This is a genomic window from Marinomonas aquiplantarum, from assembly GCF_003314975.1.
Taxonomy (GTDB): Bacteria; Pseudomonadota; Gammaproteobacteria; order Pseudomonadales; family Marinomonadaceae; genus Marinomonas; species Marinomonas aquiplantarum.
Map to the genome: position 1 here is coordinate 346,030 of NZ_QNRF01000002.1, position 57,671 is coordinate 403,700.

At 44.3% G+C, this 57,671-nt stretch carries 51 protein-coding genes and 1 other RNA gene (2 of these 52 only partly in view); 28 read left to right on the top strand and 24 right to left on the bottom strand.

Going from position 1 to position 57,671, the window contains the following annotated elements:
* Positions 1 to 1,396 carry the 3' portion of a DegQ family serine endoprotease gene (locus tag DFP76_RS04985; protein WP_113873553.1) on the top strand. It extends 14 nt beyond the left edge of the window, so 1,396 of the gene's 1,410 nt are visible here — the last part of the coding sequence; its start codon lies beyond the left edge, outside the window; its stop codon occupies positions 1,394 to 1,396.
* Between the two features lie 85 nt (positions 1,397 to 1,481).
* On the opposite strand, the gene argA is transcribed toward DFP76_RS04985, so the two are convergent.
* A complete protein-coding gene (gene argA / locus DFP76_RS04990) occupies positions 1,482 to 2,804 on the bottom strand; it encodes an amino-acid N-acetyltransferase (RefSeq protein ID WP_113873554.1) in 1,323 nt (440 codons plus the stop codon).
* Positions 2,805 to 3,971: an acetylornithine deacetylase gene (gene argE, locus DFP76_RS04995; protein WP_113873555.1), complete on the bottom strand. Its 1,167-nt coding sequence runs from the start codon at positions 3,969 to 3,971 to the stop codon at positions 2,805 to 2,807.
* A gap of 119 nt (positions 3,972 to 4,090) precedes the next feature.
* Between argE and DFP76_RS05000 the strand changes: the two genes are divergently transcribed.
* From DFP76_RS05000 to DFP76_RS05010, 3 genes are all read left to right on the top strand, one after another.
* On the top strand, positions 4,091 to 5,038 hold the full coding sequence (locus DFP76_RS05000; RefSeq protein ID WP_113873556.1) for a CYTH domain-containing protein: 948 nt from the start codon (positions 4,091 to 4,093) through the stop codon (positions 5,036 to 5,038).
* 40 nt (positions 5,039 to 5,078) lie between these two features.
* Positions 5,079 to 8,009, top strand: coding sequence for a bifunctional [glutamate--ammonia ligase]-adenylyl-L-tyrosine phosphorylase/[glutamate--ammonia-ligase] adenylyltransferase (gene glnE / locus DFP76_RS05005; protein ID WP_113873726.1), 2,931 nt, complete (start codon positions 5,079 to 5,081; stop codon positions 8,007 to 8,009).
* 148 nt (positions 8,010 to 8,157) lie between these two features.
* Positions 8,158 to 8,370 carry a hypothetical protein gene (locus DFP76_RS05010; RefSeq protein ID WP_113873557.1) on the top strand — a complete coding sequence of 71 codons (213 nt, stop codon included), beginning with the start codon at positions 8,158 to 8,160 and terminating at the stop codon, positions 8,368 to 8,370.
* Positions 8,371 to 8,457: 87 nt separating this feature from the next.
* Here the strand turns inward: DFP76_RS05010 and sbmA are convergent, their stop codons facing one another.
* The 3 genes from sbmA to DFP76_RS05025 form a co-directional block, all read right to left on the bottom strand.
* Positions 8,458 to 9,744, bottom strand: coding sequence for a peptide antibiotic transporter SbmA (gene sbmA, locus DFP76_RS05015; RefSeq protein WP_113873558.1), 1,287 nt, complete (start codon positions 9,742 to 9,744; stop codon positions 8,458 to 8,460).
* A 266-nt stretch (positions 9,745 to 10,010) separates the two neighbouring features.
* The gene (locus DFP76_RS05020) at positions 10,011 to 11,234 is read right to left on the bottom strand and encodes an aspartate aminotransferase family protein (protein ID WP_113873559.1); all 1,224 of its coding nucleotides are present in this window, start codon (positions 11,232 to 11,234) and stop codon (positions 10,011 to 10,013) included.
* A gap of 52 nt (positions 11,235 to 11,286) precedes the next feature.
* The gene (locus DFP76_RS05025; protein WP_113873560.1) at positions 11,287 to 16,104 is read right to left on the bottom strand and encodes an NAD-glutamate dehydrogenase; all 4,818 of its coding nucleotides are present in this window, start codon (positions 16,102 to 16,104) and stop codon (positions 11,287 to 11,289) included.
* A 297-nt stretch (positions 16,105 to 16,401) separates the two neighbouring features.
* Here DFP76_RS05025 and DFP76_RS05030 point away from each other — a divergent pair, with 297 nt between their 5' ends.
* Positions 16,402 to 17,421, top strand: a complete 1,020-nt coding sequence (locus DFP76_RS05030; RefSeq protein ID WP_113873561.1) for a GlxA family transcriptional regulator — start codon at positions 16,402 to 16,404, stop codon at positions 17,419 to 17,421.
* Positions 17,422 to 17,493: 72 nt separating this feature from the next.
* Here the strand turns inward: DFP76_RS05030 and DFP76_RS05035 are convergent, their stop codons facing one another.
* From DFP76_RS05035 to DFP76_RS05050, 4 genes are all read right to left on the bottom strand, one after another.
* Positions 17,494 to 17,832, bottom strand: a complete 339-nt coding sequence (locus DFP76_RS05035) for a P-II family nitrogen regulator (protein ID WP_063333175.1) — start codon at positions 17,830 to 17,832, stop codon at positions 17,494 to 17,496.
* A gap of 102 nt (positions 17,833 to 17,934) precedes the next feature.
* A complete protein-coding gene (hemE, locus tag DFP76_RS05040; RefSeq protein WP_113873562.1) occupies positions 17,935 to 19,035 on the bottom strand; it encodes a uroporphyrinogen decarboxylase in 1,101 nt (366 codons plus the stop codon).
* 155 nt (positions 19,036 to 19,190) lie between these two features.
* Positions 19,191 to 19,991: a DUF2927 domain-containing protein gene (locus DFP76_RS05045; protein ID WP_113873563.1), complete on the bottom strand. Its 801-nt coding sequence runs from the start codon at positions 19,989 to 19,991 to the stop codon at positions 19,191 to 19,193.
* The gene (locus DFP76_RS05050) at positions 19,978 to 20,514 is read right to left on the bottom strand and encodes an NUDIX hydrolase (protein WP_113873564.1); all 537 of its coding nucleotides are present in this window, start codon (positions 20,512 to 20,514) and stop codon (positions 19,978 to 19,980) included. The genes DFP76_RS05045 and DFP76_RS05050 overlap by 14 nt, the downstream gene beginning before the upstream one ends.
* 272 nt (positions 20,515 to 20,786) lie before the next feature.
* On the opposite strand from DFP76_RS05050, the gene astE reads away from it, so the two are divergent.
* The 8 genes from astE to traF (DFP76_RS05090) all read left to right on the top strand — a co-directional run bounded on the left by astE (position 20,787) and on the right by traF (DFP76_RS05090) (position 29,437).
* The gene (gene astE, locus DFP76_RS05055) at positions 20,787 to 21,800 is read left to right on the top strand and encodes a succinylglutamate desuccinylase (RefSeq protein WP_113873565.1); all 1,014 of its coding nucleotides are present in this window, start codon (positions 20,787 to 20,789) and stop codon (positions 21,798 to 21,800) included.
* Positions 21,801 to 21,875: 75 nt separating this feature from the next.
* Complete coding sequence (locus DFP76_RS05060) at positions 21,876 to 22,913, top strand: zinc ABC transporter substrate-binding protein (RefSeq protein ID WP_113873566.1); 1,038 nt, start codon at positions 21,876 to 21,878, stop codon at positions 22,911 to 22,913.
* Between the two features lie 138 nt (positions 22,914 to 23,051).
* Positions 23,052 to 24,026: a KpsF/GutQ family sugar-phosphate isomerase gene (locus DFP76_RS05065; RefSeq protein WP_113873567.1), complete on the top strand. Its 975-nt coding sequence runs from the start codon at positions 23,052 to 23,054 to the stop codon at positions 24,024 to 24,026.
* Between the two features lie 36 nt (positions 24,027 to 24,062).
* Positions 24,063 to 24,920, top strand: a complete 858-nt coding sequence (gene kdsA, locus DFP76_RS05070; RefSeq protein WP_113873568.1) for a 3-deoxy-8-phosphooctulonate synthase — start codon at positions 24,063 to 24,065, stop codon at positions 24,918 to 24,920.
* Positions 24,921 to 24,923: 3 nt separating this feature from the next.
* On the top strand, positions 24,924 to 25,511 hold the full coding sequence (locus DFP76_RS05075) for a KdsC family phosphatase (RefSeq protein WP_113873569.1): 588 nt from the start codon (positions 24,924 to 24,926) through the stop codon (positions 25,509 to 25,511).
* Positions 25,504 to 26,310, top strand: coding sequence for a 3-deoxy-manno-octulosonate cytidylyltransferase (gene kdsB, locus DFP76_RS05080; RefSeq protein ID WP_113873570.1), 807 nt, complete (start codon positions 25,504 to 25,506; stop codon positions 26,308 to 26,310). Before DFP76_RS05075 ends, kdsB begins: the two co-directional genes overlap by 8 nt.
* 301 nt (positions 26,311 to 26,611) lie before the next feature.
* Positions 26,612 to 27,892 carry a conjugal transfer protein TraF gene (gene traF, locus DFP76_RS05085; protein ID WP_181799790.1) on the top strand — a complete coding sequence of 427 codons (1,281 nt, stop codon included), beginning with the start codon at positions 26,612 to 26,614 and terminating at the stop codon, positions 27,890 to 27,892.
* A 99-nt stretch (positions 27,893 to 27,991) separates the two neighbouring features.
* Positions 27,992 to 29,437: a conjugal transfer protein TraF gene (gene traF / locus DFP76_RS05090; RefSeq protein ID WP_113873572.1), complete on the top strand. Its 1,446-nt coding sequence runs from the start codon at positions 27,992 to 27,994 to the stop codon at positions 29,435 to 29,437.
* On the opposite strand, the gene DFP76_RS05095 is transcribed toward traF (DFP76_RS05090), so the two are convergent.
* The 3 genes from DFP76_RS05095 to DFP76_RS05105 form a co-directional block, all read right to left on the bottom strand.
* Positions 29,434 to 30,027, bottom strand: coding sequence for a 5-formyltetrahydrofolate cyclo-ligase (locus tag DFP76_RS05095; protein WP_113873573.1), 594 nt, complete (start codon positions 30,025 to 30,027; stop codon positions 29,434 to 29,436). The two genes, traF (DFP76_RS05090) and DFP76_RS05095, sit on opposite strands and share 4 nt — an antisense overlap.
* A 5-nt stretch (positions 30,028 to 30,032) precedes the next feature.
* Positions 30,033 to 30,210, bottom strand: a non-coding RNA gene (gene ssrS, locus DFP76_RS05100) — 6S RNA.
* Positions 30,211 to 30,339: 129 nt separating this feature from the next.
* Entirely contained in the window at positions 30,340 to 30,639 is a 300-nt protein-coding gene (locus DFP76_RS05105) for a cell division protein ZapA (RefSeq protein ID WP_063333162.1), read from the bottom strand.
* 144 nt (positions 30,640 to 30,783) lie between these two features.
* Between DFP76_RS05105 and prfB the strand changes: the two genes are divergently transcribed.
* From prfB to DFP76_RS05125, 4 genes are all read left to right on the top strand, one after another.
* Positions 30,784 to 31,879, top strand: a protein-coding gene (gene prfB, locus DFP76_RS05110; RefSeq protein WP_113873574.1) for a peptide chain release factor 2 whose coding sequence is annotated in 2 segments (ribosomal slippage) — positions 30,784 to 30,855 and positions 30,857 to 31,879 — 1,095 coding nt in all. Because the reading frame shifts where the segments join, the coding sequence is not laid out codon by codon here.
* A 48-nt stretch (positions 31,880 to 31,927) separates the two neighbouring features.
* A complete protein-coding gene (gene lysS / locus DFP76_RS05115; RefSeq protein WP_113873575.1) occupies positions 31,928 to 33,427 on the top strand; it encodes a lysine--tRNA ligase in 1,500 nt (499 codons plus the stop codon).
* 109 nt (positions 33,428 to 33,536) lie between these two features.
* A complete protein-coding gene (gene hisC / locus DFP76_RS05120) occupies positions 33,537 to 34,595 on the top strand; it encodes a histidinol-phosphate transaminase (RefSeq protein ID WP_113873576.1) in 1,059 nt (352 codons plus the stop codon).
* A 349-nt stretch (positions 34,596 to 34,944) separates the two neighbouring features.
* Positions 34,945 to 35,262, top strand: coding sequence for a hypothetical protein (locus DFP76_RS05125; RefSeq protein ID WP_113873577.1), 318 nt, complete (start codon positions 34,945 to 34,947; stop codon positions 35,260 to 35,262).
* A 167-nt stretch (positions 35,263 to 35,429) separates the two neighbouring features.
* Here the strand turns inward: DFP76_RS05125 and DFP76_RS05130 are convergent, their stop codons facing one another.
* From DFP76_RS05130 to DFP76_RS05140, 3 genes are all read right to left on the bottom strand, one after another.
* Positions 35,430 to 36,617 (bottom strand): quaternary amine ABC transporter ATP-binding protein, encoded by a 1,188-nt coding sequence (locus DFP76_RS05130; protein ID WP_113873578.1) that lies wholly within the window; start codon positions 36,615 to 36,617, stop codon positions 35,430 to 35,432.
* Positions 36,607 to 37,509, bottom strand: a complete 903-nt coding sequence (locus DFP76_RS05135) for an ABC transporter permease (protein WP_113873579.1) — start codon at positions 37,507 to 37,509, stop codon at positions 36,607 to 36,609. Before DFP76_RS05135 ends, DFP76_RS05130 begins: the two co-directional genes overlap by 11 nt.
* 84 nt (positions 37,510 to 37,593) lie before the next feature.
* Positions 37,594 to 38,598 (bottom strand): ABC transporter substrate-binding protein, encoded by a 1,005-nt coding sequence (locus DFP76_RS05140; protein WP_113873580.1) that lies wholly within the window; start codon positions 38,596 to 38,598, stop codon positions 37,594 to 37,596.
* Between the two features lie 394 nt (positions 38,599 to 38,992).
* Between DFP76_RS05140 and DFP76_RS05145 the strand changes: the two genes are divergently transcribed.
* From DFP76_RS05145 to DFP76_RS05160, 4 genes are all read left to right on the top strand, one after another.
* Positions 38,993 to 39,547, top strand: coding sequence for a sigma-70 family RNA polymerase sigma factor (locus DFP76_RS05145; RefSeq protein WP_245931874.1), 555 nt, complete (start codon positions 38,993 to 38,995; stop codon positions 39,545 to 39,547).
* A complete protein-coding gene (locus DFP76_RS05150) occupies positions 39,544 to 40,275 on the top strand; it encodes an anti-sigma factor (RefSeq protein ID WP_113873582.1) in 732 nt (243 codons plus the stop codon). The genes DFP76_RS05145 and DFP76_RS05150 overlap by 4 nt, the downstream gene beginning before the upstream one ends.
* A gap of 147 nt (positions 40,276 to 40,422) precedes the next feature.
* Entirely contained in the window at positions 40,423 to 40,854 is a 432-nt protein-coding gene (locus DFP76_RS05155; protein WP_181799791.1) for a DUF7282 domain-containing protein, read from the top strand.
* A gap of 169 nt (positions 40,855 to 41,023) precedes the next feature.
* Complete coding sequence (locus DFP76_RS05160) at positions 41,024 to 41,275, top strand: TIGR03643 family protein (RefSeq protein WP_113873583.1); 252 nt, start codon at positions 41,024 to 41,026, stop codon at positions 41,273 to 41,275.
* Between the two features lie 6 nt (positions 41,276 to 41,281).
* Here the strand turns inward: DFP76_RS05160 and DFP76_RS05165 are convergent, their stop codons facing one another.
* The 4 genes from DFP76_RS05165 to DFP76_RS05180 all read right to left on the bottom strand — a co-directional run bounded on the left by DFP76_RS05165 (position 41,282) and on the right by DFP76_RS05180 (position 45,881).
* Entirely contained in the window at positions 41,282 to 42,463 is a 1,182-nt protein-coding gene (locus DFP76_RS05165; protein WP_245931875.1) for a putative manganese transporter, read from the bottom strand.
* Positions 42,464 to 42,830: 367 nt separating this feature from the next.
* Entirely contained in the window at positions 42,831 to 44,711 is a 1,881-nt protein-coding gene (dxs, locus tag DFP76_RS05170) for a 1-deoxy-D-xylulose-5-phosphate synthase (protein ID WP_113873729.1), read from the bottom strand.
* A 49-nt stretch (positions 44,712 to 44,760) separates the two neighbouring features.
* Positions 44,761 to 45,642 carry a polyprenyl synthetase family protein gene (locus tag DFP76_RS05175; protein WP_113873584.1) on the bottom strand — a complete coding sequence of 294 codons (882 nt, stop codon included), beginning with the start codon at positions 45,640 to 45,642 and terminating at the stop codon, positions 44,761 to 44,763.
* Positions 45,639 to 45,881, bottom strand: a complete 243-nt coding sequence (locus tag DFP76_RS05180; protein WP_063334492.1) for an exodeoxyribonuclease VII small subunit — start codon at positions 45,879 to 45,881, stop codon at positions 45,639 to 45,641. Before DFP76_RS05180 ends, DFP76_RS05175 begins: the two co-directional genes overlap by 4 nt.
* Positions 45,882 to 46,052: 171 nt before the next feature.
* On the opposite strand from DFP76_RS05180, the gene pomA reads away from it, so the two are divergent.
* The 3 genes from pomA to dapB all read left to right on the top strand — a co-directional run bounded on the left by pomA (position 46,053) and on the right by dapB (position 48,755).
* The gene (gene pomA / locus DFP76_RS05185; protein WP_063334493.1) at positions 46,053 to 46,808 is read left to right on the top strand and encodes a flagellar motor protein PomA; all 756 of its coding nucleotides are present in this window, start codon (positions 46,053 to 46,055) and stop codon (positions 46,806 to 46,808) included.
* 27 nt (positions 46,809 to 46,835) lie between these two features.
* Positions 46,836 to 47,825: a flagellar motor protein MotB gene (locus tag DFP76_RS05190; RefSeq protein ID WP_113873585.1), complete on the top strand. Its 990-nt coding sequence runs from the start codon at positions 46,836 to 46,838 to the stop codon at positions 47,823 to 47,825.
* Between the two features lie 129 nt (positions 47,826 to 47,954).
* A complete protein-coding gene (gene dapB / locus DFP76_RS05195; RefSeq protein ID WP_113873586.1) occupies positions 47,955 to 48,755 on the top strand; it encodes a 4-hydroxy-tetrahydrodipicolinate reductase in 801 nt (266 codons plus the stop codon).
* Positions 48,756 to 48,844: 89 nt separating this feature from the next.
* Here dapB and DFP76_RS05200 read toward each other — a convergent pair whose 3' ends face one another.
* The 4 genes from DFP76_RS05200 to DFP76_RS05215 form a co-directional block, all read right to left on the bottom strand.
* Positions 48,845 to 49,327, bottom strand: a complete 483-nt coding sequence (locus DFP76_RS05200; RefSeq protein WP_113873587.1) for a MarR family winged helix-turn-helix transcriptional regulator — start codon at positions 49,325 to 49,327, stop codon at positions 48,845 to 48,847.
* A gap of 154 nt (positions 49,328 to 49,481) precedes the next feature.
* Positions 49,482 to 50,882, bottom strand: a complete 1,401-nt coding sequence (phrB, locus tag DFP76_RS05205) for a deoxyribodipyrimidine photo-lyase (protein WP_113873588.1) — start codon at positions 50,880 to 50,882, stop codon at positions 49,482 to 49,484.
* Positions 50,883 to 50,900: 18 nt separating this feature from the next.
* Positions 50,901 to 51,881, bottom strand: a complete 981-nt coding sequence (locus tag DFP76_RS05210) for a YbgA family protein (RefSeq protein WP_113873589.1) — start codon at positions 51,879 to 51,881, stop codon at positions 50,901 to 50,903.
* A 10-nt stretch (positions 51,882 to 51,891) separates the two neighbouring features.
* The gene (locus DFP76_RS05215; protein WP_113873590.1) at positions 51,892 to 52,923 is read right to left on the bottom strand and encodes an NAD(P)/FAD-dependent oxidoreductase; all 1,032 of its coding nucleotides are present in this window, start codon (positions 52,921 to 52,923) and stop codon (positions 51,892 to 51,894) included.
* Positions 52,924 to 53,113: 190 nt separating this feature from the next.
* On the opposite strand from DFP76_RS05215, the gene DFP76_RS05220 reads away from it, so the two are divergent.
* Positions 53,114 to 54,052, top strand: coding sequence for a MerR family transcriptional regulator (locus tag DFP76_RS05220; protein ID WP_113873591.1), 939 nt, complete (start codon positions 53,114 to 53,116; stop codon positions 54,050 to 54,052).
* A 107-nt stretch (positions 54,053 to 54,159) separates the two neighbouring features.
* The gene (locus tag DFP76_RS05225; RefSeq protein WP_113873592.1) at positions 54,160 to 54,399 is read left to right on the top strand and encodes a DUF2061 domain-containing protein; all 240 of its coding nucleotides are present in this window, start codon (positions 54,160 to 54,162) and stop codon (positions 54,397 to 54,399) included.
* Positions 54,400 to 54,475: 76 nt separating this feature from the next.
* Here the strand turns inward: DFP76_RS05225 and DFP76_RS05230 are convergent, their stop codons facing one another.
* Positions 54,476 to 55,834, bottom strand: coding sequence for a sodium-dependent transporter (locus DFP76_RS05230; RefSeq protein WP_113873593.1), 1,359 nt, complete (start codon positions 55,832 to 55,834; stop codon positions 54,476 to 54,478).
* 423 nt (positions 55,835 to 56,257) lie between these two features.
* On the opposite strand from DFP76_RS05230, the gene ectA reads away from it, so the two are divergent.
* Positions 56,258 to 56,758 carry a diaminobutyrate acetyltransferase gene (ectA, locus tag DFP76_RS05235; RefSeq protein ID WP_113873594.1) on the top strand — a complete coding sequence of 167 codons (501 nt, stop codon included), beginning with the start codon at positions 56,258 to 56,260 and terminating at the stop codon, positions 56,756 to 56,758.
* Positions 56,759 to 56,807: 49 nt separating this feature from the next.
* A protein-coding gene (ectB, locus tag DFP76_RS05240) for a diaminobutyrate--2-oxoglutarate transaminase (RefSeq protein WP_113873595.1) crosses the window boundary here: on the top strand, positions 56,808 to 57,671 show its 5' portion. Its footprint extends 450 nt past the window's final position; 864 of the gene's 1,314 nt are visible here — the first part of the coding sequence; it begins with the start codon at positions 56,808 to 56,810; its stop codon lies off the right edge, out of view.

Below are 57,671 nucleotides of genomic sequence, written 5' to 3' on the forward strand. Positions count from 1 at the left end.
TAAACACGTTAGTGTGTTAGTTGTCAGCACGGTTATGATGACTTCCATGTTAACTCACGCGGCCTCATTGCCTGACTTTACTGAGTTAGTGGATGATGCTTCCCCCGCAGTCGTGAACATCAGTACGGAACAAACGGTGACCACGAGAACGGCCAATGAAAGTGGCCGTCAATACAGTCCAAACAATGAAGAGTTAAATGAATTCTTCAAGCACTTCTTTGGGCAGCAACCATTTGGTCAGCAAACTCCGCCAAAGCAAGGGCAACGTAGCTCACTTGGTTCGGGTTTCATTATCTCCCATGACGGTTATGTATTAACCAATAATCATGTGATTGATGGCGCCGATGTAATTCATGTTCGACTAAGTGATCGTCGCGAATATCAAGCGACCTTAGTGGGGACGGATCCAAGAACGGATTTGGCCTTGCTGAAAATTGAAGCAGATGATTTGCCGATCGTGAAAATGGCCGACTCAGATAAGCTAAAGCCGGGTCAATGGGTGTTAGCAATCGGTTCCCCATTTGGCTTTGATTACACGGTAACCGCTGGGATTGTCAGTGCGACAGGGCGTAATTTACCGTCTGATAGTTACGTTCCTTTCATTCAAACAGATGTTGCGATTAACCCAGGAAACTCTGGCGGACCATTGTTTAACTTGGATGGCGAGGTAGTGGGTATTAACTCACAAATTTACACCCGTTCAGGTGGTTTCATGGGTGTGTCTTTCGCGATTCCATCGAACGTAGCGATGTCTGTCGTGGATCAGTTGAAAAAAGACGGCAAAGTGTCTCGTGCTTGGTTAGGCGTATTGATTCAAGATGTGAGTAATGACTTGGCGGAATCTTTTGGTCTTGATCGTCCAAATGGTGCCTTAATTAGTCGTGTGTTACCGGATTCACCTGCTGAAAAATCAGGTTTACAATCAGGTGACATCATCATGCGTTTTAATGGCGAAGAGATCGAACATTCTGGCGAGTTGCCTTATGTAGTTGGTCGTATGAAAGCGGGTGAGGAAGTGACTGCGCAAGTGTATCGCGATGGTAAAGAGCAAACCATTGAGATTACTTTAGAAGGTCGACCAGCAGATCCAAAAGTCATCGCTCAATCACAACAAGATCAAAATCGTTTAGGTATGATCGTTGGTGAAGTGCCTGCAGAAATGGCAAAAAACTACAGCATTGATCATGGTGTGGTAATTGAGCAAGTACTGGGTGGGACGGCTGCTCGTAATGGTCTGCAGCAAGGTGATGTGATTACCATGCTAAATGGTCAACGCATTAATGGCGTGACGGATTTTATTCAAATCGCCAAAGACATTCCAACCGGACGTTCGGTGCCTATGCGAGTCATTCGCCAAGGCTATCCTATGTTTATTCCGTTTAAAATCGTTGAATAACACCTTATCTTAAAACACGAAAAGGCGACCACATGGTCGCCTTTTTTAGTTGAAAATCGTTTATACGGGTTTCCAGCGTCGAACTTTATAATTGTTTAGAGAAGATTTTTGAGTTTCTCTGATAGTTATAAAGCGCCTGTTTTTGCATGGGCAAACTGGCCAATGTGGTCTCGCTAAAACCGCGCTCAATAAACCAGTGAGCGGTGCGGGTCGTGAGCAAGAATAAAGTGCTTAAACATTGCTGTTTGGCTGCTTGTTCAATGCCTTTTAGTAAGCGTTCACCTCGGTTGGAACCTCGGTAGTTTGGCGATACGGCTAAACAAGCCAGTTCTCCGGCTTGCTCCTGTTCGAAAGGATATAAAGCAGCACAGGCGACAATGGCACCATCTCGTTCAATGACAATAAAGCGATCGATTTCGTTTTCTAGCAGCTCTCGTGAGCGTCTCACTAAAGCGCCTTTTTCCTCTAACGGGGCCAAAAGGGCCATCATGCCGCCAACATCGTCTATATGAGCAGGGCGCAGTTGCTCGTAACTGTCTTCGTCTATCATGGTGCCTGAGCCTTCACGGGTGAAGAGCTCTCTGAGAAGCCCGCCGTTTTCATGATAGGAAATTAAATGAGCACGAGGTACGCCGTGTCGAACGGATTGTACACAGGCTTCTAGCGCGTTTTGCGTCAATTGTTGTAATGAGTGACCTGTTAAGATGGCTTCGGCGTCTTTCGCCAACAGTTCTGAGTAAAGTTCTCCCGCTTGATTGAAGACGCCTTCTTCGTCCGTATAAATGATCAATTTATCGGCTTTTAGTTGAATCGCGGCTTGTGTTGCCACATCTTCGCTTTTGAGGTTAAAGACTTCGCCGGTGGGTGAAAAGCCTAAATGAGGCAAGAGCACCATGTTGTCATCTTCTAATAAACGGAAAATCGCTTCCGTATCGATTCGGCGAACTTCTCCTGTGTGGCCATAATCCACACCATCAACAACACCGAGTGGACGTCCGATGACATAGTTACCACTACAGACTTTAAGACGAGCGCCATCCATAGGGGTATTAGATAATCCCATGGACAATTGTGCTTCTAATTGCACTCGAACCGCAGAGGACGCTTGGATGACGTCCAGTAGTTGGCTTTGAGGCGTCACTCGGTAATCGCTGTCCAATGGGGTTGAAGTATGGTGATTGGATAGCACGCGGTTGATTTGTGGTCGTGCGCCTTGTACGAGCACCAAGCGAATACCCAGCGAATCAAGCAATGCCAAGTCATGGATAATGCTTGAAAAGTGTGTGCATTCTACGGCTTCACCAGGAATAAGAATGACAAAGGTTTTGCCCCGATGGGCATTAATATAAGGAGAGGAATGGCGGAACCAATCCACATAATTGAGCTCTTCAGGCACGCTGCTTCTCATTTAATTCGACTCATTGGATTGAAGGCAAAAACGTTCAATTAAACCACGAATTACCTTTTGCATTGGTTGTATTTGGTCCAGCGCCATAAACTCATTGGGCTGGTGAGCTTGGTCGATGGAACCGGGGCCAAGCACGAGAGTTTCCATGCCCATTTGATTGAGGAAAGGGCCCTCGGTGGCGAAAGCAACTGTTTCCGCTGGGCGCTCCGTGAGTGTTTCACAGGCTTTAATAATAGCGGATTCAACTGGTGTATAAAAAGAGGGCACATCTGGAAACAAGCTGTTCAGTTGTATTTGCGTGCCAGTTTTTTCTTCTATGCTTGGTAGGCGCTGAGCAATCTCTGCCATTAAAGACTGGTTGCTCATGCCTGGTAAGGCCCTAAGATCGAATTCCAATTCACAGCGTCCACAAATGCGATTTGGGTTGTCTCCACCGTGAATACAGCCAAAGTTCATGGTTGGGTAATCGATGAGGAAGTTGGCATCTTGGTAATCGCGCTTGAGTTCATTACGAAAGGTCATGAGTTCAGACATGACATGGTGCATGGCATCAAGGGCATTGTTACCAAGGGCTGGATTGGAAGAATGTCCTGCTTGTCCGGTGACTTGAATGCGTTCCATCATGATGCCTTTATGGGCATAAATCGGCGTTAAGGAAGTGGGTTCGCCAATTAAAGCGTAGCGGGCATTGAGCTTATTTTGTTGGACTAATGCTCTTGCACCAGACATGGAGCTTTCTTCGTCTGCCGTGGCGAGTATGATCAGAGGTTCATTTAATTCATGAAGAGCCATGTCTCGAATGGTGTCTAATACAATCGCAAAGAAGCCTTTCATGTCGCAGGAACCTAGCCCATAAAGCTTTTGATCGCGCTCTTGTAATGTAAAGGGGTCGGACTGCCAACGTCCTTCATCATACGGTACCGTGTCGGTGTGCCCTGAGAGAACTAAACCACCATGGCCTTGTCCTTTAGTTGCAATCAAGTTGAACTTGTTTGGTTGGCCGGGTAGGGGCATGACTTCACATTGAAAGCCTTGTGAGCTAAGCCAAGATTCCAGTAGTTCAATAACGCCTTTATTGGATTGATCCCAATGAGCTTGACTGCAACTGATGGAAGGAGACGCGATCAGTTGAGTCATCATATCAATCAGTGACGGTAGAGCGGGCATAGGCCTTCCTTTAAATCCGAATAATTAGCCAATATTACTACGCTGGGGCTTCTGTTACACTTGCTTGGTTATGTTTTTCTTTGCTGCTGTCTGGCAAAGGCACTAGAGGTTTGTAAATTATGGCTACCGAGCTAGAACTTAAGTTAATGCTTCAGTCTGAGTATCTCAAGTCTGCGAGCGATTTTCTTGATGAAATATGTGCTCAGTCTGACGATGATACTGTATCCCGCCAGCCTACTCTTAACTTAATGAATGCCTACTATGATACCGAAGATGGCCAATTGATGTCGGGGGGCATGGCATTGCGCATTCGTGCCGTTAACGATCAATTTATCCAAACGGTAAAAACGCGAGGCACCAGTCGAGTTGGCATGCATGCCAGAGGTGAGTGGGAATGGCAATTGGAAAGCGACTGTCTGGATTTATCTTTGTTAAAAGAGGTACCACTTCCTGACGATTTAGTCGCCATGACATGGAGCCGTCAATTACAACAAGCTTACCGTACTGACTTCCAACGCCAAGTTTGGCTCATCCAGCAAGGTGACACTAAGATGGAAGTGGTCTGTGATCAAGGTAAGGTGACCTCACCCTATGGTGAAGACAGCATTTGTGAATTAGAGCTTGAACTGAAAAATGGCCCTGAAGCAGCCTTATACGAATTTGCTTTGCGTATTGCTGAGTGTGTTCCTGTTCAAGTGAGTGTGGTATCCAAAGCTCAGAAAGGCGTTCGATTGAAGCAGGGAGAAATTGAGTTTCCTCAGAAACCAGTTGGCTCGGTCAGTCGCTTAGCATTAGCGGCTTATTGGTATGAAGTATGGCTGATCTATTGGGAAGCCATGTTTTTTATGCAGGATGAGGTGTTACTGCAACCTTTCAGACACACAATACATCAATTACGACCTTGTTTACCTGCGCATTTAGACCATGCTTTAGTGGATTTGGATAACGCGTTAGGGGAATTATATAAAGCGGATGAGGACAAGGTTCTTGAGCTATTGGCTGGACTGAAATCCGTCGGCTCTTTAATGTTGAAAATTGGTCAGTGGCTTAATCAACAAAGCCACTAATATAGATGATTTAAGTGATGGCAACAGTAAGGACAGTGTCTTGTTTATACCTTCTGAAAACCCCAGTTATGACGTTTATTGTGAGTCCATAGAAAACCGAGTATTGCTGTTAGAGCAACTGCAAGAAGCGCGGGCAAGATGCTGCTTAGAGGGTTTGGATAAAACTCAGATCGCTACGCTTGAGCCTCTTTGGTTATTGAGTGATTATTTACACACTATGTTTATGCGTCATCCTGCCTGGTTGGATGACGTGTTGTCCCTATCAAGCCTATCTATCTCCCCGACCATTGACGCCCTGATGGCAGGAGAAGCTTTTTTTCTGCAAGAGAGTCCAGTGGAAGACGCTGGTCAGCTGTTTAATTTAGATGAACCCCAATTTTTGCAACGTCTGCGCCTTTATCGTCAATGGTGGATGGTGCGTCTGATTGCGCTGGATTTACAGCAAAAAATCGATTTGCCGGTTCTGACTGCCCATTTAAGCAAATTAGCGGATGTGTGTGTGAATGCCAGCTTACTTTGGAGCCAGCACAAGTATGCTTCCTTGTATGGTCAAGCGTTAGATAGTGCAGGTGATGTTCAATCTATGATTGTGATTGGCATGGGCAAGCTTGGTGGTAATGAACTTAATCTCTCATCTGATATTGATCTGATTTTTGCCTTCCGTGAACATGGCGACACTCAAGGCGGTAAAAAAAGCCTTTCTCATCAAGAGTATTTCACTAAATTGGGTCAAAAACTTATCCAACATCTTGATCAAGTGACAGCCGATGGTTTTGTGTTTCGTGTCGACATGCGGTTGCGACCATTTGGTCAGTCTGGTGCCTTAGTGTTGAATTTGGACTCACTGGAAAACTACTACCAAGACCAGGGCCGTGATTGGGAGCGATATGCCATGATTAAAGCCCGTGTTATGGCGGGCAGTGAGCAAGATGTCATGGCATTTGAAGCCCTAAGAAAGCCGTTTGTCTATCGTAAGTATTTAGACTTCGGGGCCATTGGTGCCTTGCGAGATCTAAAGCGTATGATTGCGAAAGAAGTTCGTCGTAAGGGGATTGAACACAACATTAAACTGGGTCAGGGCGGAATCCGAGAGGTTGAGTTTATTGCTCAGGCGTTACAAATTCTTCATGGTGGCCGCGATCAGGGGCTACAAATACCGGCTTTATTAGAGGTTTTGCCTTATTTAGCGCAACAAGAGTATTTAAGTCTGCAAGAAACAACACAATTACAGCAGGCCTATTTGTTGTTAAGGCGAACAGAGCACGCATTGCAGGCAATCAAAGACGAGCAAACACAGCTTTTACCTGAGGATGATTTGGCTCGTTTACGACTGGCTATTATGGTCGGTTTTCAAAGTTGGCAGGAACTAAATGACGCTTTATGGTCTGCTCGACACCAAGTTCATGATTACTTTGTGGATTTGATCGAGGATGATGAGGAAACGGATCAAGGCAAAGAGCAGCAAGAAACGTGGCGGATTTTATTAAAAGTGCCAGGAGATGAAGATGCGATTCGAGATGCCATTGCTAATATTTCATGGCAACAACAGGAGCTTGTTGTACAGCGCATCTCTCAGCTGTTGAGTTCACGTACTTTGGTGTTTATGCAACCCATTGGACAAGAACGGTTGGCGCTCTTTTTAGCGGCATTTATGAGTCAACTTGAAGAGGAAGATAACCCGGATTTGGTGCTTGAAAGGGTATTCCCTATTCTAGAGGCTGTGCTTCGTAGAACGGCGTATTTGGTTTTGCTGTGTGAAAATCAAACAGCATTGACGCACTTGATTAGATTATGTCGGGAAAGTGCTTGGTTTACAGAGGCCATTTCCACAACGCCTGCTTTATTAGATGAATTGTTGGATGCCAATACGTTATTTTCACCGCCTGATAAAGCCATGCTGGAAGATGAGTTAAAGCAAATTTTATTGCGCTTGCCAGAAGACGATGAAGAAGCTCAGATGGATGCCATGCGTCGATTCAGACGCTCTATTATTTTGCGCATAGCGGCTTGTGATATCACAGGCATTCTACCTGTCATGAAAGTGAGTGATCACTTAACTTGGCTTGCGGAAGTGTTGTTAGAGCAAGTTTTAAAACAATCTTGGTTTTATTTAACCAAAAAACATGGCTATCCGGTGAGCTATGGCGAAGCGTTTCACGAGCCTCAACTGGCCATTATTGGGTACGGCAAATCGGGTGGTTGGGAACTAGGTTACGACTCGGATTTAGACTTAGTCTTTATTCACGACGCGCAGGGGAATGGCAGTACTGACGGTACACGAAGTATTGATAACCTGACTTTTTATACGCGCCTAGGTCAAAGACTGATCCATATGATCACCAGTTTTACCGCCGCTGGGCGTTTGTATGAAGTGGACATGAGATTACGCCCGTCTGGTAATTCAGGGCTATTGGTTTCGAGCTTAGAAGCTTTTAAAGATTATCAACAAAAAGAAGCTTGGGTGTGGGAGCATCAAGCATTAACCCGAGCACGTGGTTTAGCCGGTGATCCCGCGTTATTGAACCGGTTTGAAGAGTGTCGTAAAGGCATCATAGCGACGGTTCGTGATCGATCTGTATTGCGAGCCGAAGTTATCAAAATGCGTGAGAAAATGCGTTCACACTTAGACACGGGCAGTAAAGAAAAAGGCTTTGATTTAAAGCAGGGAGCTGGTGGCATCATAGACATTGAGTTTATGGTGCAATACTTTGTTCTGGCTTGGTCTTGCCAACATCCCGAACTGATGACTTATTCAGATAATGTCCGGCAGTTAGAGGCACTGTCAGAGCTTGGCTTGCTGCCTGCGGAGAAAGTGGCGGGCATGATTGAGACATACACTTTGTTTCGAGCTCGTACCCATCGCCAAGCATTACAGAAGCAAGGTCGTGTTGTGCAGGCGGAAGATTTGCAGAAAAACCAAAGCTTAATCAATGAACTATGGGAAAGCTTTGTGCGTAACGAGCTGCTTTAGTGGTTTTGCTAAAGCGGTAAAGGAAAAACGATTCGTAAATTCATTGTGAATCCACTATACTTTTGCTATTGACTGTTTTTTGAACAGAATGTAATTGACGATGTTTTATACATCGATCTCCAACGCGATGAGCGAGAGAGGAGGGAATATGGCAGAAGTGAATGGTGTTAGTGGTGGGCCGGCGATGGACTTTGCGAGCGAAGTGTATCAAGCCAATTTGGCAAAAGCCGCTCAGCAGCAAGAAGCTCAGCAAAATCTACAATTGCTAGAGCGTGCCACAGAGCCAACAACCCCTGCGGCAAGCAGTGGTTCGCACACGACAACCGATAATCTAGGACAGAACATCAACATAAATGTGTGATGGTTAATGGCTCAGTTTTGAGACAATCCTTTAAAAAGCCCCAGCAAGTCAAACTTGCTGGGGCTTTTTTGTCGCTGATGAGTTGTCTTACATGAGTGTTGAGTCGCCTGAAATGTGGCCATCTTCACTAGGTAGTGGTTTATTATCTATCATGGCTTCAAAAGACTTTAGACGTTTGTAGATGGATAGCAATTCAACAATGGTGGTCCATGAATTGACTAAAAACTGGAAGGAATTTTCCACCTGATTAAAGGCATTGTTAATTTGCTGGAAAATACCAAAGGTGATTGCGCCGGCCACAATAGATGGGCCCAAGGCAATAAGTGGCACCAGTACGCCAGCTTGTAAATAGCCATAGCGAACAACGTTAAAATACAAATAATGAAAATATAGAGTGAAATAGTTTTTACGCACATTGCTGAACAGTTCAGCCAGTGTGATGGGTTCAGCTCTGTTTTCATTGTCCTCCCCATAAACTAGTTCCTTTCGATATGCGGCTTCCACTTTTTGGTTGTTGAACTCTAGCCCTGGTAGTTTAATCCCAGCGAGAGCGAGTAAAACGGTGCCGATAATAGACCAAAAGAGGGCGATGAAGACAAGAGACTGAGAAACCTCACCAAGAATCGGCAGCTCTTTTACATGACCGGACAAGGCCCATAAAACAGGCAGGAAAGCCAACAGTGTCATCACCGAACCAATCAGTCTGACGCCCAGTCCTTCCATAATACTTGCAAAGCGCATGGTATCTTCTTGGATACGTTGTGATGCCCCTTCAATATGACGAACTTGTTGCCATTTGGATGAATAGTATTCGGTCATTGAAGTGCGCCAGCGGAAAACATAATGACTAACGAAAAAATGCTTTAAAACCACAATGCTGATATAGACGGCTGCCAACCCTAGAAAGGTGCTAAGTTGGGAGTAATAGTCATTTAATGTAATGGAGTTCGGGGCTGATAGGGCTTTCTGAATAAGGTCGTAAAAACTGCCATACCATTCGTTAAACATGACATTGAGCTGAACGCTAAACCATGTCACAAAAATGATAATACCCGAGCCAAGAACAGACCATTTTGCCCACTTATGACCGCCAAATATCATCCAAGCTGCGATAAAAATCCCATAACAAATGAGTATGTATTGGTAGAGCCAGAAGGTTGCGGCACCTTTAGAGGCTTCTTGGAAAGCGGCTTGCGCTGCCGGTTCTGCGCCGGTAGCTAGGGGTTCTGGGAAGGTTAGGCCAATTAAATTTCCTAGGCTTAAATAGCTTCCTAAGTCTTGCATGACTAAATACCAGCCAAGGACACCGACAAGTGCCCAAACAAGAAAACTTAAAAAGAACAGCTTGGGGTTAGGGAAAAAAGAATGGAACACGTATTAGTTTCTCTATGTCTGTGGTGAGTATTGAAGCCATCCTAGCCCAATTAATCCTAACGTATGAAAATGAGCTTAAACTAGTCCGTTGAGAAGCACAATTCATCGTGAACTAAGGAATCTGCAAAAAAGACGATAATCATACTCATTGATTTAATTAGTATTATGACTGAATGGCGATCAAAAAGTTTCGTTAAGATAGGGTTAACATAAAAAAATCGGGCACAAGGCCCGATTTTAAGTTGTCTCTAATGTGTGTGATCTGATTAAGCCGCTTGAGTTTGTGCGATCACCGTAGCGATAGCTTTCTCTAGACGTGCTAAACCTTCCGCGATGTCTTGCTCAGGAATGATCAGAGAGGGGGCAAATCGTAATACGTCAGGCCCTGCAACTAACATGAACAAACCTTCTTCTGCAGCGGCGGTCACAAATTTGCCAGCTTGACCTGCGTACTCATCCACCACTTCAGCACCGATTAATAGACCCATACCACGTATTTCTTTAAAGATATGGTATTTCTGATCAATGGCGTTCAAGCCTGTCACAAATAACTCATGACGTTTTTTCACACCTTCAAGTACTTCAGGGGTGTCGATGATGTCGACAACCGCCTCAGCAATGGCACAAGCCATTGGATTGCCACCATACGTGCTGCCATGAGTACCAAATGCAAAGCTTTTTGCAACACTCTCGGTCGCTAACATGGCGCCAACAGGAAAGCCGTTACCTAAAGACTTTGCTGATGTCATGATGTCTGGGGTGACACCTGTTTGCTCGTAGGCAAACAGAGTGCCTGTTCGGCCAACACCTGATTGCACTTCGTCAAAAACTAATAAGGCGTTGTGCTGATCACAAAGTTCACGCACTTGCTTGGCAAATTCAAGATCGGCAGGAATGATACCGCCTTCGCCTTGAATGGGTTCCATAACAACAGCACAGGTCTTGTCGCTGATGATGGCTTTCAGCTGTTCAATGTCGTTGTAATCGCAATGTTTGATGCCAGCTGGTGTTGGTTCAAACCCTTCCTTGTATTTTGCTTGTCCACCCACTGAAACAGTGAACAAAGTACGTCCATGAAAGGATTTGTAAAACGCAATGATCTCATGCTTTTCTGGGCCGAAATGATCGTATGCGTAACGGCGTGCCAGTTTAAATGCCGCTTCGTTGGCTTCTGCGCCACTGTTGGCGAAGAACACACGGTCGGCAAATGTTTTGTCGGTCAATTTTTTTGCTAGTCGCAATGCAGGTTCGTTTGTCATTACATTGGAAAGGTGCCAGATTTTTCCTGCTTGCTCACGCATGACGTCGACTAGAGTTGGATTGGAATGACCCAATGCCGTGACGGCAATGCCGCCAGCAAAATCAATGTATTCTTTGTCTTCTGTGTCCCATACGCGAGAGCCTTCACCACGCACTGGAATGATTGCCGAAGGTGCGTAATTAGGAACCATGACTTCATCAAAGGTTGCTCTCGTTATTTCTTGTGTCACGTTTATATCCTCATGAAAAAATAGGTGGCCGCATTGGCGACCACCCATTGGTTTATATCAGATTTCTTAACTCACGAATAGCAACGGTGACCATTGCAAGGGTTAATTCGCTTTCGACTTTAATTTCGCTGAAGGTCGTACGATAGTGTTTAATGCTATCGTGATTAGACTCTTGCCAGCTGGTCAGTCTTTGATCAAGCGCTTTTATCTCAGGGTTAGATTGAATAACCTCTTGAGTAAGCGTTCGCAAGCTATTATCCACTTCATCACCTAGTCCTGCTTTCGCACGACGTTGCCACATATCTTCAGCTGGCAATTGTGCAGCACGTTGACGTAACCAATGCAGCTCTAAGTCCATTTCAAGGGCAAAATAGGTTTGCGCCACATCCAGTACTTCGCTCTCGGTGTTGCTAGCAACGCGTATGATATCAAAGCCATAGAAGAGGTAATTCAATGAAGACAAGGTTTCCGCCATATCTTCAGGGATGCCTTTATCCGTTAATTCTGCTTTGATGTCTGCCAAGTGGGCTTGGCTAGGCTCTGTCAGAATGGCTTGGATGTTAGCTCTGATGACATCGACACCTGGCTTGTAGGTATCAATTAAGCGCTGAATAGATAGGCTTTCACGTGTGTTGCGAAGTAGCCATAAAGTAGCGCGCTCTAACAAGCCTTGAATGCGGATCAGGAGATCATTTAGAACCTCATTGGGAACGACAAAATCTAGGCTATTAATGGCGTCCCAAAGTGCAGGGATGCCAAAAATATCTTCTGCCGCCAAGTAAGCACGCACGACATTAAGTGCAGATGCACTGGTTTCTTCTTGCATGTAAGTGGTGAAAGAGGCTCCCATACGATTACCAAGGTTGTTGGTAACATGGCCAGCAATGATCTCTTGCGCCAATGGGTGTGAGGCCATCTGATCGCCAAAGCGTTTGGTGAGTTCGGTTGGGAAATACTGATTGATTTGCGTCATCAGGTCCGTATCTTCGCCAATGCCGTCTTCGACCAATTGTTCAGACAGTTTAATTTTAGAGTAAGCCAACAAGACTGAAATTTCTGGGCGCGTTAAGCCTTGGCCTTTGTTAAGGCGCTTACGAATTTGTCCATCGGTTGGTAAGAATTCAATTTCACGGTTTAAGCGGCCTTCGCGTACCAAGGATTGAATCAAACGCCAGTGGTCTGCCAGTTTTTCCGGTGCACGTGAATTAATCAAAGACAAGACATGGCTCTGTCCGAGGTTATGGCGTAATACTAGATCACCCACTTCATCGGTCATTTTAGCCAGCAGGGTATTACGCTGCTTCTCTGTCATGTCGCCATTTTCAACCACTCGATTGAGTAGGATCTTAATGTTTACTTCATGGTCAGAGCTGTCTACACCCGCAGAGTTGTCGATGGCGTCAGTACTGATCAAGCCGCCATTTTGGGCGAATTCGATACGACCCAGTTGAGTCAAACCTAGGTTACCGCCTTCACCAACAATCTTGCAGCGCAATTCTTTACCATTAACACGTAAGCCATTGTTGGCGCTGTCTCCCGCATCTGCATGAGACTCTGATTCGGCTTTGACATAGGTGCCGATACCGCCGTTCCACAACAAATCGACTGGGGCTTTCAAGATGGCATTAATCAGATCTGTAGGTGCCATGGATTTGACGTTACCTTCAATACCAAGGGCTTTACGGATATCTGCGTTGATTGGCACAGATTTAGCCGTACGACTAAAGATGCCGCCGCCTTTAGAGATGAGTTCTTTATTGTAATCTTCCCATGATGAGCGCGGTAGCTTAAATAAGCGTTCTCGTTCAGCAAACGAGCTGGCTGCATCAGGTGTTGGATCAATAAAGATGTGCAGATGGTTGAAGGCCGCGACTAAGCAAGTGTGCTCAGACAGCAACATCCCATTACCAAATACGTCACCAGCCATGTCACCGACGCCGACAGCGGTGAAGTTTGTTGTCTGGCAGTCAATTCCAATCTCTTTGAATTGGCGTTTAACCGACTCCCAAGCACCACGAGCCGTGATACCCATTTTCTTATGGTCGTAACCGTTTGATCCACCGGAGGCGAAGGCATCGCCTAGCCAGAAGCCGTATTTCTCTGAAATGCTGTTGGCGAGGTCAGAGAAGGTGGCCGTTCCTTTGTCTGCTGCTACGACTAGATAAGGGTCGTCTTCGTCGTAACGTTGTACCGACGTTGGTGGAACGACTTGGTTTTGTACCAAGTTATCCGTGATGTCGAGTAAACCACTGATGAAGGTTGTGTAGCAATGAACGACTTCTGCTTGAACGTCTTCACGTGAGGCGTTTTTCTTCAGTTGCTTCGCGACAAAGCCCCCTTTCGCACCTGCAGGCACGATGACGGCATTTTTCACCATTTGTGCTTTTACTAGGCCTAAGACCTCGGTACGGAAATCTTCCATACGGTCAGACCAGCGCAAACCACCACGAGCGACTTTACCGCCACGCATGTGAACCCCTTCCACCCAAGGTGCGTAGACAAAGATTTCGAACTTCGGACGCGGGAGTGGTACGGCAGGAATTTGTGATGGATCTAGTTTGAAAGACACATAATCTTTGATTTGACCTTGTTCATCATGCTGGTAGAAGTTGGTTCTGAGCATGGCTTGAATAACCGACAAGTAGTGTTTCAAAATGCGGTCTTCATCGAGGTTGGCCACTTGGTCCAACTCTAGGTCGATTTTTTCTAAGAGTTTTTGCACCTTGTCATCACGTTTCGCCGTTTGCGCAGGGTCAAAACGTTGCTCGAACAGTTGTACCAACAGGCGAGCAATGCCTGCGTTTTTCTCTAAGGTTTGTTGCATGTATTGCACAGAGAAAGGCAATTGTAATTGCATCAAGTACTTAGTTAGCGCTCGTAACATGGTGACCTGACGCCAAGTAAGCGAAGCGCTCAATACCAGGGCATTGAAACGGTCGTTCTCTACTCGACGAACAAATATCTGATTGAAGGCATCTTGGAATGCCTCTCGTTGGGTGTTTTTCTCTAGGTTAACGTCAGCGTCAACGCTAATCGCAAATTCGACTACCCAAGTATTGGCGGTACCGTCACCGTTTTGATCCAGTTCGTATGGGCGAGCCTCTAAAACGCGTAAGCCCATGCACTCTAGGATAGGCAGTACATCGGATAGTATGAGTGTGGTTCCCGTGCCATAAACTTTAAAGAAATAGTTATTCTTCGCTTGGCCAACTTGACGGTATATGTGAGTGGAAATATCCCCTTCGTCCGCTAATTGCGATAGACGTTCAATGTCTAGAACCGCTGCATTTGGTGAGAAATCCTCACGGTAAGCTGCCGGTAGGTAGGGAACGTATTCATTGAAAAGCTGATTGCCGCTTTCTTCTCCATTGCTTTTGTGTAGCGCAGACAAGAGTTTGTCTTCCCATGAGCTCATGGCATCCTGCATTTTACGTTGGATGTCTTCAGCATCGATGGTCGGGCTTTGTTTTGGGTCAGCGATTTGGATAGTGAAGTTGACTCGAGCTAACACCAACTGAGAAAACTGCACATTGAACTCTGAGCTGGTGCCATTGCAAGCCGACATCAAAATGTCTTGCATCTTCATGCGCAGTTCTGTGTTGTAGCGATCTCTCGGTACATACACCAAAGCATTGAGGAAACGACCATAAATGTCTTTGCGTAGGAAAACACGTAATTGACGGCGCTCTTGAATAGCGAGAATGCTTTCAATAGTGCCGAACAGCTCTTCTACTGGCGCCTGCAGCATTTCGTCACGAGGGTAGCTGTTTAGAATGTGTTTTAGGTTTTTGCCCTTGTGGCTGTTCGGATCTACATTGGCTTTCTCAACGATCACATCCAGCTTTTTGCGCAGCAATGGAATGTCTTGAAGACGAGCGATGTAAGCGGCAGATGAATACAGACCAAAGAAGCGCCATTCGCCAATGACGTTGCCATGTTTATCAAAACGCTTAATGCCAAGGTAGTCTAAGTGAACAGGGCGATGCACCGTTGAAATGGCGGTTGATTTCGTCAAGATTAAAATATTGCTGCTGTCGACCGCTAGATTGGCGAGATTGTCTTGCAAGACAATGTCACGTTTCACTTTTTTGTCATTGATGTCACGGAAGGTTCCTAAGCCTGAACCTTCTACAAGTTTCAGGTGAGTTTCATTACCTTCTTTGGTCAGATCGTAGGCGCGGAAACCGATAAAAGTGAAATGATCGTTCTCTACCCAACGCAGGAAGTCGAGAATTTCCTGATGTTCTTTATCGTCTTTTAAGTGAGAAAGTTGCTCCGATTCACGGATAACCTCACTCATGTTTGCTTTCATTTGAGGCCAATCTGCCACGGTTTTGCTAACGTCAGCTAGACTCTTAAGAATTTCATCTTTAATTTGGTCTAACAAATTGGTATCGGACAGACGGTCGATTTCAAAGCGAATTAAGGCTTCAAAGTTTTTTGACTCAGGGTTTATGCTTTGTAATTCACCCTTCTTATTGCGTTCAACTGGAATGGCTGGGTGGGCGGTAAGATGAATAGTGTGGCCAAGACGAACCAGCGCCATGTTGAAAGAGGAGACAAGGAAAGGCATGTCTTCTGTTAACACTTCGATCACAGTGTGTGTGGATTGCCAACTGTGCTCTTCGTAATTTGGGTTATAAACGCGTACCTTTGGCTTTTGTGGTGTTTTTTGCTTCAGAAAATCCCACAAACATACAATGGTGCCGTAAAGGTTTTCAATACTTTCATTTGCCAAATCTTCCGTTAGAGAGTCCTGGAAGTATAGGCGGGCTAATTGAATTAAATCATTCGCATCAGCACGACCAAAATGGTCGTTAATTTCTAACTCAACGCGTTCTATTAATTCGGTTTTTTTATGATCAGTCATGTGAACTCAATCCCTCATGAGTGTTGGGTCTTTTTAAAACTAGTTGTAAATGTGACTTATTGAAAGTTTTGATTTCGGACTCTATTTAAGATTATTATGAAAATTTCACCTCTTTAATAGCTATCTAGTTTTCTAATTGCGACACTCTTTTTTCATAATCGGTTTTCTCGTCCGTAAAACTCCGTCATAATATGAAAAAAGCCTTTAATATCCATTTTAAACGAAATAAACCCCTTTTTAGTCCCTAGTTCGCAGGATAATATTTTGTACAAGAGTGAATTCGCATCAAGAGAAATCATGCAAGCCAGTAAAAAGCCACAAAAATACGGTTTTTTGCTTTTGCCTAACTATTCTATGTTGGGTTTTTCATCTGCCATTGAAACTTTACATATGGCGAACTGGGTCACCGGAAAAGAGCTTTATTCATTTTGCACTATCAGTCATGAAAGTCGCGAAGTCCCTTCTAATACAGGGGTTACAAGCTTAGCGGATTACCTAACAAGTGATGCGCCGAGTGGTTTGGATGCTATTTTTGTCTGTGGGGCCTCGCCAGTGACAAAAAACGAAAATAAAACTTTAGAAAATTGGATCAAGAAGCAAGCCAATAAAGGGATTTCTTTAGGAGGAATCTGCACAGGAAGCTACCTTTTAGCCAAAACGGGCTTATTGGATGGTTACCGAGCAACCATACATTGGTGGAGTATTGCCAATTTACGCGATGAATTTCCTCAAACCATAGTGTCGGATCACTTATTTGAAGTGGATCAAGATCGATATACTTGCAGTGGTGGTACTGCGGCCATGGATATGATGTTGTTTCTGATTGGTAAGCAACATGGCATGTTGTTGGCGAGTAATATTTCCGAGCAATTTGTCTGTGAACGTATTCGTGCACATGACGATCCACAACGCATTCCATTGCAAGCGCGCATTGGCAGTGGTCAACCTAAGTTAGTGGAGGCGGTACAGCTAATGGAGGCAAATATTGAGGAGCCTCTGTCTTCCGAAGACATTGCATATCACTTGGGCATTTCGCGTCGCCATTTAGAGCGGCTCTTTAAAACACATTTAGAGGTGGTTCCATCGCGTTATTATTTGGAATTAAGGCTGCAACAAGCAAAACAGCGTTTGCTTAACTCCGACAAATCGATCACCGAAATAGGGCGAGATTGTGGCTTTGGGTCAGCGCCGCATTTTAGTACCACCTACAAAAGCTTTTTTGGTATGACCCCAAGAGATGAACGGAATAAACAAGGTAATGTGGTAACAGAAGCCGCGCCGAATAATCGGAAGAAGCGACAACTTTGGAAACGTTGAAAAAAGTGAAGGTCAAAAAAAGCCCGTTTTAATGCTAAAACGGGCGATTTGCTAGATGGATCTGTATTGGCTTTAGATGGCTTCTGCGCCAGTTTCACCAGTACGGATACGGATGATTTGTTCTAACGCTGTGACGAAGATTTTACCATCGCCAATTTTACCTGTGTTAGCGCTGCTCTGGATGGCTTCAATTGCGCGCTCAACTTGATCTGTTTCTACGGCAAGCTCCAATTTAACTTTAGGTAGAAAGTCCACCACATATTCGGCGCCGCGGTATAGTTCAGTATGACCACGTTGGCGACCAAATCCTTTTACTTCGGTCACTGTGATGCCGTTGATGCCAATTTCAGAAAGCGCCTCGCGAACTTCGTCTAGTTTAAAGGGCTTAACAATGGCTGTGATTAATTTCATTCTTTTCTCTCCATTCTGATAAAGCGTTCATTAGCATAAAAATAACACTCTCTTACCAAAGTCGCCACAATCTCAGTGGATATAGCCTATATTTCCAGCAGATTACAGTCCGTTCATCGCATCCAAATCATCGTATTTTGTCTCATGGTACTGGCGACCAAGATTATGAACCGCATCGATCAGATATTTAGGGTGATCTGGGTTCACAAATTGATGAATGCCATGGCCTAGGTTAAACACGTGTCCGCTACCATGCCCAAAGCTGGACAGTACCGCTTCTACTTCGCGTTCAATGACATCCTGATCGGCATACAGTACACACGGATCAATGTTGCCTTGAAGAGCGACCTGGTTTCCGACACGAGCTCTGGCTTCGCCAATGTCTGTCGTCCAATCTAACCCTAAGGCATCCGGGCCTGTGGCGGCGATATTTTCCAACCACTGGCCGCCATTTTTAGTGAATAAAATCACTGGGATTTTTTGGCCATTGTGTTCACGAATGAGTCCATCCATGATTTGCTTCATATACAACAAAGAGAACTGCTGATACATAGGGCCGCTGAGAACACCGCCCCAAGTGTCAAAGATTTGTACTGCTTGCGCGCCGGCTTTGATCTGGCCATTTAAATAGTGAGTGACGGATTGAGCGAGCTTATCCAATAAGGTGTGCAGTGTCTTTGGCGATTGATACATCATCGCTTTAATATGACGAAAGTCTTTACTAGAGCCTCCTTCCACCATGTAAGTCGCCAAGGTCCAAGGGCTACCTGAAAAGCCGATCAGAGGGACTTGTCCATTTAGTGCGTGGCGAATGGTTGTCACGGCTTTCATGACATAATCCAAATCCCCTTCCGTTGTCACTGGCAAGGCATCAATGTCGGCTTGAGTACGCATAACGTGCTTGAATTTTGGCCCTTCGCCGGTCTCAAAGTAAAGGCCCAGCCCCATGGCGTCGGGAATGGTTAATATATCTGAAAACAGAATGGCTGCATCTAAGTCATAACGCTTTAGCGGTTGTAAAGTGACTTCACAAGCGAAGGCGTCATTCTTACATAGACTCAAAAAGTCTCCTGCGGTGGCTCGGCTTGCTCGGTATTCTGGCAAGTAGCGTCCGGCTTGTCTCATCATCCAAACAGGCGTGGTGTCCACTGGCTGTTTGAGTAGGGCGCGCAGGAAGCGGTCATTTTTGAGTTCAGGAAACATTAAGCTCTCCAGTGTGAAATTTGAATGGGGGCATTTTACCTAAATTGATCAGGAATGCAGAGTGAATAAGTAGAATTTATAAAGGCTTTTGAGAAAAAGACCAATAATATTGATTTATAGCAGGGTTTGATAATGGCTATGATCTGCTGAATGACTTAATCACCAAGGTAGCGCTTTAAACTGTATTGCTGAACACGCTCGGCTGCATGGTCTATGTCGCCATTAGCTCGTAATTCATTTAGTACGTCAGGAAAAAATGCTCGAGTTTGCGCGACATTCATGCCGGGTTTAATGTGTTGAGAGTACAAGGCTTTTAATAAAATATAATCGAGAGGGCTTAAATAGGTATCCACGCTGACATCGTTAAAGACGGAAGGGAATACCTCATTTGAGTCGTTAGGCAAACCTAGCAACTGAGTAATTTCTTCGACAATACAATCTAAAAAGCGTGCTTTCCGGCGGGCATAATCAACGGGAATGATAATGGCGCCACGGGTTATTTCATAGCGACCATTACGACGAAAATTACCAAGACAAATGGCTTCATCTAATGCCGCACGAATAGTCTCTGGGTCACCAATGTATTGTCTTACTTTATCTTCAAGTTGCGCATAGTCGGTAAAAATGACAAAAATATTAGCGTCTGATGCTTGCTGGGTAAAATCAATCGGTAAGCCTGTAATGCGAGCTAGATGCTGAGCATGTACGCTTAATAATTCTTTCTGTAATTTGGCGTCCCCCGCATCACTTTCAAAATACAAGCGAACCGGTTTTTTCCAGCGAATAATCTTGGGGTAGTTGGTTTCTTTGTATTCTCTTTGCAGAGCAATTTTAATGAAGCTTTCTTCAATGTAGTAATCGTCTTGCCAGCGCTCTTTGGTAAAACTAAGGGAGCTGCTGAGCATGGCGAACATAATGACTAAGAAGCGAATGGCGATAGCGTTAAATTGGGTCATCCGGTTGGGCACTGGTAAGTTTGTTAGCGTAATGTCGTAATGCATCGAAAGAGTCCGGTGTAAAATCTAAATGATCAGGGTTATCTAAAATAGTCTGAATACTCATTTCATGAACCGAAGCGACTTCTTTTGGTTGTAGCGTTAATGGTCCATGTATTTCTGGTTGATAATGACAAGTATAGATTTTTCCCCAGATTTTGAAGCCTTTTCCTTGTGTGAAAAAAACACCTTGGCTTTGCAGTGGCGCATCAAAGCCTAATTCTTCTTCTAATTCACGGTGAGCGGATTCAATATAGGATTCACCCTTAGCAACCACGCCGCCAGTTGTTACGCCATAAAAACTGGGGCAAAAGGCTTTGTCATCAGTGCGTTTTTGGACTAGTAAATTACCACTTTCAGTGAACACTAATATGTAAGTGACTCGATGATGATCTTCGCCAAAGTTCATTAGTCGGCGGGGCACGTCGCCAATGATTTGATTGTGTTGGTCGACTAAAATAATGACTTCGTCATTCTCTGACATAAAATACTCATTGATTGGCGGAACGAATAGAAAGCGAAAGGGTATCGGCATTTGTCTGGAAAGAAAAGCCTTAGCCTTGGTTCAATGGTGTTGAAATGGGCTTTATGGCAGTCATGTTTAATAAAAGCGACCTAATTTTATGTATTTTCGGCTAAAACCAGCATGCCATGCGCGCCTTTCGTGTTTGACCGTATCATGTGCATTGCGCATGGGGGAATGAGTTGCCCGTGCCGGAAAAGAGAGATTATGAAGACCAATATTATGGAACTAGTATGATAGTGAACGATGATTTTCTGGCTCATACCTTACGGTATCCGGAGCAAAGTGACGTTTTGGATTTTGCTTTTCCCTCTGGGCGTGCTCGTGTTGAAGGGGCTGGCATCTTATCCTTGGAGCCAGAAGTAAAGCGAAGCAATGTCAGTTTGGTCTTATCCGTTGGTATCCATGGTAATGAGACCGGACCGATTGAATTAGCGAACGGCATTGTTAAATCCATTTTAGCGGGGGATTTGGTGTTAGGCGTGCGTTTGTTGTTCATTATTGGCAACCCGCGAGCGGCGATACAGGCTCAACGTTTCTGCGATGTAAATTTAAATCGTTTGTTCTGTGGCTCATGGCAATCGCAACAAGGTTACGAAGCGCAGCGGGCGCAACAGTTAGAGTCATCGGTTAAGGCTTTCTTTGACGCACCTGAAGCCGTTGCTTCGCAAAAATTCCATTATGATCTACACACTGCCATACGTGGTTCGGTCCATGAAAAATTTGCCGTGCACCCATTTGTGCCAGAGGAGATCTATCAGCAATGTCAGTTGGCTTTTTTGGCGGCTTGTGGCATTGAGGCTGTGTTGTTTTCTCATCAGCCAACAACCACTTTTTCATATCACAGCTTTGCGCTGCATAACGCGCAGGCTTTCACCATTGAATTGGGGAAGGTGAGAGCATTCGGTGAAAATGATTTGTCTTCCTTTGTACGAATGGAGCGAGCTTTGACTGAGTTATTGGTTGCAGGTGAGTTAATTCAAGACAGTCTCTCTGACTTGAGTTTATACAAAGTGGTCGACAGTTTAACCAAAGACCATGAAAGCTATCAGTTGAATATAGCGGACAATTTAGAGAACTTTACGCCTTTTAAGCAAGGTTTTTGTTTGGCTGAGTCCTTGGTGCAGCGCTATCTTGTTGAGCAAACTGGAGATGCCATTGTGTTTCCAAATAGCAAGCTGCCTGTTGGTCAGCGTGCCGGTTTGGTGGTGCGAGCAAAGCCTATGTCTGCGTTTAATTTTCAATAAGCTGAGAATGCATCTTGAATACCGTTATCGAATATCGTATTGTTACGTTATAACGTTATTTGAGGTGTTTAACGAATGAACAAGCTTTTACTGACTTTGGGTGTGACGGCTCTATCGCCGTTGGCGTTGGCGAAACCGGTTATTGTTACCAGTATAAAACCTGTCTCTATGGTAGTTGCAGCCATTACAGGTGATCGAGCTGACATTGAACAAATTGTGTCCAATTCTGCATCACCTCATGATTTTGCTCTGCGTCCTTCGGATTTAAGGAAAATTGCCAATGCCGATACGGTCGTTTGGGTAGGGGAGTCATTAGAGCGCTTCTTAGAGAAACCACTAGAGAACGCGAGTAAAGAGGATTCTTCAATTGAATGGTTGGCGTTAAATGGTATGAATCTGCATAACTTCGCAGAAGGCCATGACGATCATGATGACCACGAAGATCACGATCATGATAAGCATCACGACGATCATGATGACCACGAAGATCACGATCATGATAAGCATCATGATGACCACGAAGACCACGATCATGACAAGCATCACGACGATCATGATGAACATGAAGGTCACGAGGGTCACGAGGGTCACGACCACAGTGGTGTGGATCCCCATGTTTGGTTATCACCAGAGAATGCGAAAATATTGGCGCAAGCTGTGAGCAAGCGTTTATCCGAAATCGATGCTCAAAACGCCGCTTATTATCAAGCTAATTTGGCAGAGTTTGAGCAGGGTTTAGCCGCAAAAGATGCGCAAATCCGTACTGCGTTGAACAAGGTTAATACTGTGCCATACATTGTTTTCCATGATGGCTATAGTTACTTTGAAAGACATTATGGTTTGCAACATGCAGGGGAAATTACCGTTAGCCCTGAACGTAAGCCAGGAGCGAAAAAAGTAGCTGAATTGCGTCATGAAATTGAAGAAAATCACATCCAGTGTGTGTTTAGTGAGCCTCAATTCAGCCCTGCAATTGTGAAAGCCTTACTAGATGGTGTAAATGTTAATACGGCACCGCTTGACCCTCTAGGGGGTGATATCAAACTGGATTCGAATGCTTATTATCGTTTCCTAGACTCTCTAAGTGGCCAGTTCTTAAGCTGCTTAGGTTAAAATAATGCTTGCAGATCTTGCATAATAGCGTGAAATAAAAAGAGTGCTCAGATCGAGCACTCTTTTTGTATGCGCCCTTCCTGATGCTCTGTATAATGAGACCACTTTTTTTAGCCGTCTGATGAACAGAGAGAAAATATGAGTGCCCCAACGTCTTCGAATACGGATACGGATGCATTGATCGCCAGTGCTCAGCGAACCCTTTCAACTCAAGCGCAAGCCCTTGCCAATCTTGCCAGTCAAGTGACGGAGGAATTTGCCAAAGCGGTGCGCATGATATTAGACAGCAAAGGTCGAACCATTATTTGCGGTATGGGGAAGTCGGGACTGATTGGTAAAAAAATCGCCGCTACGCTCGCATCAACAGGAACCCCCAGTTTCTTTTTGCATCCAGGTGAAGCATTTCACGGTGACTTAGGGATGATTCAAGCGGAAGATACGCTGATATTGATCAGTTATTCCGGTGAAACAGAAGAGCTGATGCGACTGTTACCTTCTTTACAGAGCTTTGGCAATCCAAGTATCGCCTTGGTGGGCAACATGGATTCCACCTTAGCTAAACATTGTGATTGTGTTTTAGACATTTCAGTGGACCGTGAGACCTGCCCAAATAACCTAGCCCCAACAACCTCTACGACCATGACCACCGCCATGGGCGATGCTTTGGCGGTGGCTTTAATGGAATGCCGCGCTTTTCAACCACATGACTTCGCACGTTTTCACCCCGGAGGCAGTTTAGGTCGTAAATTGCTGACAAGAGTAAAAGACATCATGCACAAACAAGGCTTGCCTGTTTGTTCACCGAGTACCAATTTGAAAGACGCTATTTCTGTCATGACTCAAGGTCGAAAAGGGGTGGTGTTGGTGCAGCAAGAAGATACGTTACTGGGCATCTTTACTGACGGTGACTTACGTCGTGCCATGTTAAAAGACAGTGACGGTATGATGCACAAAAACATCGCTGATCTTATGACTTTAAATCCTAAGACCATTAATGAAAATGTCATGATTGTCGAAGCGGAAGAGCAAATGCTAAGAGATAAAATCACCTTGTTAGTGGTGGTGAACGATGATCAAAAAGTATCCGGCATTTTAGAAATTTACGATCGCTAATGGCGAGTGACGAAGCAAAATTTAACAGGAGTTAGTATGTCTCAAGAATCAAAAATCATCAAAATCGGTCAACAGGTTGAAGTTGCGAATCATTTGCCATTTGTCTTGTTCAGTGGTGTGAACGTACTGGAGTCTCGTGATTTGGCGATGCAGGTTGCAGAAGAGCATGTCAAAGTGACAGAAGCGCTCGGCATTCCTTATGTGTTTAAAGGGTCTTTTGACAAAGCAAACCGCTCCTCTATTAATTCTTTTCGTGGTCCAGGCATGGAAGAAGGTCTGAAGATTTTACAAGAAATCAAAGAGACCTTTAATGTGCCCGTTATCACCGATGTACATGAAGCGTATCAGTGTGCGCCTGTGGCCGAAGTGGCGGATGTAATTCAATTGCCAGCCTTCCTTTCTCGTCAAACAGACTTAGTTGTCGCCATGGCGAAAACAGGGGCTGTGATCAACATCAAAAAGGCACAGTTCTTGGCGCCTCACGAAATGAAGCACATTTTGAAAAAGTGTGAAGAAGCCGGTAATGATCAACTGATGTTGTGTGAGCGTGGCACTATGATGGGTTATAACAACCTTGTTGTAGACATGTTGGGTTTCGGTGAAATGAAGAAGTTTGATTACCCGGTGATGTTTGATGTTACTCACTCTCTACAACGTCCTGGTGGCCGTGAGGATTCAGCAGATGGTCGTCGTGCACAGGTAACGGAATTGGCCCGAGCAGGTATGTCGCTTGGCTTGTCGAGCTTATTCTTAGAAACTCACCCGACACCGGATTCGGCTAAATGCGATGGTCCTTGTGCGTTACCACTCGGTAAATTAGCGCCTTTCTTAAAGCAAATGAAACAGCTTGATGAGTTGGTGAAAACATTTGATGAATTGGATACGAGAGCTTAAGTCATGGATGCTGCGTTTCTTGCTTCTTATTCCGTGATGGCTGAGCAACCAGAGTTACTGCAGCAATTGCAGAGTTTAAAGCTGGTGGTATTCGACGTGGATGGTGTATTGACTGACGGTGGCTTGCTTTACACAGAGCAAGGCGAAACGATTAAGCGTTTTAATGTCAAAGACGGCGTTGCGATGAAACTCCTGCCTAAGTGGGGTGTGACCGTGGCGGTGATCACGGCCAAAGACTCACCAGCCTTGCGTCAACGCATGACAGACTTGAACGTTGAGCATTTCTATCCAGGTTGTCATAACAAGGCAGAGGCTTTTGTTGATTTAACCGCAAGGTTACAAGTGTCAGCATCTCAAGTGGCTTATGTAGGAGACGATGTGATTGATTTGCAGGTGATGCCGAGTGTTGGTTTGGCCATGTGTCCTGCTGATGCGCATACTCTGTTATTACGTCATTGTCCGTTGATATTATCCAAATCGGCTGGACAGGGCGTAGCAAGAGAAGTGGCGGATTTGATTCTAGCGTCTCGTATGTCACTAGAAGAAGCCTACGAATTAGCAAAACAACCGGAGTTTGAGCGTCATGTCTGATTCAAGGTTACACACACAATTACCTGCTTTTCACATTGTGATTCCAGCTCGCTATGCTTCCCAACGCTTTCCGCAAAAGCTTATGGCGGATCTTGGCGGAAAGCCGGTGTTGCAATGGGTGCATGAATTGTCACTGCAAGCAGGTGCCCAGTCGGTGACTGTGGCGACCGATCACAAGGATATTTATTGTGCCGCACAAGAATTCGGAGCGAACGTTGTGATGACCCGTGATGACCATGAGAACGGCACGGAGCGCTTGGCGGAAGTGGCTGAAAAAATGGCTTGGTCTGGTGATGAGATCATTGTCAATGTGCAGGGGGATGAGCCTTTCCTGCCAGTCGCCTTGATTCATGCCACTGTAAAAGCCTTGTATCAAGACGCTGAAGCCGAAATGGCAACCGTAGCGTGCGCGATTGATGATAAGCAGGATTACCTTAATCCAAATGTGGTGAAAGTGGTTTGTGATGAACAGCAACGCGCTTTGTATTTCAGTCGCGCCCCGATTCCTTGGGACCGAGATGGCTTGGCGAATGGGCAAGATCAAAGTGGCTATTTGCCTATCGATTTGCCTGTTTTGCGTCATATTGGTTTATACGTATATCGAGCGAGCTTGTTGAATAAATACGCTGAATTGCCTATGTCGCCTCTTGAGCGCTGGGAAAAATTAGAACAGCTACGCTTCTTGCATCAGGGGATCAAGGTGCAAGTCGCTGTTGCGGACAGTTTGCCTTCTCATGGTGTGGATACACCGGAAGATTTGGAAAAATTGCGTCACCAACTGACTCTAGAATCTCTCTAAATTTCTTCTTGAAGCCTCAACATTAGGTCGAAGGAATCGACCTAAGTGCTTCTCTTGCCTATTCACTTTAATGCGCTACGCTTTGATGAGCGCGCTATGCTTTTATGAGTTCCCTCGACGTTTAAACTGTGATCCTTCAAGTTGCATAACTCATATACAATTCTTGGTGTATTTGCTCAAAATCTGCGCTTTTTGTATGGATTGTGTAAGCTATGGGTTTACTTTTCCTTCAAATGTAATATTTTCTTACTATTGTGTATCTAGTTTGTATCACTTGTTTGATTTTTTGAAGGATTCGATTATGAAAAAGCTGCTTGTTCTTTCCACGAGCTTACTAAGCACTGCTGCTATGGCAGCCATGCCAGTCAACCAACCAATTGGTTCCAGTTTTACCCTGAGCAGCTCTCCTAATAAGCGTGCCTTAGCAACGGCGTTGGCGAACCCAGCCGCTCCGTTCTTGATGGTCAATGAACAAGATGATGACAATTTTCGTTTTGGTATCCTAGGCCCATTGAGTATTGGTATTGAAATGGGCGATGTCAGCGATCTGGGCGATCGTATGGAAGAAATTGAAGATATTATTGATAATTCAACTGCTGGAACGGCTGCAGGAGATGTAACAAGAGTTGAAAATATCTTAAATGAAGTAGGCGATACTGCTTATGTTAAAACATCTGTAGGTATGCAAGTGCCTTTAATGCCGGTAATTTATAAAACAGACAACAATGGCGCCTTCATGTTGGATGCCAGCATCTCTTCTGTTGCAAAAGCAAATGTATTATCTAGTGATGTGTCTGTAGATGGCGGTACTGGTAAACTAACGACTGATGCATCTTTCCAGGCTCAAACTGCTGTGGATCTTGCTCTTGGATTAGGCTACAGCCAATCTATGTGGGAAAACTCCCATGGTATGTTAGTCGGCGGTTTGAAAGCGACTATGCATAACATTTCCATGGGACGTGCACTTGTCTCCTTAGAAGATGAATCAACTGATGCAGATGACGCCATTTCAGATGCAGTTGATGAGGATGCCGTTGACTCTACTGGTGTTGGCATTGATTTAGGTATGGTTTGGGTGTCGAATAATTACCAAGTCGGTGTAACTTTTGCGAACATTAATGAGCCAGAGTTTGATGGTGTTGCAATTGATACTGCCTGTGGGTCAGAGAGTTGTGATGCAGCTCAAAGTTTGCAAAATGCTGGTAAGCTTGATGCATCTGGAAGTAAATACGTGATGGAAATGCAAACCACAGTGGATCTTGCATTATCGACATCTGGTAAGCAGTTCACTCTAGGCATGTCTTACGATACTAACCCTGTAAAAGACGCTGTGGGTGACGAATATCAGTGGGCAGCGGCTTCCTTGTCTTACTACGGCGACTCTCACTTCTTACCAGGTCTGCGAGTGGGTTACCGTCAGAATATGGCGGGTACGGAGCTAAGTTATGGTAGTTTCGGTTTGACGATCTTAAAGCGCCTAAATTTAGACGTTGCTGTGGCATTAGACACAGTGGAAGACGAAGATGGTGACGAAATGCCACGTAGTGTCTATTTTGCTTTAGGTTATGATACCGCTTTCTAAACAGTAAAGATTTTGCAAATAAAGCCGATGACATAACTGTCCTCGGCTTTTTTTGTTTGCCGGATTATTTACTGGGTTGTTTAGGGATCTTGCTCCATCATGAAAAAGTATTTTGCCGTTGCTTGTTTATACCTTGCTAGTTCATCGGTTATGGCGGCCATGTATACTTACCAGCCAATCGGTTCCAGCACTGTGTTGGGCAGTTATGGAAACCGCCACGCTTTATCGACTGCCATGGGGAACCCTGCGGCATCCTACTTAATGGCGAATTTACAAGGGTTTCGTGTTGGCTTTGCGGGGCCAATAGGCATTGGCGTTGAAGGTGGGGGCGTCGGTACCATCAATGATAAGGTCGATTCGCTGGAGGCCAGTGTCGACACGGATTATTTGTCATCTTTGGATCTGCAAGCCATTGAGGACGGTGCGACAGACGTTTATAACAATACACCTGGTAGTAATGCCGATAAAGAGGCCGCCGCCAACGCGTATATTGTGCAAGAAATCAATGCTGCTGTGGATACTATAGAAGCCAGTTTGGCTGACGTAAGCGACGATGTGGCCACGATTGCAGACACAACCTACCTTAAGTTCGCGACTACCGTGCAAGGTCCGTTTCTCCCCATTATATATAAAACCCGTCGACGTGGCGTGTTTATGATCGATGCCAGTGCTTCCTTAGTGGGAAGGGCACAAATTTTATCAGACAGTTTTACGCTAACCGGTTTGGATGATCTACGTAATATTTCAGATGAGAATGATCTGCAAAATGTGGATTTGGAGGCCATTGAGCTTGATACTGATACCTCGCTTTACTTGAAAAGGGTCTCTAATTATAAATTCAGTATTGGCTACAGCGAAATGTATTCACGCACAACTGGCAGTGCTTTGTTGTTAGGTGGACGACTGAATTTTCATAAATTAGCCATGGATCAAAAGTTAACGGTATTGAATGACGATGGTGATTCTGATGTCTCTTATGGGGATTTCTTTATTAGCCGAGAAGATCGCTCAGATGGTATCTCGCTTGATTTAGGGGCCATCATTGCTGCGCGTTACTTGCAGTTGGGGGCCACCTTGTCCAATGTGAATGAGCCTGAATTTGATTATAAGGTAATTGGGCGCTGTACTGGCTTGTCCGGTGCTGATCTATCAGCCTGTAATGCGGCGATTGGTTTTGCTGATTCAGGTAAAATTTCTCTTAAAGAAAAATATAAAATGAAAGCCCAGCTTAATTTAAGTATGGCCTTGAAGAGTAAAGATCAAAATTTTTCCATTGCTGGTTCTTTTGATGCCAATTCGATTAAAGACCCGTTAGGTGACAAATACCAATGGGCAGCGGTTTCCATCTCTCATTACAGTGATGACTTTTTCTCTATAGGGATGAGGGCTGGTGTTCGCAAGAACATGTCTGGTAATGAGATGAGCTACTATACAGCTGGCTTGACCTTGTCACGTCGATTGGACATTGATGTGGCGTATTCACCAGAGAACGATGATGGTGACACTGGCTTATATTTCTCCGTCGGTTACAGCTTTATGTATTAATCTTTTATCGTCAGATTGATGTCGATACACTGGTTTGGGCTGAGTATAGCTTGCAATGGAACATCCCAAGGTTCGATGGGCAATCGTTCAACTTGCTGGCAATCATGGGCTAAACCAATTAATAATGGTTTTTGCTCAATGCTCTTGCTGGCAAAACTCTTGTCATAGAAGCCTCCTCCCATTCCTAATCGCCCGCCATATTGGTCAAAACCAACCAGTGGCATAAAGACAATGTCGAGAGCGTCTTGTGCTTGGTATATCTCAGTCACAGGTTCGGCAATGCCAAATCGATTTTTTTGCCATTGTGTTGTTTGGTCGTAATGCGCAAAGCGTAAGGTTTCGCCTTTCACAACGGGTAAGTAGGTTTTGATGTTGCGTTGCCAGCAATATTCGCTGATGAGGTGTGGAGATATTTCACCGTCGTTCGCCAGATACAGGGCAAGGTGTTCTACATTATTTAACCATTCAGAGTGAAGTGCTTGTTTCAGAAGCTGACTGGCGGCTTGTTGCTGTTCTTGTTCTGTTAGTAGACGTCTGGCGTGACGTAAGGTTTTGCGTAGACTATGACGATCGAGAGGAGGTTGGATCATGAAAAGGGTTTCCCAAGTTGCCGTTTCGACTATTGGCCTTGAACCCAGTGGTTCAAGGTGGAAAAAGCTGTGACTCTTTAGGCTTTCCGACGCACGGACATGCACACCAAACCAGCAGGCCTTTTCCGGGGTATTACTCATAGGCTCAAGGGCGTTAAGCCGCTACGTACAACCCAGGAAACGAGTGAAGTATAGAGTAACTGCAGCTAAAAATCACGGATGAAACTTTTTCATTTCCTTCCCTGTATGAAGAAAATTCGTTTTTATCCCTTGCACCTTGTTGAATCGTGTACAGATTGAACAGGTCTGTGTTTATTCGTTAACCAGTTTTGTTTCGTGTGTCAGTGCCGCATCTAGCTGAGAGGTCAACTCTCGCAGTTGTTGCTCGTTTGAGCGAGCAAATTTTCGCCCAGATAGCATATCGTGAGTAATGTTCAATGCCGCGAGGACGGCAATTTTTTCAAGCCCGACGATTTTACCGCTGGCTTTGATCTCACGCATTTGAGTATCCAAATATTCCGCGGATTCTTTCAATTCCGCTTCGTGCCCTTTCGGACAATGTATGTTGTAAGTTTGTCCCAGTATTGCGACTGAAACGGTTGGCTTATCCATATAGACTCCATTTGATAGCAAGGCCCACAAAAAATGGTCAGTTTTTCCATCATTGAGTAGCGAATGGCATTTTATGCTGCGAGTAAATTCGTTACAATTCCGAATTAATTTTATCCACACTGTTTATAGCAAATTGACGCCAATATGGAAATAAACCCGATACTTTCGCAAATAAAAGATCTATCCGAACGCGCTCTTACCCTTCGGGGGTATCTTTGACTACGATGCAAAGAAAGAACGCTTAGAAGAAGTAAACCGAGAATTAGAAGATTCTAATGTCTGGAACGATCCAGATTACGCACAAAAACTAGGCAAAGAGCGTTCTGCGCTTGAAGCGGTTGTCGATACCTTAGATGGTATGGACAACGGTCTGGCTGATGCCAAAGAGCTACTTGATATCTCTGTTGAAGAAAGTGATGAAGACTCTGTCGAAGCGGTTCAGCTTGAACTTGATGAGTTGGAAGCCTTGTTGGCTAAACTGGAATTCCGTCGCATGTTCTCGAAAGAGATGGACGAAAACAGTGCCTTCTTAGACATTCAGTCTGGTTCTGGTGGTACTGAAGCGCAAGACTGGGCCAATATTCTATTACGCATGTATTTGCGTTGGGGTGAGGATAAGGGCTTTAAAGTCGATTTGGTGGAAGTATCTGCCGGTGAAGTCGCTGGTATTAAATCGGCGACCATTCGTTTTGAAGGTGAGTATGCGTTTGGTTGGTTGAGAACCGAAACGGGTGTCCATCGTTTGGTGCGTAAATCGCCATTTGACTCAGGCAATCGTCGTCATACGTCATTTGCATCCGTATTTGTGTCTCCTGAAATTGACGACAACGTTGAAATTGATATTAATCCTGCGGACTTGCGTACTGATACGTATCGCTCTTCGGGAGCGGGTGGACAGCACGTTAATACAACAGACTCTGCGGTGCGTATTACGCACATACCGAGTGGTATTGTTGTGCAATGTCAGAACCAGCGTTCACAGCACGCTAACCGTGATTTTGCGATGAAACAGCTGCGTGCCAAGTTGTATGAATTGGAAATGATGAAGCGAACAGAAGCGGCACAAGCCGTGGAAGACAGCAAATCGGACATTGGTTGGGGGAGTCAGATTCGTTCTTACGTACTGGACTCTTCTCGTATTAAAGATTTGCGGACTGGCGTGGAAAGCTCCAATACAGGAGCGGTGTTGGATGGTAATTTAGATCAATTTATCGTCGCAAGTTTAAAACAAGGCCTGTAAAGCGCCATTCCTTATTTTAGAAAAGATTAAAGAGTAGATACCAATATCATGGCAAACGACAACACAGAAACAAGTTTACAATCAGAAGATAACCGTCTTGTGGCGGAGCGTCGTGGCAAATTAGCGGCGATTCGTGAACAACGTAATGCTTTTCCAAATCAATTCCGTCGTGATGCTTATGCTGCGGATTTACAAGCAGAATTTGGTGAGTTAGAAAAAGCGGAACTGGAAGAGAAAGATCATAAGGTCAGTATTGCGGGACGTATCGTACGTAACCGTGGTGCTTTCATGTTGCTACAAGACATGTCAGGCCAGATTCAAGCTTACATTAATCGTAAAGCGCTGAGCCCTGAGTTATTGGCTGAGCAAAAAACATGGGATTTGGGTGACATCATTGGTGTGACTGGGCCAGTGCATAAATCTGGTAAAGGTGACTTGTACATTGATATGCAAGAAGCGCAATTATTGACCAAATCCTTGCGTCCTCTTCCTGATAAGCACCATGGTTTGTCTGACATGGAAATGCGTTACCGTCAGCGTTACGTGGACTTGATTGTGAATGAAGAGTCTCGTGATACTTTCCAGATTCGCTCTAAAATCATTTCTACAATTCGTCGCTTCCTAGAAGATCGTCGTTTCATGGAAGTTGAAACGCCTATGTTGCAGACCATTCCTGGTGGCGCTACAGCACGTCCATTTGTTACACATCACAATGCCATGGACATGAGCATGTATTTGCGTATCGCACCAGAGCTTTACTTGAAGCGCTTGGTTGTTGGTGGTTTTGAGCGTGTTTTCGAGATCAACCGTAACTTCCGTAATGAAGGGACATCGACTCGACACAACCCTGAATTCACTATGATCGAATTCTACCAAGCTTATGCGGATTACAAAGATCTGATGGATCTGACCGAAGCTATGTTACGTGATGTGGCTGAGAAGGTGTTGAACACTACGACGGTCACTTACCAAGGTTCTGAATATGACTTTGGCGCACCATTTGTTCGCATGACGATGTTGGAGTCCATCTTACATTACAACCCAGATTTGACGGAAGATGACCTTAGCACCCTAGAAAAAGCCACCGAAGTAGCGAAGAAGCTGAAAATCGATGTTAAGCCAATTTGGGGCTTGGGTAAGCTTTGGACTGAAATCTTTGAAGAAACGGCTGAACATAAGTTAGATCAACCGACTTTCATCACCGAGTATCCTGCTGAAGTATCACCGTTGGCACGTCGTAATGACGAGAATGATTTTATTACTGATCGTTTTGAGTTCTTTGTTGGTGGTCGTGAAATTGCAAACGGTTTCTCGGAGTTAAATGATCCAGAAGACCAAGCGGAACGTTTTAAGCGTCAAGTAGCAGAAAAAGATGCGGGTGACGACGAAGCTATGCATTATGACGCCGATTACATTAACGCATTGGAATACGGCTTGCCGCCAACCGCAGGTGAGGGGATTGGTATCGACCGTTTGGTTATGCTATTCACTGATGCACCTTCGATTCGCGATGTGCTTTTGTTCCCTCATATGAAGCCTCAGGACTGATCCTAGGCCGGATATAGTCACTGATAAATCGTTTTGTGTATAAGGCCTCAATTGAGGCCTTATTTTGTTTTTACACTCTATTTTTGAATGAAGTACCACGGAGCATTCCATGAGTCGTTTTTGGACCGATAAAATCGCATCACTTGATCCTTATGTACCAGGTGAACAGCCGCAAGATAAGCAATACATTAAGCTCAATACCAATGAGAGCCCTTATTCGCCTTCGCCAAAGGCATTGCAAGCAATGGCAGCAGAGGTCTCGGAAAGTTTGCGTTTGTATCCTGATCCTTATGCTATGGTGCTAAAAACGGCTTTGGCGAATCAATATCAATTGAATACCAATCAGGTGTTTGTCGGTAATGGTTCTGATGAAGTGTTGGCGTTGGCTTTTATGGGGTATTTTACCAATGGTAAACCGTTGGCTTTTGCGGACATCACGTACAGCTTTTATAAGGTTTACGCTGGTCTTTATGGGATTACGCCTAAGCTAATTCCTTTGACCGATGAATTTGATATAGTCGCTGCGGACTATCAGCATTTAGATGTCTCGGGTGTGGTTGTAACCAATCCTAACGCGCCAACCGGAAAAGCTCTCCCGCTTGCAGACATTGAAGCCATTTTGCAATCTAACCCAGACGTTGTGGTACTGGTGGACGAAGCGTATGTGGACTTTGGCGCACAAAGTGCGGTGACTTTGGTCAATCAATACCCGAACTTATTGGTGGTGCAAACCTTGTCTAAGTCACGTGCGTTGGCGGGTATTCGCGTCGGTTATGCTTTTGGTCACCCAGATTTAATTGAAGGTTTGGAGCGTTTAAAGAATTCATTTAACTCCTACCCAATTGATCGCATTGCACTGGCAGGAGCGACGGCCGCGGTAAAAGATGCGACTTATTTACAGCATATCTGTGATAAAACCATTGCGACGCGTGAAACAACAGTTAAAGCGCTGACTCAATTGGGTTATGAATTATTACCTTCAGCAACTAACTTTGTTTTTGCGACTCACCCAGAAAAGTCGGCTGAAGATGTCTATTTGAAATTGAAAGAACAAGGCATATTGGTGCGTTATTTTGGAAATAAGCCTCGTATCGGAAATTATTTGCGCATTACGATTGGCACCGATGAGGAAATGCAGGCATTGGTGAGTGCGTTAAAAGCGTTATAAATTCATTCTAATTTAATCGGGAGGAGAAAGTGGATGTCTCTTCCCGATAATAATGAAATAAAACAAGTCGGCTTGCCGGTTGAATAGAGGGAGGTGAGAAAGCACGAATAATATTCGTAATGAAATGTATCTAAATATTGCTTTAAAAAACTAAATGTGAATTAAAGTTGCAAATGCAAATTCATAGCAGTAGTATAAATTGTATTAATTTTGAACAGTTTTTAATTAAGGTATTTTTAAGTGTCTGGTAAACAAGTTTTACTGACAAATTGAATGACCTAGATTAAGAATGTTAAGTACAAATATTAATATAATGAGAAGTAGAAGTAAGATATAGGGACGGATCACTATGAGTACTTTATCTATTTTGGCACTGGTTTCTGGAACACTTTCCATCTTTTTACCAATGGGTGGGATCTTCATCGCAATATTAAGTAGCTTAATGGCGATGATGGCATTTCGCTCTCACCCCACCATATCCGCCATTACCTTTGGCATTAATATTATCAACGCCTCCTTTTTAAGCTCGAGTTTAGCCGCTACGGATACACGCTTTGGTGACGCTTATTTATTGTTAGTGGGATTTCATGCGGTATTGCTCTTGGCAGGAATTGTTTGGCGATTATCTCGACAAGGCTACCAAAAGAGTACACAGCGCATACTGTAAATATCTATTTGGTCATGCGAATGGGTCGTGTGATTAGTTTTAACTAAGCTAATCGTAATAATGGTGGACGTTTTAAGCGAATAGCTTGTGTTTTTGTTGTTTCACTTCATTGACTCTAATAATAAAAAGGCGGTAATGAATACCGCCTTTTTCATGCAAGATTGTCGTTATGCAGCATCAAAGCTTGGACTTAATACCTCAGCAAGAGCGTCATTTGATAAGCTACCAATGACTTGATTATCACTGTCGAGCACAGGTAATAGATGATGGTCTGTTAACAGTGCGAGTGGTAATACGCTTTGTAAGTAGTCTTTCTTTTTGACACTCGTTTGATGCAAGAGTGGTGAGTCGATTTGACCTGCTTGGTAAGCGGCTAAACGATTCTTACTGACCACGCCTTGGAGCTGATTGTTTTTGGTCCAAATTAAGGTGTCATGCTTATTGAATGCGTCTTGTAAGCCTTCCTCTGAGTCACAATCGACTATTTTGTCTTTGCTACGATCCATGATGTGTTTCACTTTCAAAGCTTTAGCGCGGTTTACGTCTTTAGCAAAGTCTCTTACATAGTCATCAACTGGATTGAGGATAATGTCTTCAGGCGTGCCAACTTGAACCATCTCGCCATCTTTTAATACGGCAATTCGATCCCCTAAGCGTAATGCTTCATCTAAGTCATGGGTAATGAAAATGATGGTTTTCTGCAGCTTACCTTGTAATTCAATAAGCTGAGTTTGCATCTCATAGCGGATTAATGGGTCCAGTGCTGAAAAAGCTTCATCCATTAAAAGTATTTCCGCGTCTGTACACAGAGCTCGTGCTAAACCGACTCGTTGTTGTTGACCGCCAGAAAGTTGGGAAGGATATTGATCTTCATAGCCTTCTAGACCGACAACTTCGAGCCACTCTTTTGCCTTGGTTTTCCAAACGTTTGGTTTCTCACCTTGAATTGATAAACCATAGCCAACATTGTCGAGGACGCAGTGGTGAGGCATCAGACCAAAATGTTGGAACACCATGGACATCTTATGACGACGGAACTCAATTAGCTCTTTCGGACTTAGGGTAAGAATATCGTCACCTTCCACTTTGATCTTACCCGCAGTTGGATCGATTAAGCGGTTGAAATGACGAATTAAGGTGGATTTACCTGATCCTGATAGCCCCATGATGACAAAAATTTCACCGCGATTAACGGAAAGGTTAATGTCACGCAAACCAACAGTGTGACCTGTTTCAGCGAGCACATCACTTTTGCTCATACCTTGGTCGACTTTTGCTAATACTTTTTCAGGGTTGTTACCAAAAATTTGAGTGAGGGATTCAATTTCAATAAGTGGTGCGGAATTATTGTCCATTTTGATCGCCTCCTAGGTGTTTCTGTGTACGTTTTGCATAACTTTGAGAGACGCGGTCAAACATGATGGCGAGGGCCACAATGGCTAAGCCATTTAATAAACCCAGGGTGAAATATTGGTTGGTAATGGATTTTAAAACCGGTTGCCCAAGGCCTTTTACACCAATCATAGAAGCGATAACCACCATAGCGAGTGCCATCATAATGGTTTGGTTAATACCGGCCATAATGGTTGGCATGGCAAGCGGTAGCTGAACACCAAATAATCGCTGCTTTGGTGTCGCACCATAGGCTGTGGCAGCTTCTAATGTTTCATGGGGGACTAGGCGTATGCCTAAATTGGTCAAGCGAATGACAGGAGGAATGGCATAAATGACCACGGCGATGACGCCAGGGATTTTACCTATACCTAATAACATCACGACAGGAATCAAATAAACGAAGGCTGGCATGGTCTGCATTATGTCTAAGAAAGGCGTAATGATGGCTTGTGTCCGGTTTGACCGAGCCATCATAATCCCTACGGGGATACCTATGATTATCGCCAAGAAGGTACACACAGTAATAATACTGAGCGTTCGCATCGTATTGTCCCACATGCCAAAGTAGCCAATGGCTAATAAAGAAAGGGAGACACCAACACAAAGTTTCCAAGAGCGGCTCATGAAATAGACTAAGCCAGCTAAAATTCCTAGCACTAACCACCAAGGTGTATTCAGTAGTAAGTTTTCAAACCACACTAGGAAACTTAGTAGAGGATCGAAGAAGGCTTCGATTTGGTCGCCATAGGCGCGTGAAAAGTCACGGTATGCACCGTCAAGTGTTTTTCGTATTCCCAGAAGTTCTCTGCGGCTCATATCGGGAAATTCAGTGAGCCAAGATTGATCAGCCATAGTATTTTCTTTCGGTTATATCAGGTAGGAAAAATCACGAGCAAGGAGTAGGCTTGCTCGTGATGTGGTTGCCATCAGGCAAACTTACAAATTATCAAGCGCTTCCATCAGTTTGTCTTTAACATCCTTGCTAACCCATTTAGACCAAACGTCCTCATGTTCAAACATAAAGTTCTCTGCAGCATATTGTCCATCTGCTTGGTTTTCTTCGATCCACGCAAGTAAGCCATTCATTTGTTCATTGGTGAAAGAGCGCTTACCTAAGTAGGCATAAGCCTCAGGGGATTTTTCAGCAAATTCATCCGTAGTAATGGTATACACAGGTGAAGGTGGGTACATAGACACAGTTGGCTCTAAGCAATCAGCTAAGGCAATACAGTTGATGAATTCGTCTTTGTTAACGCCAGAGCCAAAGTCGACTTTGACCATCTTGTATTTACCTAGTACGGCCGTTGGCGCCCAGTAATAACCAAACCAAGGGGCTTTACGCTCATAAGCTTTGGCGATGGAACCTGCTAAGCCAGCGCCAGAACCTGGATCAATTAATTCAAATCCGGCGTCGTCTAATTTCAAGGCACGGAATAAGTTCGCGCTAGAGATCTGGCAGCCCCAGCCAGCAGGGCAACCATAAAAACCGGATACACTGTCGTCTTCAGGGTGTGGGAATTCTTTTGCGTGCTTGATAACACCTTCAATGGTTGCAAGCTCTGGGTCTTCTTCGACCATGTAAGCAGGTACCCAGAAACCTTCTTCACCACCGTCAGACAAAGATTTGCCTGCCAGTTTTAAGCGACCTTCATCAACACCTTGATTCAATACGGCATTGAAGGAGTTGGTCCAAAGTTCCGGAGCAATGTCTGGCTGACCTTTTTCGATCATTGAGGTGCCAGTAGGCATGGTGTCGCCTGGTACCAATTCAGCGTCACAGTCAAAGCCATTGCTTAGAATGAATTTATCAATGTTGGCAATCAATGAAGCAGAGCTCCAGTTCATGTCTGCAATGGTGACTTTTCCACATTCATGGTGAGCAGCGAATGCACCTGACGCACCTAGGGTAAGGGCGGCAGAAAGCAGTAATTTACTTTTCATAGTTGTGTCCTTTAGTGATGATTTTTATCAAACTTTTTGGTTTGTTTTTATAGGAAACTGACTATTAATTTACATCTCTAATCATTATATATCAAATGTTTAGCGCTTTTACTTGTGATTAAATGTATCTAAAACCCTTGGTTTGGTTACTCTTTGAGCGAAAAAAGAGCGTATAGGAAGCGGCGTTTTTATGCTGAGATTAGAGGTGTAAATTGTTTTTTTATCCGTGTTTGCTAGCGCATTTTGTCGCTCACTACCCACGGCGCTTTTGTGACCCCGGTTTGATGAGTTGGCATTCATAAAAAAAACGGTAAGATGTGTTCCAGAATAATCACTTAACAGCGGCATTTTGGCTGACAAAAATTAGTCAATTATGTCCATAGAGGCGCTTTTTTTGTTGGCAAAAAATCATACTACTGAGACATTGGTTAGCTTGCTTGAGCGGGTTGCTCAAAAAGACCAGGCCGCTTTCTCTGAATTGTATCAAGCGACGCATCGGAAACTTTTTGGCATAGTTTTACGTATCTTATCTAAGCAGGCTTTAGCAGAAGACATTCTACAAGAGGTCTATCTAACTGTTTGGCAAAAAGCCCCCGCTTTTAACTCGGAAGTGGCTTCTCCAGTGACTTGGTTAGCCACTATTGCTCGTAACAGAGCCATTGATGAAATACGCAAAACACAATTACCTGAACAGGAAAGCGATGTGGATTTTGACCTTATTCTGGACGACAAGATGAGACCAGAAGAGGCAACTTCACAGCGAAAAGAGCTGCAAAAACTTGAAACTTGCTTGCAAGGGTTAGAATCTCCAAAAGCGGAGATGATAAAAGCAGCGTATTTAAATGGTGAGTCACGTGAACAGCTATCAAGGCGCTTTAATCAGCCACTTGGAACTATAAAAACTTGGCTTCACCGTAGCATTAAGCAGCTACAAGGTTGCATGAAATGAAACACGATTTAGAAAACGAAAATATCGATATATTAGCGGCGGAATACGTGCTTGGCACTTTGTCTCAAGATGACAGACAGTGGGTGGCAGACCGTGCTCAGCAAGATAATGATTTACAACAAGCCATTGATCGCTGGCAGGCACATTTTGTCGGATTAAATGAGTATGTCACGGACGAGCGCCCTAGAGCTGATTTATTAGCAGACATACTGGCAAAAATTCCTGCTCAGTCCGAGTCGGAAGTGCGAACACTTGGGCGAGATGAATTAAGCCTACTTCGTCAGCAATTGTCTCGTTGGCGACGACTGACCTTCGCCAGTGTTGCTATGGCAGCGTGTTTGCTGGTGATGTTGGTGATTAATCCATTTACCTCAACATCACCTGAGTCGCCTTTTGTTGCTGTTTTTCAGGCTGATGATCAGCAGCCGGCGTTTATTATGTCATTGAATCTGGAGACTCGAGCGTTAACCGTGCGTTCAGTAACGGCTAAAAATCCACAAGGAAAGACCTATCAACTTTGGATTAAGTCGGATGACATTGGTCCAAATCCTCGCTCATTGGGGGTATTAGGCTCTGTTGTGGAACCTATTCATAAACAGGTAGATTTTGATGCCAACATCATTCGACATGCTACTTTTGGGATCAGTGTTGAACCAGAAGGAGGTTCTCCAACTGGCTTGCCAACGGGGCCTGCTATTCATGGTTGGTTGTATCCAACAGAGATTTAAGGGAAATTATTTTCAATAAAGATATCATTAAAAATCAATGGCTTGAGATTTTTATTTTAAAAAATAAACTCAGCTTGAAACTTTTTTCATCGCCTCTCGTAACTTAATAGGAGCAAGTAATTTTTTTAATCTGATTAGAGGTTTGTTATGAAAAAATCGATTTCACGTATGACATTGGCATTGGGTGCGTTGGCGATCACTGGGGCTGTTTTTGCAGGCCACCACGCAATGGATGATAAGTTGATGGTGAAGGGGAGTAATCAAGACGTCTCTACTGGTACTGTCACGGCGGATTCTATCATGGCGGCAGAAAACGGCTGGTTGGTGGTACACCGCACCAATAAAAATATGAAACCCGGTCCAGTTGTCGGTCATGCTCCGTTGAAAAAAGGCGAGAATAGCCAAGTGACAGCGATACTGACAGAGCCTGTAAAACCAGGTCAAATGCTGATGTTGATGTTGCATGGTGAGCAAGGTGGCATGAAAACCGGTATTTTTGAGTACACTTTAGGGGCGAAAGAAGACGGTCCAATTAAAGTCGATGGGAAATTGGTGATGGATGTTATTACCGCTAAATAACCCCTCAGGCCATGGGTGTAGGCGACTTGATCTTCATGCTTCGCTCATGGCCAATCTCATCACAATTGAATAATTAGGCAGTGTATTAGTAAGACTTCCTCTGCAAATTGATCCAAGGTGTTTAGACATGCGTAAGCTTACCAGTAAGTATACTATTGGATAGCTTGTTATGACCTTGTTTGAACATGAGATTTCCCGCGTGATTGAAATGGCTTGGGAAGATAGAACGCCTTTTGAAGCCATTGCCAGAGAATTTGGACTGTCAGAGTCAGAGGTCATTAAATTAATGCGTTCAGAGATGAAAGCGTCCAGTTTTAGAATGTGGCGAAAGCGTGTTTCTGGGCGTAGTACCAAGCATCTTCATCGTCGCTCTCCAGACGTGATTCGCGCCTACAGTCCAAGTCAATATAAGCCCAGATAAGTGAGCTTAGATCTCCACCAACCAATAATAGGCATAGCCTGTTATCAAAGCCGGTATGGTTGAATACAGTGTCGCTAACATAGCAGCTTTAGGGGCAAGTGCGATGGCAGGAAAAAGAGCATCGCCATCATTGCTGATGGCGTTTGCCAGTTGTGCTGATAGAGGAATTGCCCCTTGTAAGTAAAGGCCTGTGACCATGATTTGGGGCCCACAGCCTGGTAGTAAGCCAATGGCGGCAGCAACGAAAATGCTGCTCGCACCCCATTGTTGCAAAGCATCTAATAAGCCATCTCCGGTTGCGTGTAAGAGCAATTCAAAGCACAGAAAGGCGACCACCACCCAGCTGGTAACAAACTGAGTATCCTGAGCTACTTTGCGAATCCAGTGCTTGGGTAGGCTGTTATCATTTTCTTTTGCCAACTCGGAAAAACGATCACTTTTGGCCGACAGTGCCCACAACAATAAACACGCAAAGCCCGCAATGGCACCCAATGATTCGATTAATTGATCCGGCAATCCCAATAGCTTATTAACATCGTGCTGCATGGCCATTAACAAGGCGATCATAGTCACTGGCACAATTAATAAGCACCAGAAGGCAATGTTGGTACGGCTTACCCAGATATCAAATTGGTTAGGGGCCTTGAGTTGTTTTATTGCGTCAGTGGATTGTTTAGGGGGATCAAGCTGAGGGCTGGGTAAAAACCAAGTGGTAAATAGTCCCGATATAATTCCGACTAAAATACTAATCGGCAAAACAATCATAGCCTCTTCAGGTCGTTGACTAATTAACAAAAAAGCAGCGTCTCCCATGGTACTGGTCAAGACGGCGACAACGGCACCAAAACCAATTTTGCCTTGTGTATATTGAGTGATAATGACAATCGCCCCACCACAGCCTGGTAAGACGCCCATGACACCGGCGAAAATGACTTCTCTGTAAGGTTTATGGCTCATCCATTGTTTTAGGCCTGAGGTATCAAGGTGGTGACTTAAGCCGTAATACAGAGCCAGTGTTGCAGCGACAAAGGCTGAGACTTGTAAAAAAGCATCGGACAGCACATTAGCAACCATGCTTTGTAGGCTGGGTGTGAGCCAGAGTATCAGCACAGCAATGGGTATGAATCCCCGTTTGTTGATATGGATTGCTTGTGCTGCACGATGAATCTTTATTTGGTTAGAAAGCAAGCTTATGGCCTATTTGGTTATGCTAATAAAAATAATTATCATTTATATATGAAATAATTCAAGCTATTTATTTATGAAGATGTGTAAAGCGTTGTGATGGTAGGTAAGTCGTACTAAGTGTAAGAAAGCGTATAGGCTGGATTTCGTCATAGCGCTACTTTGAGAAGCTGTACTATTGGTTTTAAACGGTGGCGAAAGCCTTTGATCAAGACGTTTGAACGTCTCGTATGAGGTTACTTTGTACTTTGATTGCGAAAGGAATACAAAAGAGAAAAAAGGCGATAAATGTTTATCGCCTTTCAATTGTTTGCAGCACACCACAATAACTGTGGTGTGTGTTGTTCTTTCTAACCTAAGGAAATAAAGGTTACGAAATTTTCGTCAATTTTTCTTCGATGCTGTTTAAAATGCCTTGGGCATCAAGTCCTACACGTTTCAGCATAGTACTATGACTGGCATGTTCTTCATATTGGTCTGGAAGGCCAAGATGTAATGTGGGCACCAGAATATTGTTCGCTAACAGGAATTCACTAACGGCAGAGCCAGCGCCGCCCATAATGGCGTTTTCTTCCACTGTAACAATCAGTTTGGCGTGTTTGTTTGCCAGTAAGACTTGTTCGTCTAACGGTTTCACAAAGCGCATATCCAGCAAGGTGGCATCCAGTTTTTCAGCGGCATGCTGTGCATCGTAAGTCGGTCGTCCAAAGCTGCAAATAACAATGCCTGAGCGTCCTTCTCGTAGACATCTGGATTTACCTATTTCAAGGCTCGAAAGTGTGTTTTCGATGGCAACACCAGGGCCATTACCACGGGGGTAGCGGACTGCCGCTGGCCCTTGGTACAAATAACCAGTTTGTAGCATCTTACGGCATTCGTCTTCGTCAGATGGTGCCATGACGACCATATTCGGGATGCAGCGTAAGTAACTTAAATCGTAAACACCAGCATGAGTGGGTCCATCTTCTCCGACTAGACCGGCGCGATCTATGGCAAATAAAACATCAAGGTTTTGCAATGCTACGTCGTGAATTAATTGATCATAGCCACGCTGTAAGAAGGTTGAGTAAATAGCGACGACAGGTTTGATGCCGTCACATGCCATGCCCGCAGCGAGTGTCACCGCATGTTGTTCTGCAATGGCCACATCAAAGTAACGATCAGGAAAGCGCTCAGCAAATTCAATCAGGTCTGAGCCTTCTTTCATAGCGGGTGTGATGGCCGCTAATTTGCTGTCTTGTTCTGCTGCATCGCAAACCCATTGCCCAAAAATATTACAGTACTTAGGCTGCTTACTCTGTGGTTTCGCTGGGACTGGGTCCGGCTCAATTTTATTAATGGCATGATAACCAATCGGGTCACCTTCTGCCGGTTCAAAACCTTTGCCTTTTTTTGTGATGACATGAAGAAATTGAGGGCCTTCACGGTCTTTAAGATTGGCAATGGTGGTGAGTAAGTGCTCAATATCATGACCATCAATTGGGCCAATGTAGTTAAAACCTAACTCTTCGAACATCATGCCCGGTGAAACCATGCCTTTCATGTGTTCTTCGGCTTTACGAGCCAATTCTAATGCAGAAGGCAGCCCTGAAAAGACTTTTTGACCACCTTTGCGAATGCTGTCATAAGTTTTACTGGCCCAGATTCGGGCAAAGTAACTCGATAGGGCACCAACCGGTTTGGAGATGGACATTTCGTTGTCATTAAGAATCACCAGCATATCGGCTTTGACATGACCGGCATGATTTAGGGCTTCAAAAGCCATGCCAGCAGACATAGCACCATCACCAATTACGGCAACTGACTTACGGCCAGTATTAAACTGTCGTGCCGCCAGAGCCATACCCAGTGCGGCACCGATTGAGGTGCTTGAGTGTCCGACGCCAAAAGTATCAAATGGGCTTTCTTCTCGTTTCGGGAAACCCGAAATGCCGTCTTCTTGACGTATCTTTAGTAAGGCTTCCCGTCGTCCTGTGAGTATTTTGTGTGGATAAGCTTGGTGACCCACATCCCAGACGATACGGTCTTCTGGTGTGTTGTAGATGTAGTGAAGGGCAACGGTTAATTCCACAACCCCCAATCCTGCGCCAAAGTGTCCGCCCGTTTGACCGACACTGTATAGCATAAATTCTCGTAATTCGCGGACAAGGCTAGGCAGTTGCTCTTTATTAAAGGCGCGCAAGTCTTCAGGTGAATTGACTTGGTCAAGTAACGGCGTAACAGGTCGCGCTGTAGGTATCTCTTCAAACATGGGCACAGGTTTGGTCACATATTGTTAATCTAAAAGGCGGATAAGTATATCAGTGGTTGCGACCAATAATATAGTTAGCAAGCTCAACTAATGGTTGTGCAGGGTCACCAAATGGCTTAATTGCTTCTAATGCTTGTTGGTGAAGTGTATTGGCGAACTCTTGAGCCCCCTTGAGACCAAGCAACTTTGGGTAAGTCGGTTTGTTCGCGGCCTCGTCAGAAAACTGGTTTTTACCAAGCGTGTTGGTGTCACTGGTGATGTCAATAATGTCATCTTGTACTTGGAAGGCGAGTCCAATGGCACTGGCATAGCGATCGAGTTGTGCCAATTTATCACTGTCGAGCATGCCCACACTGATGGCTCCCATTCGCACACTGGCCCGAATTAACGCACCAGTTTTATGTTGATGCATTTGTTGGAGGGCCTGTTGGTCAATGTCATGACCGACATTGGCTAAATCAATCATTTGTCCTGTCACCATGCCGTGACGACCAGATGCATGAATAAGTTCTTGAATTAATTGAAGTTGCAAGCTAGCGTTGGTATGTTGTGACTGACTTAGTAGCTCGAAGGCAAATGTTTGTAGTGCGTCGCCAGCCAAAATCGCTGTGGCTTCATCGTATTGAATGTGGCAGGTTGGTTTACCGCGACGCAAATTATCGTCGTCCATCGCTGGCAAGTCATCGTGAATCAGTGAATAGGCGTGAATGGATTCGATAGCCGCTGCGCAAGCATCGGTGAGTTCGCTAATGTCACTAAATAAGCTGGCTGTTGCATAGGTCAACATAGGACGGACACGTTTGCCGCCATTAAAAAGACTGTATGCCATGGCCTCTTGAAGATGATTGGCTGGAACATACTGGTCTAAATTTTGCGTGAGGTAATGATCAACTCGACGGCGGGCAAATTGTGAAAAATCGTCTAGGGTCACGAATTAGATTCCGGGTCAAAAGTTTCTAAATGCTCACCATCTTGCTTTTCAAGCAGAATCTGAACTTTTTGTTCAGCTTGGGTGAGAACGGATTGACATTCTTGACTTAGTTTAACACCTTTCTCGAAGGCTTTTAGCGCTTCTTCAAGAGAAAGTTGATTCGATTCAAGTTGAGCGACTAGGGTATCTAATTCGCCAAGGTTTTCTTCGAAGTGACGGACACTGTTTTTACGTGACATGTTAGTTACTCTTGATAAAACCTACGTTTTTTAACAGAAAAAAGCTTACTGTTCGAGTCAGAATTGATGAAAATTACAAAAATCATGCAAGAAGTTGCGATGATGGGTCAGTCTTTCGTATAGAATCACCAGATGTTTCAGTGAGAAAAACGCTTTTGTTAGGAGACGTATGTGGATATCGCAACGTTAATAGGACTAGTTGGTTCTTTTTTAGTTGTTATTGCCGCCATCTTTGTTGGCGGCTCAGCAGGAATGTTCATCGATGTAGCATCCACCCTGATAGTATTGGTTGGCTCAACCTTTGTGGTGCTCATGCAATATCCACTTGCACAATTTCTCGGTGCGGGCAAGGTGGCGGCTAAGGCCTTCATGTTCAAAAGCGTACCGTTAGATACCTTGATCGACGAAGTATATGGTTTAGCGGATGAAGCCCGAAAGGGAGGATTGCTATCCTTAGAAGGCAAAGAGGTGAGTCACCCTTTTCTGTCTAAAGGCATACAAATGCTGGTGGATGGTCATGATGGCAATGTGGTCAAAAGTCAGCTCAGTAAAGAAATGAATCAGTCCTATTACCGACACACCAAAGGAGCCAAAGTATTTAAGGCGTTTGGTGATGTGGGACCCGCTATGGGAATGATTGGTACTCTGGTTGGTCTGGTTCAGATGTTGGCCAACATGGATGACCCAAAGGCCATTGGTCCTGCCATGGCGGTTGCACTCTTAACCACTCTTTATGGCGCTATGTTAGCCAACATGGTGTGCTTACCGATTCAAGCTAAATTGATGACTCGTGCTGATGAAGAGTTACTTTGTCAAAAAATGATTATGGATGCGCTGTTGGCGATTCAATCAGGGCAAAATCCACGTATTCTGGATGGCGCACTGAAAACCTACATTGCCGAAAGTAAGCGTGCAGAGCGCGAGTAAAATTAAAGTTGTTAGCGGATTATCCACATGAGTGATCAAGAAGAACAAGATTGCCCTGAATGCGAAGAAGGCCTGCCCGCCTACATGGGGACCTTTGCGGACTTAATGTCCTTGTTGATGTGTTTCTTCGTGCTCCTGCTTTCGTTTGCTGAAATGGATGTCATTAAGTTCAAGCAAATTGCAGGTTCATTAAAAGTGGCATTTGGTGTTCAGCGTGAAATTAAAGCCGATGCGATTCCGATGGGAACCTCGGTCATTGCACAAGAGTTTAGTCCCGCGAAACCTGAGCCAACTCCAATCAATGAGGTTCGCCAAAAGGTCGATAGCACTCCAGAAAACACCTTAGAAGTGCTCTGTAAGCCAGATACGGCTGAATTAAAAGAGCGTCAGGAGTCTGGTTCACCATCCCCCGTCACCTTCGTTGATAAATCTCAAGCAGATATCGAACGAGAAAAGAAAATTCAAGAGACAGAAGGCGACGCGCAACAGATTGCTTCCGTGTTGAGAGAAGAGATTTCTAAGGGAACCGTTGAAATCGAAACCAAAGAAGAAACCATCACCATACGTATCAAAGACCAGGGGTCATTTGAGTCAGGTTCAGCAGAACTTAATTACGACTTTATTCCAGTCATTGATTTGATTCGTGATGTGTTAGTGGGGATTCAAGGCACTATTTCAGTAGAAGGTCACACCGACAACTTACCCATTCAAAGTCGCCAATTCCGCTCTAACTGGCAGTTGTCGGCGGCACGGGCGATTTCAGTAGCGGAAGAACTTTTTGCGACTGGACAGCTTAGCCAGAATCGTTTTTCTGTTACAGGTTTTGCTGATACGCGTCCTTTGGTACCGAATGATTCAGCTTTCCATCGAGCAACTAACCGCCGTGTTGAAATTGTCATTAAACAAAATGATGTTCGCCCACAAATGCGCGACACCATAGATGATATTCCAACGGATGGGGTCATTGAATTTGATCAGACCACTTTGGATGATCTGGCACCGGACGAAATATTTTAATTAGGGCGTTTCTAAAGGGAGCTTAAGCTCCCTTTTTATTGTTTAATCGTTTGATAGTGCTGAGATAATGCTGAGATTTTTGTGTTTTTTTGCTATGGTTTGCGCAAAGAAATTTGAGGAAGAAGACAAATGCGAGTAGCAGTCATTGGCGCATCTGGGCGCATGGGTAAAAACTTAGTAATGGCCATTTCAGACATGCAAGGCGTGTCACTTGGTGCCGCTATCCTTAAGCCTGGTAGCAGTTTATTGGGCGCAGATGCTGGTGAAATAGCTGGTATTGGTAAGTTAGGTGTGGCCGCGGTAGCCAGTTTGGCTGATTGTGTCGACGACTTTGATGTTTTGATTGATTTTACGACACCTGCTTTAACGCTTCAAAATGCCGCATTTTGCGCGCAACATGCGAAAGCCATCGTCGTTGGAACAACGGGTTTAAACGACGATGAAAAAGCTCAACTTGAACGCTTTGCTAAGCAATCCCCTGTCGTTTTCGCTCCGAACATGAGTGTTGGGGTAAACTTAACCTTGAAGTTGCTCGCGACCGCCGCTGAAATCTTGGGTGATGATTATGATGTGGAGATTGTTGAAGCGCATCATCGTCATAAAGTGGATTCTCCTTCTGGAACAGCCTTGCGCATGGGTGAAGTGGTGGCAGATGCTTTGGGTCGAGACTTGAAAGAATGTGCTGTGTATGGTCGTGAAGGTCAAATTGGCCCACGAACACAAAAAGAGATTGGTTTTGAAACCATTCGTGCTGGCGACGTGGTTGGTGAGCACAGTGTTTGGTTTGCGACGGAAGGTGAGCGTATTGAGATTGTTCACAAAGCCAGTAGTCGGATGACCTTTGCAAAAGGCGCGGTAAGAGCAGCAAGTTGGCTGGAAGGTAAGGGCGCTGGCATGTATGATATGCAAGATGTGTTGAATTTAAAGTAATCCAGCTCTGTATTTAGCGTAAAAAAGCCACCTTGCTTGCAAGGTGGCTTTTTTATTATTGGTTTGTGTTGAAATAATTCGACAGCTTACTATTGAGCGTCTGGAGAGTTGATCACTAACAATGGCGCAGCATCAAGAGATTCTGCATCCATCATCATGGCAATACGTTGCAATGAAGACAGTACTTGAGTCTGTTCCCAGCCTTCCAAAGCATCAAATTCATTGATGAACTTTTCGTGTAATAAAGGTGGCGTTGTTTCAAGGATTTGCATGCCTAAATCGGTCAAGCGTGCATTGACTATGCGCTTGTCTTTTTGACCTCTAACACGTTCTACATATTTACGGTCTTCTAAGCGGTTCAGAATGGTTGTCACTGTTGCTTGGCTAAGAGACACGCTGTCTGAAATACGTCGAACGGTAACGTCGCCCAATTCTTCGATAGAGCGTAAGACCATAATTTGAGGGATCGTTAGTCCACATGCCTTTACGACACGCTTAGATTGTAAATCCGTCGCGCGGATAATGCGTCTTAGGTGAACGAGAACATCGTGAAGGTGTTGTGGTGTTGACATAACAATTTCGGGCCCAGAAAAATTAGCGGATTATAGAGGGTTGGCAGTCCCTGCGAAAGCCAAGTTTAAATTTATTACAGCTCAAAGTATAGAAGTTGAGTTGGAATTGCGAAAGAAAAGAATTGTAATGGCAATGAGGGGCGAATTAAAAGGGCTATTTAAGCCCTTTTAGTGCATCAAATGCGGCAATGGCTGCCAATCTGGCTGGTTTATAATCAAGTACCGGCATTGGGTACTGACATTCCTGTCTTTGCTGGGGAGTCGGGTTATGAATCGACTTATTGTCTAGCCTTGCTAATTCAGGCACAAAGCGACGGATGAAATCACCATGCTTGTCGTAAGTTTCGGACTGCCTTGTGGGGTTGAATACTCGAAAATAGGGGGCAGCATCACAGCCGGTTGAGGCGCTCCATTGCCAGCCGCCATTGTTGGCTGCAAATTCACCGTCGATCAACTTGCTCATAAAATAGGCTTCCCCATGGCGCCAATCAGCAAACATTAGTTTGCTGAAAAAGCTGGCCGTAATCATTCGCAAGCGATTGTGCATCCAGCCTGTTTGATTGAGTTGTCGCATGGCGGCATCAACAATGGGAAAGCCGGTTAGGCCTTGTTGCCAAGCATCGATTTCGGTTTGATTGTGCCGCCAAATAAGAGCATTGGTTTCAGGCTTGAAAGGAAAACCTTTTGATAGTGCGGGAAAATGCACCATCAACTGACGATAAAAATCACGCCATGCGAGTTCTTTTAACCAGATACTGTCTTGCCAGGATTTGTCTTCCTGACTGCAAGTGTAATGAATGGCTTCTAGGCATTGCCTTGGTCCCAAAGCACCAAGCGCCAAATATGGCGATAAAGTACTGGTTGCAGGTTGGGCTGGATAATCTCGATCTTCGTTATAATGCCTTTCTTTATGATGGCAGAATTGCCATAACTTTTGTCGAGCGATAGTTTGGTCGGCAGGCCACAGATCCTCTCTATATGAGACGTTTAGATGTGCTGGTAAGGCAACATCTGACAATGGAGTGGACTGAGCTGATGGCGCTGGTAATGGTGTTGGGTCTTGTTGTGATAACAAGGTGAGCCAACGTTTAAAGTAGGGGGTAAAAACTTTAAAAGGGGTTTGCTGTTGGCTCAATACGGGGTTGGCCACGATGAGATCCGAATCCTCAATGTGACAAGCGATATTATTCTGGGTCAAGAGAGAGTGCACAGCTTGATCCCGTTTTTGTTCATCAATTGGCAGTTCTTCATTGAACCAGAGGTGTTGAATCTGGTGTTGTTCGCAGAAATTATGAATCGCAGTTGGTAAAGAAGAGAACTTGTCTTCTTTGATAAAATGAACGGGAATGCCAAGCTCTGCAAGAGACTTGCAGAGTGTTTGCATTAAGCCGAATCTCAGTGCCGTTTTAGCATCTGATTCATTGTGTTCTTGCCATTGCGCCTCGGTCACGGTTAATAACACAGCAATAGGACCTTGTTGAGACGCATGGTAAAGAGCAGGGTTATCTTCCCATCTTAAATCATTTCGAAGCCATACTAGGTGTTCAATTTTCATGTTTTGTGTGGCTCTCTTTTATACGGTGTTACGAATCCCAAGCGGGCTTGGATAAGGTGTAAAGTAGCTTTGCTGATTGATGTATTCACTACCGTGATGTTTTAAGTAGTGATGCAGTAAAGTCATTGGTGTCACTAAGTTCACCTCACCTCGTCGATATTGCTCTACAACGTCTAGAATGTCTTTACGTACGGAAACGTCGACGGCATTCTTCAAGTATCCCACTAAGTGCATTAGGACATTGCAATGATTCTTACGCTTTGCAGGCTTGGATAGGCAAGTCATAAGAATTTTGAAATACGCTTCTTTTAAGGCTTTGATTGGTCTTGGGTCGTTACCTGACAGCAGTCTTCCTAGCTCACGATAGATAGGCTGTGAATGCGCCATAACAAGATATTTATAACGACTGTGAAACTCAATTAAGTCTTTCATCTTAGGTTCTTCAGGAACGCTATGACGGAAATCATGGTGTGTGAATACACGTAGTAAGAAGTTTTCTCTTAAATTCGGATCGTTCAAGCGACCATCTTCTTCTACTGGCAGTAATGGGTAACGCTCCATTAATGCCTTGGTGAACAGACCAGCAGTACGTTGCATGTGTGGGTGACCGTTTTCCTGATACACCTTAATTCGCTCCATGCCACAGCTAGGTGAGTTTTTCATTACAATGTAGCCATCTAAATGGGACAAGGTATCAAGATAGTCGGCACTTCCTGAGCGGAATCGGTCTGTTAAATCCTCCCCAGTTTTTTTACTAAAGGTCATAATCGGGTCGTTTGGATCCCCTTCTAAGCGCAAGGTTGGTCTTGGTGTGCCAAACCCAGCAGCAACTTCTGGACAGAACTTTTGATAATCGAAGTAATCACTCAACACATTATCACAGTAATTTGAGTGGCTATGGCCGCCATTAAAGCGCACATTGTCACCTAATAGACAAGCACTGATACCAACTGGAATTTTTCGCTCTAACTGATCTGGAGTGTATTTTGAATGAGGCATGTCTATCTCCTTAAAGCTCTGTTTGAAGGCTTGCTGGGTTATTTATGATCCAATCCGTTAGTGTTAATGCACTGATAAGGGCACCTTCTGCGTCTCCTTGACACAACCAATCTGCGGCTAGTCCCACTTGGTGTTCGGGGGTCCAAGCGTAAGTTTTATTGCCACGGTTTTCTGTATAACGACTAAAAAACCAGCGATGGGGATCACCGTGTTGTCTTACTCTTTGTTCTGTATGTTCAGCAAACGCCTGTTGGAGTGCTTGCGCTACCCATTGCTTATCTTGATCAAGGTGTTCAGCAGTCCACTCGGGAGAAGCTTGAATGACCCAACGGTCGACCTCTGCTCCTTCTCTAGCGGGTTTGTAGTTGTCTTTTATCATGCGTTGGATAGGCGAATCTTTAAGCTCAATGATGGCGTTTAAGTCGCTTGGTTGGGTTTCTAACCACATCGCCCATTGGGACTGATATTGTTTGCAGGCTTGATTTGCTCTCAGCAATAGAACGGCCAGATCAGAATGGGTTGCTAATAGCATGGCCGCTTGATGAGCTGGCGTGGCTATGATGACCTTAGTTGCTTTGGCGCAGGCTTGATATTGATCATTTCGTAATAACCAGACCAATTGGCCGTCAGCCTCGAGGAAACGGTCCATTTGCTGTACTTTGGTTGACGTGATGAATGGGACTTGATCCAGCCAGTGGCGAGTAAGGCTGCTCATTTTTGGTGTCCCCACGAAGCCAGGTATTTGTTTGCTGCTAATTTGTTTCCACTGTGCCGCTACACCCGTTTTAACTAAGTTTTTAAACAAGGCTTTTGTTTCTGGCTGACTGGCAAAAATGTACGGCGCACCCAGTTCACAACTGATCGTTTCACTAATCCGTTTGCTGCCTGCACGACCGCCAGAACCACGACTTTTATCAATCACACAAACGGAGAATCCAGCTGAAGACAACTGTTTTGCACACAAGCTACCAGCCAGACCTGCACCAATAATGGCTACATCAAAGGTTGGAATGTCTTGTTGTTTTGTGATGGTAGTGGTCATGATTTTTTGCCTCTGCAAATTGCTTTCTTATACAATATATAATTTTGTACAAGAAAATCAATAAACTTGTACAAAAAAATATTTGTATAGTTTTTGTGGGTGTTTTAAGTTTAGACCACTGTGGGTAGATTGCCTCAGGTAAGTGTTAGGAAATGGGAATAAAGACGGTAATGAATGATTGGAAAAAGATATGAAAGACGCAGAGCAAGGCTTTTCTGAAAAAAATCAACAAGACAATGAGTTGGCAGATGTGTCTGCCACTAACTTATTCCCAATTCGAGAGTTGTCCCTAAAAACTGGCGTGAACTCTGTGACTTTAAGAGCTTGGGAAAGACGATATGGTTTATTAAAGCCAAAACGAACAGGAAAAGGTCATCGACTTTATGATCAAGCAGACGTTGTGCGAGTCGAAGCCATTATGAAATGGATTCAGCAAGGCGTTGCGGTGAGTAAAGTAAGAGCATTATTGGATCAGACTAATGAGCAAGAGGGCGTGGCTGTAAGTGTCCAGTCAGACAATGAATGGCAACAATGGCGTGAGAGCTTAGTTGCGGTGGCAAATCAATATCAAGAAAGTAAGATAGAGCAACTTTATCAACAGATTTTCTCTCAATATCCCGCTGAGATTGCGGTGCGAGACTGGTTAATACCGAGTTTAGAGATGATTCCTAAAGGGGCTGAATTGGCTTTTACAGAGTCTGTCCTATTGGCTTGCTTGAGTAATCGAATAAGCAGTATGAAAGTACAGCAGAAGTCTGCAGACAAAGAGGTGTTGATTACCGGCTTGTCTTGCCAACGGCTATTATCCGCTTATGTAGCAGCCGCCATGTTGTTAGATAAAGGTGTTCGCTGTCAGTTGATTATGACGCCACAGCATTATGAAGATTGGCGCGCATTAGTTCGCCAACTAAAAGTGGATGCCGTATTGGTGTTTTGTGAAAATGACTTGGTTAATCGAGTAGAAGATGTATTAGACAATATGGCTGAATGGGAGACCACAACCGTGGCTGTTGGCGCAAGTTTTTGGCTGGCAGCGAATGACCTGTCAAAAACCAAAGTGGGCCAGGTTAGTGTCATGTCAGATAGCATAGAAGGTATCAAGGCTTGTATTTATGAGTTAGAGAGATAGTGAGTACATAAGAAATCAAAAAAACTATTAGCCTTATCTATATTATAAACTTTAACAATTCACTGTTCCCCTCTAATATAAATATTAAATAAAGAGGGGGATATGACATGGCTAAAACTATCACATTTGCTGTAATGCACTTTTCTATTGCGTTCACTGTGGCGTACTTAATTACCGGAAGCTTTTTAGTGGGAGGCTTGGTTGCAGTTGTCGAGCCTGCAATTAATACCGTTGCTTTTTACTTTCATGAAAAAATTTGGACTAAATTGTCAAAATCGAATGCCACAATGGAAATTAAGCAATCTTTCCGAAATGCCGGTGAAAGTTATGCACTACGTTCTATTTAGCAGCCATTTTAAAAACATAAAAAATGCCGCTGTCTTTTCAGATCAGCGGCATTTTTTTGATCAAGCGACTTGCTTATTAGCTAAGCGGGTTGATCAAGAAGTATAGAACGATAGCAACAGCAATAGGTGCTGTGTACTTCATTGAGATGTTCCATAGCTTGAAGATGCCATCTGAAAGTTGCAACTCATCCTGTGCAAATTTGTCTTTCACTACCCAACCAGCAAACAATGAAATCAAGATACCACCAAGCGGTAGCATGATGTTCGCTGTGATGTAATCTAGGAAGTCAAAAGTATTTTTGCCGAAGAAAGTCACATCAGACATGAAGTTGAATGAACCTAGGCAAGCAATACCCAAGCCCCAAACGATGATACCTAGGCCGATAGAGGCAGTTAGGCGCTTCAGTTTGAATTTCTCTACCAAGAATGCCACGGTTGGCTCTAGTAATGAGATAGCGGATGTCCAAGCAGCCACACCAACCAATACAAAGAATAATGTACCGAACAACTGACCAAACGGCATTTGACCAAAAGCAACAGGCAAAGAAATAAACATCAAGCCTGGGCCAGCACCTGGGTCCATGTTGTTAGAGAAGATGATTGGGAAGATTGCAAGACCAGCGACCAAGGCTACTAGAGTGTCTAGCGCACCAATAGTTAGTACAGTTTTACCAATTGACGCTTTTTGTGTCATGTAAGAACCGTAAGCCATGATGGTACCCATACCCAAGGATAGGGTGAAGAATGAGTGACCTAGTGCGATCAGAGCTGAGTTCCAAGTTAAGGCACTGAAATCGAAGTGGAACATGAAGTTCCAGCCGTCACCGAAGCTGCCAGTTGTCATTGCGTAACCAAGAAGGATAAGCAGTAGCACAAACAGAGCAGGCATCATTACGCGGGTTACGGTTTCGATACCTTTGTTTACACCTGCAGCAACTACTACCACAGTCATGATGCTGAACAGAGTGTGCCACAACAACAAGGTTGTCGGATCTTCAAGCAAGCCACCAAACGCTGCACCAGCTTGTTCAGATGTCACACCCAGCATTTCGCCTGTTAGCATGATTTTGATGTAATGCAGTACCCAGCCACCCACGACAGAGTAGAAAGAGAAGATCAAAACGCCAGACAACATGCCCATTAGACCGATGATGCTCCAAGACTTAGAGCCAGCAGACTCTGCTGCCAAATCGGTTATTGCGTTGATTGGGTTTTTGCGTGCACGGCGACCGATAAATACTTCCGCCATCATGATTGGAATACCAACTAGCAAGATACAAGCTAGGTAAACTAATACAAATGCCCCACCACCATTTTCACCTGTGATGTAAGGGAATTTCCAAATGTTACCCAGACCTACAGCTGAGCCTGTTGCCGCTAGAATGAAAATCCATCGGCTAGCCCAAGAGCCTTGGATTGATGTTTTATTATTCATATTTATCTCTATTTGTTGAAACCGTAAAACGAGATCGAAGATGTTAAGAGCCTAGGTAAGTGCGTATTTTGACTTAGTGAGCATCTTATTAATTATGCTTATCTTCGATTAGGGGGCGGATTTTCCGAATTTTAGGGCCTATTTGCAACAAAAAATGCGCTTTTCTTGTCACTTTGTTTATTTTTTGTCCCTTTATTGTGCGCTATTTGGTTTTATCTTTGAGCGTTGAAAACGCACAAATAATTAGACATCTAATTATTTATAGACTATAAAATCATTCTATGTATAATGTTTAGACATCAAATTAATTTCCTTTGTAACCCAATAAAAACCACTTTACAGGGTTTTTAAGAATTTTTACGTCATATTTTCGGAGATTGGTTTTGATAATTGGTTTGAGATCAAATTAAATGGAGAAGGGATATGTCAGTCAATAAGCTTGTGTTCAAAAAGCCTGTGCCAGAAGATGGTGCAAACGTATATGAGCTGGTTAAAAAATGCCCGCCTTTGGACGGTAATTCAGTTTATTGCAACCTTCTACAAACATCGCATTTTGCAGATACCTGTGTGGCAGCAAAGCGCAACGATACTCAAGAGTTGGTTGGCTTTGTATCAGGGTATGTCTTACCCAATGACTCGAGTACGTTATTTATTTGGCAGGTGGCTGTCAGTGAATCGGCTCGTGGGGAAGGTCTAGCGAAAAAAATGATAGTGAACTTATTAACGCGAGAGTCCTGCTCCGACGTCAAATTTATTCACACGACCATTACTAAATCGAATCAAGCTTCTTGGGCACTATTTAGAAGCTTATCCAAAGAGCTGGAAGCCGATTTAACCGAGTCTATCCAGTTTGATCAAGAGTTGCATTTTAACGGTCAACATGACACCGAATTTTTGGTTGAGATTGGTCCAATAAGTCGCTGATTTAGCGATTTACCACATTGTTTATATTTAAAGAAAAAGGAAGCTTACTATGAAAATTTTTGATGAGATTGAATCCGAAGTACAGTCCTATGCTCGTTCATTTCCACGTGTTTTTCATCGCGCGCTAGGGGCTCACTTATTTGATGAGGAAGGCAATAAGTATTTAGATTTTTTGGCGGGCGCTGGCACATTGAATTATGGCCATAATAACCCGATTTTTAAGAAGAAACTCGTTGAATACATCCTGGAAGATGGCATTACGCATGGCCTTGATATGCACACCAAGGCGAAAGGTGAGTTTTTACAGAGCTTCAAAGAAAATATTTTAGAGCCTCGTGGTTTAGAGTATGTCATGCAGTTCACTGGCCCAACTGGGACCAATGCTGTGGAAGCGGCTCTTAAGCTAGCCCGTAATGTGACAGGGCGCGAAAACATTGTGAGTTTCACCAATGGCTTCCATGGTTGCAGTTTAGGTGCGCTTTCCGTTACAGGTAATTCCCACCACCGTGGTGCTGCTGGGACCAACCTTGGCGCTGGTGTGTCAACGGTTCCTTTTGATGGTTACTTGGGCGAAGGCATTGAAACGACGGAATACTTAGACAAAGTCTTTTCTGATTCCAGTAGTGGTGTGGATATTCCGGCCGCCGTTATTGTTGAAACGGTTCAAGGTGAAGGCGGCATTAATGCGGCGAGCTTTACTTGGCTACAGAACTTAGAAGCCGTGTGTAAAAAACACGATGTGTTGTTGATCGTAGATGATATCCAAGCTGGTTGTGGTCGTACTGGTACCTTCTTTAGTTTTGAAGATGCCGGCATTAAGCCTGACATTGTTACTATGTCAAAATCCTTAAGCGGTTACGGTTTGCCATTTGCTGTGGTATTGATGCGTCCAGAATTGGATGAATGGAAACCG

What these genes read in the sequence shown, in the direction of transcription:
- DFP76_RS05105 (WP_063333162.1), bottom strand. Translation starts at nt 30,639, where the DNA reads ATGGATAAGCCAACCGTTTCAGTCGCAATACTGGGACAAACTTACAAC.
- DFP76_RS05150 (WP_113873582.1), top strand. Translation starts at nt 39,544, where the DNA reads ATGAAACACGATTTAGAAAACGAAAATATCGATATATTAGCGGCGGAA.
- DFP76_RS05230 (WP_113873593.1), bottom strand. Translation starts at nt 55,834, where the DNA reads ATGAATAATAAAACATCAATCCAAGGCTCTTGGGCTAGCCGATGGATT.
- DFP76_RS05200 (WP_113873587.1), bottom strand. Translation starts at nt 49,327, where the DNA reads ATGTCAACACCACAACACCTTCACGATGTTCTCGTTCACCTAAGACGC.
- astE (WP_113873565.1), top strand. Translation starts at nt 20,787, where the DNA reads ATGATAGTGAACGATGATTTTCTGGCTCATACCTTACGGTATCCGGAG.
- DFP76_RS05130 (WP_113873578.1), bottom strand. Translation starts at nt 36,617, where the DNA reads ATGGACAATAATTCCGCACCACTTATTGAAATTGAATCCCTCACTCAA.
- DFP76_RS05190 (WP_113873585.1), top strand. Translation starts at nt 46,836, where the DNA reads ATGAGTGATCAAGAAGAACAAGATTGCCCTGAATGCGAAGAAGGCCTG.
- dapB (WP_113873586.1), top strand. Translation starts at nt 47,955, where the DNA reads ATGCGAGTAGCAGTCATTGGCGCATCTGGGCGCATGGGTAAAAACTTA.
- DFP76_RS05125 (WP_113873577.1), top strand. Translation starts at nt 34,945, where the DNA reads ATGAGTACTTTATCTATTTTGGCACTGGTTTCTGGAACACTTTCCATC.
- DFP76_RS05025 (WP_113873560.1), bottom strand. Translation starts at nt 16,104, where the DNA reads ATGACTGATCATAAAAAAACCGAATTAATAGAACGCGTTGAGTTAGAA.
- DFP76_RS05155 (WP_181799791.1), top strand. Translation starts at nt 40,423, where the DNA reads ATGAAAAAATCGATTTCACGTATGACATTGGCATTGGGTGCGTTGGCG.
- traF (WP_113873572.1), top strand. Translation starts at nt 27,992, where the DNA reads ATGAAAAAGTATTTTGCCGTTGCTTGTTTATACCTTGCTAGTTCATCG.
- DFP76_RS05215 (WP_113873590.1), bottom strand. Translation starts at nt 52,923, where the DNA reads ATGACCACTACCATCACAAAACAACAAGACATTCCAACCTTTGATGTA.
- DFP76_RS05075 (WP_113873569.1), top strand. Translation starts at nt 24,924, where the DNA reads ATGGATGCTGCGTTTCTTGCTTCTTATTCCGTGATGGCTGAGCAACCA.
- DFP76_RS05210 (WP_113873589.1), bottom strand. Translation starts at nt 51,881, where the DNA reads ATGCCTCATTCAAAATACACTCCAGATCAGTTAGAGCGAAAAATTCCA.
- DFP76_RS05065 (WP_113873567.1), top strand. Translation starts at nt 23,052, where the DNA reads ATGAGTGCCCCAACGTCTTCGAATACGGATACGGATGCATTGATCGCC.
- phrB (WP_113873588.1), bottom strand. Translation starts at nt 50,882, where the DNA reads ATGAAAATTGAACACCTAGTATGGCTTCGAAATGATTTAAGATGGGAA.
- kdsA (WP_113873568.1), top strand. Translation starts at nt 24,063, where the DNA reads ATGTCTCAAGAATCAAAAATCATCAAAATCGGTCAACAGGTTGAAGTT.
- DFP76_RS05140 (WP_113873580.1), bottom strand. Translation starts at nt 38,598, where the DNA reads ATGAAAAGTAAATTACTGCTTTCTGCCGCCCTTACCCTAGGTGCGTCA.
- argE (WP_113873555.1), bottom strand. Translation starts at nt 3,971, where the DNA reads ATGCCCGCTCTACCGTCACTGATTGATATGATGACTCAACTGATCGCG.
- dxs (WP_113873729.1), bottom strand. Translation starts at nt 44,711, where the DNA reads ATGTTTGAAGAGATACCTACAGCGCGACCTGTTACGCCGTTACTTGAC.
- argA (WP_113873554.1), bottom strand. Translation starts at nt 2,804, where the DNA reads ATGAGAAGCAGCGTGCCTGAAGAGCTCAATTATGTGGATTGGTTCCGC.
- hemE (WP_113873562.1), bottom strand. Translation starts at nt 19,035, where the DNA reads ATGTTTCCTGAACTCAAAAATGACCGCTTCCTGCGCGCCCTACTCAAA.
- DFP76_RS05180 (WP_063334492.1), bottom strand. Translation starts at nt 45,881, where the DNA reads ATGTCACGTAAAAACAGTGTCCGTCACTTCGAAGAAAACCTTGGCGAA.
- DFP76_RS05050 (WP_113873564.1), bottom strand. Translation starts at nt 20,514, where the DNA reads ATGTCAGAGAATGACGAAGTCATTATTTTAGTCGACCAACACAATCAA.
- ectA (WP_113873594.1), top strand. Translation starts at nt 56,258, where the DNA reads ATGTCAGTCAATAAGCTTGTGTTCAAAAAGCCTGTGCCAGAAGATGGT.
- DFP76_RS05135 (WP_113873579.1), bottom strand. Translation starts at nt 37,509, where the DNA reads ATGGCTGATCAATCTTGGCTCACTGAATTTCCCGATATGAGCCGCAGA.
- DFP76_RS05060 (WP_113873566.1), top strand. Translation starts at nt 21,876, where the DNA reads ATGAACAAGCTTTTACTGACTTTGGGTGTGACGGCTCTATCGCCGTTG.
- hisC (WP_113873576.1), top strand. Translation starts at nt 33,537, where the DNA reads ATGAGTCGTTTTTGGACCGATAAAATCGCATCACTTGATCCTTATGTA.
- DFP76_RS05030 (WP_113873561.1), top strand. Translation starts at nt 16,402, where the DNA reads ATGCAAGCCAGTAAAAAGCCACAAAAATACGGTTTTTTGCTTTTGCCT.
- DFP76_RS05000 (WP_113873556.1), top strand. Translation starts at nt 4,091, where the DNA reads ATGGCTACCGAGCTAGAACTTAAGTTAATGCTTCAGTCTGAGTATCTC.
- lysS (WP_113873575.1), top strand. Translation starts at nt 31,928, where the DNA reads ATGGCAAACGACAACACAGAAACAAGTTTACAATCAGAAGATAACCGT.
- DFP76_RS05035 (WP_063333175.1), bottom strand. Translation starts at nt 17,832, where the DNA reads ATGAAATTAATCACAGCCATTGTTAAGCCCTTTAAACTAGACGAAGTT.
- DFP76_RS05095 (WP_113873573.1), bottom strand. Translation starts at nt 30,027, where the DNA reads ATGATCCAACCTCCTCTCGATCGTCATAGTCTACGCAAAACCTTACGT.
- traF (WP_181799790.1), top strand. Translation starts at nt 26,612, where the DNA reads ATGAAAAAGCTGCTTGTTCTTTCCACGAGCTTACTAAGCACTGCTGCT.
- DFP76_RS05225 (WP_113873592.1), top strand. Translation starts at nt 54,160, where the DNA reads ATGGCTAAAACTATCACATTTGCTGTAATGCACTTTTCTATTGCGTTC.
- DFP76_RS05220 (WP_113873591.1), top strand. Translation starts at nt 53,114, where the DNA reads ATGAAAGACGCAGAGCAAGGCTTTTCTGAAAAAAATCAACAAGACAAT.
- kdsB (WP_113873570.1), top strand. Translation starts at nt 25,504, where the DNA reads ATGTCTGATTCAAGGTTACACACACAATTACCTGCTTTTCACATTGTG.
- DFP76_RS05010 (WP_113873557.1), top strand. Translation starts at nt 8,158, where the DNA reads ATGGCAGAAGTGAATGGTGTTAGTGGTGGGCCGGCGATGGACTTTGCG.
- DFP76_RS05045 (WP_113873563.1), bottom strand. Translation starts at nt 19,991, where the DNA reads ATGACCCAATTTAACGCTATCGCCATTCGCTTCTTAGTCATTATGTTC.
- DFP76_RS05160 (WP_113873583.1), top strand. Translation starts at nt 41,024, where the DNA reads ATGACCTTGTTTGAACATGAGATTTCCCGCGTGATTGAAATGGCTTGG.